This window comes from Undibacterium sp. FW305-107 (assembly GCF_058788535.1).
Window position 1 is genome coordinate 290478 of the sequence record NZ_JBYTAV010000002.1, and the last position, 57671, is coordinate 348148.

The 57671-nt window shown below is 49.9% G+C and carries 51 protein-coding genes, 2 tRNA genes and 1 riboswitch (1 of these 54 only partly in view); of the genes, 27 read left to right on the plus strand and 26 right to left on the minus strand.

Annotation, left to right across the window (positions count from 1 at the left end; translation table 11 throughout):
- Nucleotides 1-166: 166 nt before the first annotated feature.
- Together AC3WQT_RS05435 and AC3WQT_RS05440 are read right to left on the minus strand one after the other, a co-directional pair.
- Nucleotides 167-242: transfer RNA gene (locus tag AC3WQT_RS05435), tRNA-Asn, on the minus strand.
- A gap of 59 nt (nt 243-301) precedes the next feature.
- Entirely contained in the window at nt 302-1516 is a 1215-nt protein-coding gene (locus tag AC3WQT_RS05440; protein WP_492702784.1) for an amino acid aminotransferase, read from the minus strand.
- 98 nt (nt 1517-1614) lie between these two features.
- Here AC3WQT_RS05440 and uvrB point away from each other — a divergent pair, with 98 nt between their 5' ends.
- Nucleotides 1615-3711 (plus strand): excinuclease ABC subunit UvrB, encoded by a 2097-nt coding sequence (uvrB, locus tag AC3WQT_RS05445; RefSeq protein WP_492702785.1) that lies wholly within the window; start codon nt 1615-1617, stop codon nt 3709-3711.
- A gap of 464 nt (nt 3712-4175) precedes the next feature.
- Here uvrB and AC3WQT_RS05450 read toward each other — a convergent pair whose 3' ends face one another.
- Complete coding sequence (locus AC3WQT_RS05450; protein WP_492702786.1) at nt 4176-5489, minus strand: GGDEF domain-containing protein; 1314 nt, start codon at nt 5487-5489, stop codon at nt 4176-4178.
- Between the two features lie 239 nt (nt 5490-5728).
- Between AC3WQT_RS05450 and AC3WQT_RS05455 the strand changes: the two genes are divergently transcribed.
- The 4 genes from AC3WQT_RS05455 to AC3WQT_RS05470 all read left to right on the plus strand — a co-directional run bounded on the left by AC3WQT_RS05455 (nt 5729) and on the right by AC3WQT_RS05470 (nt 8310).
- The gene (locus tag AC3WQT_RS05455; protein ID WP_492702787.1) at nt 5729-6310 is read left to right on the plus strand and encodes a DJ-1/PfpI family protein; all 582 of its coding nucleotides are present in this window, start codon (nt 5729-5731) and stop codon (nt 6308-6310) included.
- 82 nt (nt 6311-6392) lie between these two features.
- Nucleotides 6393-6737 (plus strand): ribbon-helix-helix domain-containing protein, encoded by a 345-nt coding sequence (locus AC3WQT_RS05460; RefSeq protein ID WP_492702788.1) that lies wholly within the window; start codon nt 6393-6395, stop codon nt 6735-6737.
- 151 nt (nt 6738-6888) lie between these two features.
- A complete protein-coding gene (locus AC3WQT_RS05465; RefSeq protein WP_492702789.1) occupies nt 6889-7473 on the plus strand; it encodes a TetR/AcrR family transcriptional regulator in 585 nt (194 codons plus the stop codon).
- 60 nt (nt 7474-7533) lie between these two features.
- On the plus strand, nt 7534-8310 hold the full coding sequence (locus AC3WQT_RS05470) for an SDR family NAD(P)-dependent oxidoreductase (RefSeq protein WP_492703117.1): 777 nt from the start codon (nt 7534-7536) through the stop codon (nt 8308-8310).
- 80 nt (nt 8311-8390) lie between these two features.
- On the opposite strand, the gene cphA is transcribed toward AC3WQT_RS05470, so the two are convergent.
- Both cphA and AC3WQT_RS05480 read right to left on the minus strand, forming a co-directional pair.
- Nucleotides 8391-10961: a cyanophycin synthetase gene (cphA, locus tag AC3WQT_RS05475; protein ID WP_492702790.1), complete on the minus strand. Its 2571-nt coding sequence runs from the start codon at nt 10959-10961 to the stop codon at nt 8391-8393.
- 176 nt (nt 10962-11137) lie between these two features.
- Nucleotides 11138-13315 carry a cyanophycin synthetase gene (locus tag AC3WQT_RS05480; protein WP_492702791.1) on the minus strand — a complete coding sequence of 726 codons (2178 nt, stop codon included), beginning with the start codon at nt 13313-13315 and terminating at the stop codon, nt 11138-11140.
- A 397-nt stretch (nt 13316-13712) separates the two neighbouring features.
- On the opposite strand from AC3WQT_RS05480, the gene AC3WQT_RS05485 reads away from it, so the two are divergent.
- On the plus strand, nt 13713-15968 hold the full coding sequence (locus AC3WQT_RS05485; RefSeq protein WP_492702792.1) for a cyanophycin metabolism-associated ABC transporter: 2256 nt from the start codon (nt 13713-13715) through the stop codon (nt 15966-15968).
- Between the two features lie 6 nt (nt 15969-15974).
- The gene (locus AC3WQT_RS05490) at nt 15975-16445 is read left to right on the plus strand and encodes a cyanophycin metabolism-associated DUF1854 family protein (RefSeq protein ID WP_492702793.1); all 471 of its coding nucleotides are present in this window, start codon (nt 15975-15977) and stop codon (nt 16443-16445) included.
- Nucleotides 16446-16654: 209 nt separating this feature from the next.
- Here the strand turns inward: AC3WQT_RS05490 and AC3WQT_RS05495 are convergent, their stop codons facing one another.
- Complete coding sequence (locus AC3WQT_RS05495) at nt 16655-17167, minus strand: GNAT family N-acetyltransferase (protein WP_492702794.1); 513 nt, start codon at nt 17165-17167, stop codon at nt 16655-16657.
- 355 nt (nt 17168-17522) lie between these two features.
- Here AC3WQT_RS05495 and AC3WQT_RS05500 point away from each other — a divergent pair, with 355 nt between their 5' ends.
- Entirely contained in the window at nt 17523-19403 is a 1881-nt protein-coding gene (locus AC3WQT_RS05500; RefSeq protein WP_492702795.1) for a methyl-accepting chemotaxis protein, read from the plus strand.
- 10 nt (nt 19404-19413) lie between these two features.
- Here the strand turns inward: AC3WQT_RS05500 and xth are convergent, their stop codons facing one another.
- A complete protein-coding gene (gene xth, locus AC3WQT_RS05505) occupies nt 19414-20184 on the minus strand; it encodes an exodeoxyribonuclease III (RefSeq protein WP_492702796.1) in 771 nt (256 codons plus the stop codon).
- Between the two features lie 335 nt (nt 20185-20519).
- Here xth and AC3WQT_RS05510 point away from each other — a divergent pair, with 335 nt between their 5' ends.
- Nucleotides 20520-21305: a hypothetical protein gene (locus tag AC3WQT_RS05510; RefSeq protein WP_492702797.1), complete on the plus strand. Its 786-nt coding sequence runs from the start codon at nt 20520-20522 to the stop codon at nt 21303-21305.
- Between the two features lie 68 nt (nt 21306-21373).
- Here AC3WQT_RS05510 and AC3WQT_RS05515 read toward each other — a convergent pair whose 3' ends face one another.
- Nucleotides 21374-22882 (minus strand): leucyl aminopeptidase, encoded by a 1509-nt coding sequence (locus tag AC3WQT_RS05515; protein WP_492702798.1) that lies wholly within the window; start codon nt 22880-22882, stop codon nt 21374-21376.
- 50 nt (nt 22883-22932) lie between these two features.
- Here AC3WQT_RS05515 and lptF point away from each other — a divergent pair, with 50 nt between their 5' ends.
- From lptF to AC3WQT_RS05535, 4 genes are all read left to right on the plus strand, one after another.
- Nucleotides 22933-24066: an LPS export ABC transporter permease LptF gene (gene lptF, locus AC3WQT_RS05520; protein ID WP_492702799.1), complete on the plus strand. Its 1134-nt coding sequence runs from the start codon at nt 22933-22935 to the stop codon at nt 24064-24066.
- The gene (gene lptG, locus AC3WQT_RS05525) at nt 24063-25196 is read left to right on the plus strand and encodes an LPS export ABC transporter permease LptG (protein WP_492702800.1); all 1134 of its coding nucleotides are present in this window, start codon (nt 24063-24065) and stop codon (nt 25194-25196) included. Before lptF ends, lptG begins: the two co-directional genes overlap by 4 nt.
- Entirely contained in the window at nt 25196-25567 is a 372-nt protein-coding gene (locus AC3WQT_RS05530; RefSeq protein WP_492702801.1) for a sirohydrochlorin chelatase, read from the plus strand. Before lptG ends, AC3WQT_RS05530 begins: the two co-directional genes overlap by 1 nt.
- 100 nt (nt 25568-25667) lie before the next feature.
- The gene (locus tag AC3WQT_RS05535; protein WP_492702802.1) at nt 25668-26435 is read left to right on the plus strand and encodes a substrate-binding periplasmic protein; all 768 of its coding nucleotides are present in this window, start codon (nt 25668-25670) and stop codon (nt 26433-26435) included.
- A gap of 34 nt (nt 26436-26469) precedes the next feature.
- Here the strand turns inward: AC3WQT_RS05535 and cobA are convergent, their stop codons facing one another.
- Genes cobA through AC3WQT_RS05570 form a run of 7 tightly spaced genes read right to left on the minus strand, consistent with a single transcriptional unit; the run spans nt 26470 to nt 33247 of the window.
- Entirely contained in the window at nt 26470-27189 is a 720-nt protein-coding gene (cobA, locus tag AC3WQT_RS05540; protein ID WP_492702803.1) for a uroporphyrinogen-III C-methyltransferase, read from the minus strand.
- Between the two features lie 3 nt (nt 27190-27192).
- Nucleotides 27193-28509: a sulfate adenylyltransferase subunit 1 gene (locus AC3WQT_RS05545; RefSeq protein WP_492702804.1), complete on the minus strand. Its 1317-nt coding sequence runs from the start codon at nt 28507-28509 to the stop codon at nt 27193-27195.
- Nucleotides 28509-29444, minus strand: coding sequence for a sulfate adenylyltransferase subunit CysD (cysD, locus tag AC3WQT_RS05550; protein WP_423011564.1), 936 nt, complete (start codon nt 29442-29444; stop codon nt 28509-28511). Before cysD ends, AC3WQT_RS05545 begins: the two co-directional genes overlap by 1 nt.
- Nucleotides 29445-29456: 12 nt before the next feature.
- Nucleotides 29457-30170, minus strand: coding sequence for a phosphoadenylyl-sulfate reductase (locus AC3WQT_RS05555; protein ID WP_492702805.1), 714 nt, complete (start codon nt 30168-30170; stop codon nt 29457-29459).
- On the minus strand, nt 30167-30688 hold the full coding sequence (locus tag AC3WQT_RS05560) for a DUF934 domain-containing protein (protein ID WP_492703119.1): 522 nt from the start codon (nt 30686-30688) through the stop codon (nt 30167-30169). The genes AC3WQT_RS05555 and AC3WQT_RS05560 overlap by 4 nt, the downstream gene beginning before the upstream one ends.
- 29 nt (nt 30689-30717) lie before the next feature.
- Complete coding sequence (locus tag AC3WQT_RS05565; RefSeq protein WP_492702806.1) at nt 30718-32424, minus strand: nitrite/sulfite reductase; 1707 nt, start codon at nt 32422-32424, stop codon at nt 30718-30720.
- Nucleotides 32425-32473: 49 nt separating this feature from the next.
- Nucleotides 32474-33247, minus strand: coding sequence for a sulfite exporter TauE/SafE family protein (locus tag AC3WQT_RS05570; protein WP_492702807.1), 774 nt, complete (start codon nt 33245-33247; stop codon nt 32474-32476).
- A gap of 539 nt (nt 33248-33786) precedes the next feature.
- Nucleotides 33787-33979: riboswitch (FMN riboswitch) on the plus strand.
- Nucleotides 33980-34237: 258 nt separating this feature from the next.
- On the opposite strand from AC3WQT_RS05570, the gene ribB reads away from it, so the two are divergent.
- From ribB to AC3WQT_RS05585, 3 genes are all read left to right on the plus strand, one after another.
- Complete coding sequence (ribB, locus tag AC3WQT_RS05575; RefSeq protein ID WP_492702808.1) at nt 34238-34942, plus strand: 3,4-dihydroxy-2-butanone-4-phosphate synthase; 705 nt, start codon at nt 34238-34240, stop codon at nt 34940-34942.
- A 173-nt stretch (nt 34943-35115) separates the two neighbouring features.
- Nucleotides 35116-35325 (plus strand): hypothetical protein, encoded by a 210-nt coding sequence (locus tag AC3WQT_RS05580; RefSeq protein ID WP_492702809.1) that lies wholly within the window; start codon nt 35116-35118, stop codon nt 35323-35325.
- A 341-nt stretch (nt 35326-35666) separates the two neighbouring features.
- Entirely contained in the window at nt 35667-36590 is a 924-nt protein-coding gene (locus AC3WQT_RS05585; protein WP_492703121.1) for a class I SAM-dependent methyltransferase, read from the plus strand.
- A gap of 85 nt (nt 36591-36675) precedes the next feature.
- Here the strand turns inward: AC3WQT_RS05585 and AC3WQT_RS05590 are convergent, their stop codons facing one another.
- Nucleotides 36676-37164 (minus strand): hypothetical protein, encoded by a 489-nt coding sequence (locus tag AC3WQT_RS05590; protein ID WP_492702810.1) that lies wholly within the window; start codon nt 37162-37164, stop codon nt 36676-36678.
- 33 nt (nt 37165-37197) lie between these two features.
- Complete coding sequence (gene yiaA / locus AC3WQT_RS05595) at nt 37198-37638, minus strand: inner membrane protein YiaA (protein WP_492702811.1); 441 nt, start codon at nt 37636-37638, stop codon at nt 37198-37200.
- A 233-nt stretch (nt 37639-37871) separates the two neighbouring features.
- On the opposite strand from yiaA, the gene AC3WQT_RS05600 reads away from it, so the two are divergent.
- Nucleotides 37872-38837, plus strand: coding sequence for a peptidylprolyl isomerase (locus AC3WQT_RS05600; protein ID WP_492702812.1), 966 nt, complete (start codon nt 37872-37874; stop codon nt 38835-38837).
- A 73-nt stretch (nt 38838-38910) separates the two neighbouring features.
- Here AC3WQT_RS05600 and AC3WQT_RS05605 read toward each other — a convergent pair whose 3' ends face one another.
- The 5 genes from AC3WQT_RS05605 to aat form a co-directional block, all read right to left on the minus strand.
- Entirely contained in the window at nt 38911-39261 is a 351-nt protein-coding gene (locus AC3WQT_RS05605; protein ID WP_492702813.1) for a hypothetical protein, read from the minus strand.
- Between the two features lie 115 nt (nt 39262-39376).
- Nucleotides 39377-40420, minus strand: coding sequence for an aldo/keto reductase (locus tag AC3WQT_RS05610; protein WP_492702814.1), 1044 nt, complete (start codon nt 40418-40420; stop codon nt 39377-39379).
- Between the two features lie 15 nt (nt 40421-40435).
- Nucleotides 40436-41482, minus strand: coding sequence for a quinone-dependent dihydroorotate dehydrogenase (locus tag AC3WQT_RS05615; protein WP_492702815.1), 1047 nt, complete (start codon nt 41480-41482; stop codon nt 40436-40438).
- 58 nt (nt 41483-41540) lie between these two features.
- The gene (locus AC3WQT_RS05620; RefSeq protein ID WP_423002698.1) at nt 41541-42272 is read right to left on the minus strand and encodes an arginyltransferase; all 732 of its coding nucleotides are present in this window, start codon (nt 42270-42272) and stop codon (nt 41541-41543) included.
- Nucleotides 42269-42985: a leucyl/phenylalanyl-tRNA--protein transferase gene (gene aat, locus AC3WQT_RS05625; protein WP_492702816.1), complete on the minus strand. Its 717-nt coding sequence runs from the start codon at nt 42983-42985 to the stop codon at nt 42269-42271. Before aat ends, AC3WQT_RS05620 begins: the two co-directional genes overlap by 4 nt.
- 188 nt (nt 42986-43173) lie before the next feature.
- Here aat and AC3WQT_RS05630 point away from each other — a divergent pair, with 188 nt between their 5' ends.
- Entirely contained in the window at nt 43174-44376 is a 1203-nt protein-coding gene (locus AC3WQT_RS05630; RefSeq protein WP_492702817.1) for an ammonium transporter, read from the plus strand.
- A gap of 77 nt (nt 44377-44453) precedes the next feature.
- Here AC3WQT_RS05630 and AC3WQT_RS05635 read toward each other — a convergent pair whose 3' ends face one another.
- A complete protein-coding gene (locus AC3WQT_RS05635) occupies nt 44454-45023 on the minus strand; it encodes an NUDIX hydrolase (RefSeq protein WP_492702818.1) in 570 nt (189 codons plus the stop codon).
- A gap of 128 nt (nt 45024-45151) precedes the next feature.
- On the opposite strand from AC3WQT_RS05635, the gene AC3WQT_RS05640 reads away from it, so the two are divergent.
- The 4 genes from AC3WQT_RS05640 (at nt 45152) to AC3WQT_RS05655 (ending at nt 49016) form a co-directional block, all read left to right on the plus strand.
- Nucleotides 45152-45228, plus strand: a tRNA-Met gene (locus AC3WQT_RS05640).
- 314 nt (nt 45229-45542) lie between these two features.
- Entirely contained in the window at nt 45543-46688 is a 1146-nt protein-coding gene (locus tag AC3WQT_RS05645; RefSeq protein WP_492702819.1) for a sensor histidine kinase, read from the plus strand.
- Nucleotides 46689-46803: 115 nt separating this feature from the next.
- Nucleotides 46804-48114 (plus strand): diguanylate cyclase domain-containing protein, encoded by a 1311-nt coding sequence (locus AC3WQT_RS05650; protein ID WP_492702820.1) that lies wholly within the window; start codon nt 46804-46806, stop codon nt 48112-48114.
- Nucleotides 48115-48290: 176 nt separating this feature from the next.
- The gene (locus tag AC3WQT_RS05655; protein ID WP_492702821.1) at nt 48291-49016 is read left to right on the plus strand and encodes a substrate-binding periplasmic protein; all 726 of its coding nucleotides are present in this window, start codon (nt 48291-48293) and stop codon (nt 49014-49016) included.
- A gap of 63 nt (nt 49017-49079) precedes the next feature.
- Here AC3WQT_RS05655 and AC3WQT_RS05660 read toward each other — a convergent pair whose 3' ends face one another.
- A complete protein-coding gene (locus AC3WQT_RS05660; RefSeq protein ID WP_492702822.1) occupies nt 49080-50024 on the minus strand; it encodes a CHAD domain-containing protein in 945 nt (314 codons plus the stop codon).
- Nucleotides 50025-50479: 455 nt separating this feature from the next.
- Nucleotides 50480-52012 carry an ATP-binding protein gene (locus tag AC3WQT_RS05665; protein ID WP_492702823.1) on the minus strand — a complete coding sequence of 511 codons (1533 nt, stop codon included), beginning with the start codon at nt 52010-52012 and terminating at the stop codon, nt 50480-50482.
- Between the two features lie 208 nt (nt 52013-52220).
- Between AC3WQT_RS05665 and AC3WQT_RS05670 the strand changes: the two genes are divergently transcribed.
- Nucleotides 52221-52610, plus strand: a complete 390-nt coding sequence (locus tag AC3WQT_RS05670) for a VOC family protein (protein ID WP_492702824.1) — start codon at nt 52221-52223, stop codon at nt 52608-52610.
- Here AC3WQT_RS05670 and AC3WQT_RS05675 read toward each other — a convergent pair.
- Entirely contained in the window at nt 52607-53044 is a 438-nt protein-coding gene (locus AC3WQT_RS05675; protein ID WP_492702825.1) for a hypothetical protein, read from the minus strand. The two genes, AC3WQT_RS05670 and AC3WQT_RS05675, sit on opposite strands and share 4 nt — an antisense overlap.
- 591 nt (nt 53045-53635) lie before the next feature.
- Between AC3WQT_RS05675 and scpB the strand changes: the two genes are divergently transcribed.
- From scpB to nusA, 4 genes are all read left to right on the plus strand, one after another.
- A complete protein-coding gene (gene scpB / locus AC3WQT_RS05680) occupies nt 53636-54880 on the plus strand; it encodes an SMC-Scp complex subunit ScpB (RefSeq protein ID WP_492702826.1) in 1245 nt (414 codons plus the stop codon).
- Nucleotides 54870-56816: a pseudouridine synthase gene (locus AC3WQT_RS05685; protein ID WP_492703122.1), complete on the plus strand. Its 1947-nt coding sequence runs from the start codon at nt 54870-54872 to the stop codon at nt 56814-56816. Before scpB ends, AC3WQT_RS05685 begins: the two co-directional genes overlap by 11 nt.
- Nucleotides 56817-57114: 298 nt before the next feature.
- Nucleotides 57115-57600 carry a ribosome maturation factor RimP gene (gene rimP / locus AC3WQT_RS05690; protein WP_492702827.1) on the plus strand — a complete coding sequence of 162 codons (486 nt, stop codon included), beginning with the start codon at nt 57115-57117 and terminating at the stop codon, nt 57598-57600.
- Nucleotides 57597-57671: the start of a transcription termination factor NusA gene (gene nusA, locus AC3WQT_RS05695; RefSeq protein ID WP_110253861.1), read on the plus strand. It continues 1485 nt past the right edge of the window; the window shows 75 of its 1560 coding nt (coding positions 1-75); the start codon lies at nt 57597-57599; the stop codon falls past the right edge of the window. Before rimP ends, nusA begins: the two co-directional genes overlap by 4 nt.

Here is a 57671-nt window from a genome sequence, read left to right on the forward strand (position 1 = left end):
CCCGACCTGGACTCGAACCAGGGACCTGCGGATTAACAGTCCGTCGCTCTACCGACTGAGCTATCAGGGAATAGAAGATTTGATGATCTTCGTTAAACTTTATAAACTATTACTTATTTCGTTCGTAGTGATTTTTTGTTAAGTTCACTACTTACTTCGAATTCTGTGGCTCCCCGACCTGGACTCGAACCAGGGACCTGCGGATTAACAGTCCGTCGCTCTACCGACTGAGCTATCAGGGAACAGAGACAAAAATTATATTCGCTCACCCCTGATTTGTCAATACGCAAGTCTGATCGAATTACAGAACCTTGGAAATTGCCTCAATAACGTTGTTTATATTCTTGTTATTGAGGGCAGCTACGCAGATGCGCCCTGTATCAACAGCGTAGATGGAATTGTTATCACGCAATTTGCCAACCTGTTCTTTGGTCAGGCCAGAGTACGAAAACATGCCGCGCTGCTGGATCACAAAATCAAAGTCATGGCCTGGAGCCTGTTCCTTGAGCTTGCTGACAAAGGCGGTGCGCATTTCGCGTATGCGTACGCGCATGCCTGCCAGTTCTTCTTCCCACAACTGACGCAGTTCTGGTGTTGCCAGCACGGTTGCTACTACCTGGCCACCGTGGGTAGGTGGGTTGGAGTAGTTGGTGCGGATCACGCGTTTCAGTTGCGACATGATGCGTGCGGCTTCTTCTGCGCTGGAGGCAGCAATGCTCAGTGCGCCGACACGTTCACCATACAGGGAGAAGGATTTGGAAAAAGAATTGGAGACAAACAGGGCGCCACCAGCTTCAGCAAAGCGACGTACTACCTTGCCATCTGCTTCAATACCATCGCCAAAGCCCTGGTAAGCCATGTCGAGGAAAGGGATGAGGTTGCGCTGGGCAACCACGGCAATCACTTCTGTCCATTGGTCATCGGTCAGGTCAGCACCAGTAGGATTGTGGCAGCAGGCGTGCAACAATACGATAGAGCCTTCTGGCATGGATTTCAACGCATCCAGCATGCCTGCGAAATTAACGCCGCGTGTCGCTGCATCATAGTAAGGATACGAGTTGACTTTAAAACCAGCTGATTCAAACAGGGCACGATGGTTTTCCCAACTTGGGTCGCTGATCCATACTTCAGAATTTGGCGTGAAGCGTTGCAGGAAGTCAGCACCCAGCTTCAGTGCGCCGGTACCGCCGATAGCCTGGGCAGTAATTGCACGTTTTTCCTTGACTACCGCGCTATCGGCACCAAATACCAGTTCCTGCACTGCTTTATCATAAGCTGCCAGGCCTTCGATAGGCAGGTAAGTACGTGGGGCAAATTTTTCCATCAAAATAGCTTCCGCTTTTTTGACACATTCCAGCAATGGCACCTTGCCATTGTCATCATAATATACGCCTACACCCAGATTGACCTTGGCAGGGTTCTGGTCAGCATTAAAGGCTTCAGTGATGCCCAGGATAGGGTCGCGGGGGGCCATTTCTATGGCAGAAAACAGGGGGGAAGAAGCGGGAGCAGTCATCGTGATAATATTGAAATATTTGTCGTTGCCGACAGTAAAGGTTGGAATGAGGCAGATTGCAAAGTACAGCCACCTATTTTAGCAAAGGTAATCGCATCATGGCCGTAGCACCAGTTAATTCAACAGCTTTGTCAGAACAGCTGGACGAATCAAAATTTATCAGTTTCCCTGATTCACCTTATCAGTTGTATCAAATGTTCCAGCCAGCAGGTGATCAGCCAGCGGCAATTGCACAATTGGTCGAGGGTATCAGTGACGGTTTGTTTTTTCAGACACTGCTGGGAGTGACGGGGTCGGGTAAGACTTACACGATGGCAAACGTGATCGCCAGGACAGGTAGGCCGGCCATCATTTTTGCACCTAATAAAACCCTGGCAGCACAGTTGTACAGTGAGTTCAGGGAATTCTTTCCACGCAATGCGGTGGAGTATTTTGTCAGTTATTACGATTACTATCAACCAGAAGCGTACGTGCCGCAGCGTGACTTGTTCATTGAGAAAGATTCTGCCATCAATGAACATATAGAACAGATGCGCCTGTCGTGTACCAAATCGCTGATGGAAAGACGTGATGTCATCATTGTGGCAACAGTCTCAGCTATCTATGGTATCGGTAACCCGAATGAATACCACAAAATGATCCTGACGCTACGTGCGAAAGATAAGGTCAGCCAGCGTGATGTCATTGCCCGTCTGATACAGATGCAGTACAAGCGTAATGAGGTTGATTTTGGACGCGGTACTTTCCGTGTACGTGGTGACACCATTGATATCTTCCCGGCAGAACATGCCGAAATGGCTGTGCGCGTGGAAATGTTCGATGATGAAATCGAAAACCTGCAATTGTTTGATCCACTGACCGGACGCATCAAGCAAAAAATACCGCGCTTTACTGTCTATCCAAGTTCGCATTATGTGACGCCGCGCGAAACGGTCTTGCGTGCCATTGATACCATCAAGGAAGAATTGCGTGAACGCCTCGACTTCTTCCGCCGCGAAAACAAACTGATCGAAGAGCAGCGCATAGAACAGCGTACTCGCTTTGACCTGGAAATGATGGCCGAGATTGGTTTCACCAAGGGTATTGAAAATTACTCGCGTCACCTGAGCGGTGCACAAGCGGGTGAGCCGCCACCGACCCTGGTCGATTACCTGCCAGCAGATGCGCTGATGTTCCTGGACGAATCACATGTACTGACAGGCCAGTTGAATGGGATGTACAACGGCGACAGGGCGCGTAAAACCAACCTGGTTGATTATGGCTTCCGCCTTCCATCAGCGCTGGATAACCGCCCATTGAAGTTTGCTGAATTTGAAAGCAAGCTACGCCAGACCGTATTTGTTTCAGCCACGCCAGGTGATTATGAAGACCAGCATTCTGACCAGACGGTAGAACAACTGGTCAGGCCTACTGGCCTGGTTGACCCGGAAATTGAAGTGCGTCCGGCCCTGACGCAGGTCGATGATTTGATGAACCAGATTATCGAGCGCGTGAAAAAACACGAGCGCGTACTGGTCACCACTTTGACCAAGCGCATGTCTGAGCAGTTAACCGAATTCCTCAACGAAAACGGCATCAAGGTGCGTTACTTGCATAGCGATATTGATACAGTAGAACGGGTAGAAATTATCCGCGATCTGCGGCTCGGCACATTTGATGTGCTGGTCGGTATCAACCTGCTGCGCGAAGGTCTGGATATTCCTGAAGTGTCATTGGTGGCTATACTTGACGCGGACAAAGAAGGTTTCCTGCGTTCTGAACGCAGCCTCATTCAGACGATAGGCCGCGCTGCGCGTAACCTGAATGGCAAAGCAATTTTGTATGCCGACAAGGTAACCGATTCCATGCGCCGCGCCATGGGTGAAACCGAGCGCCGTCGTAATAAACAGCTGGCCTTCAATCTGGCCAATAATATTACCCCGGTAGGCATACGCAAACAGATCAAGGACATCATCGACGGCGTCTACAATCCGCAAGAGGCGAGGGAAGAGCTGGCAGTAGCGCAAGAGCAGGCGCGTTACGAGGTCATGAGCGAGAAGCAGATCAGCCGCGAAATCAAGCGTCTTGAAAAACTCATGCTCGATCATGCCAAGAACCTGGAGTTTGAAAAAGCTGCCCAGGTCAGGGATCAGTTAGCGCATGTCAAGGAACAATTGTTTGGGGCGGGTGGGCATGATTCTGTTCAGGTACTTTGATGTCGCTTGCCTATGTTGAAACAGCGTGAATTCCGGCCTGTTCATCCGTGGAGAAAACCAGTCTTGCGGATGAACAAGACTGAGTTAAAGCGCCAATTGACCAGGGTATTGATACTTGAGTACAGGAACGCAATGAAGAAACCTTTTCCGCAGTGGGGATGGGAAAAGCCTGTATCAACGCACCAGTTGCGCAGGAGGCGTTTTCGTCTCGCGAGACAATATGTTTTGCTATATGAGCCTGTAAGCGCGCTTGTTTTTAAAAGATGTCTTCCACGTGGAAATGAGTGGCAAGGGACAGGGAAATTACTCTCATTACCTGTTTTTTCGTGAAAGGTGGATGTGTGGGCTTCATTTCGTAGGTTGGGCTACGTCTCATCAGCCCAACACTTGGCCTCAGCAAACGTGTACGTTATTTAAACGCCGAGTGTTGGGCTGATAAACCGTAGCCCAACCTACAGGATGAATTATTTACCGCTGACACAAATCTGATTCCGCCCACCTTGCTTGGCCAGATACAGCATCGCATCTGCCTGCAAAAACATGGCATTCTCGGTATTCCAGGTCGGGAAATCAGCGACACCGCCGCTGAAGCTGAAGTTTTTATTTTCGCCTGGCTTGACTTCAAAGACGATTTTGCCAAAGGCTTCACGCATGGCGTCGAGTTTTTGTTTGCCTTGTGCTGGTGTACAGTCCCAGAAAACCACGACAAACTCTTCACCGCCAAAACGGCTCAGCAAATCCTGCTCTCCCAACTGTGCAGACAAGACCAACGATAAACGCTTGATGACGATGTCGCCAAAATAATGACCCCAGGTGTCATTGATGATTTTGAATTTGTCGATATCGATGATGCCGTAGGCCAGTGGTTTGTTTTCACTATTGGCGCGGCGTATCCATTCCTGGGCTTTCTTTTGCAAACCGACTTTATTGAGCAAGCCAGTGGCGCGGTCGCGGCTGATCAAGTCTTTGCTGGCGCGGATTTTATTGACACGGTTCAGTAACTGGCGTGTCAGCACATCGGCGTCACTGGGGATCAGTATTTCGTCGAAACCACTATACAGTGCACGCCTGGCCATTTCCGGGTCGGGGCGGCTTTGCAGCAGGATGATTTCACGGCTGGGGTCAAATTCTATATTTTTTTTCAAAACCCGCACCAGGGCTTCAGTCTGTAAATATTGTGCTTCATCAATGAGGACGATATCTGGCTGGGTTTCCTTGACGCGCAAGTGTAATGAACGGGGATCAGGATTGTGCAATAAATCTATATGATTCTCTGCCATCAATGCGGTATCCAGTGAAGACAGTTCACCGCAATGGATGATGGTATTGGTTTCACCGCGCTTTTGGCGGGCGAAGATATTGAACAGCTTGTCGACCAGCACTTCATTGGTGATGGGCTTTTCCGCATAGGCCATGCAATTGCTGTCGACCAGTTTTTGTTGCAACAAAAAGCGCTCGCCCTGGCGCACGGTTTGCAGGTAGATATAGCTTTGATCATCTGGCAGGCGCTGCAGCAAATCGCTGAGGAACATGGTCTGGCGACGGGTGTGCTGCATGTCTTCCTGCATGTTGTGCAACACGTCGAGGTCAATCACGAACAGATCATGACCTTCGGAAGATTGGACTGCCTTTACAAAACCGCTCATCTGGTCAAAAAACAGAATGTCGAAGTCGTACTTGTGGGCACCGATCAATAACTCTTCTTTGTTATCGATGATGAAGAAAGTCTGCGCAAGCAGCAATACCCGATTTTTGTACAGCGGTCCTGCTTCTGCCATGTTGTCTCCAGGCTATAAACGATTCTCACCCCGTGTTATCTAATTCCAGAGCATGATTTGATTTTATACGAGTTCTTGTTACTGTTTGATTAATAAGTCACAAAATATTGATAAGAATGCGCAAAACATAGTTAATTTCTGTGCGGCAATTTCTGGTGAATGTAGTAACCAGTCATTACCTGTGATCATGAAATTTGTTTAACAATGGGGCTCCTTCAAACCAAGATTCAGGAGACATCATGGCAGCCAAAAAAATCCTTATGCTGGTCGGTGATTTTGTAGAAGACTATGAGGCCATGGTGCCTTTTCAAAGCCTGCTGGCAGTAGGGCATGCAGTGCACGCAGTGTGCCCGGACAAAAAGCCTGGTGACTATGTTGCCACTGCCATCCACGACTTTGAAGGGCAGCAGACATATACAGAAAAGCCTGGCCATCGTTTCAGCATCACCCACGATTTTGCCAGTATCAAGGCGCAAGATTATGATGCCTTGCTGATACCTGGCGGCAGGGCACCTGAATACCTGCGTCTGAATCCACAAGTGATTGCTATCGTTCAACACTTTGCGCAAGCAAATAAACCGATAGCAGCAGTTTGTCATGGGGCACAGATTTTGGCGGCCGCCAAAGTGCTCGAAGGTATCAAGTGCTCGGCTTATCCTGCTTGCCAGCCAGAAGTAGAGGCAGCAGGCGGCCATTATGCAAATATCGCTGTGACCGATGCTGTCACGGACAAGAATTTTGTGACTGCACCCGCATGGCCTGCACATCCAGCCTGGATAGGGCAGTTCCTGCAATTGCTGGGTACTGAAATCAGGTTGTAAGCATTGATGGCTAAGCTTGCAAATCAGGCAAGTGCCGTATAATCGTCAGGAAATTACTTCTTGACGATATGCGGGAGGAAATATGTGTGAAATTTTTGTGAAAGCCGACCCTGGCTTGTATGAATCCAGGTCACGTTCCCTGCGTTTGCATGGTGTGGTGACTTCCATCCGGCTGGAAAAGATATTCTGGTCGGTACTGGAAGAGATCGCCGTGCGTGATGGTATGAATACCAATCAACTCATCACCAAGCTTTATGATGAGTTGATTGCCTATCGCGGCCATATCGACAATTTCTCATCCTTCCTGCGGGTTTGCTGTTTGCGCTACACCTCGCTGATGCTGGATGGCGAAATCACGACTGACAAACATTTACCACTTGCTGGCTTGCATAATGCCAAAACGGAACCTAAGGGTTTTCTGATTTGATTTCCCTATCCATGTCTGTGCGTGACGGCTATTTGCATGAACATGTCAAAAAGCTGCTTGACACAACAATTCGCTGTCTTTATGATGCCTACCAACTAGAAGGTAAATTATGCGGGGCTGTAATTGACGCCTTATTCTGAACAGGTAGCACATGAAGCATTTTTTAGAAATGTCGCCAATGGCTGAGCGCATCCTTGATGCTGCCCAGGGCTTGATACAGCAACAAGGTTACAACGGTTTTTCCTACGACGATGTGGCCAAGCTGGTTGGTATCAAAAAACCCAGTATTCATCATCATTTCCCCAAGAAAGAGGATCTGGTGGCAGTGCTGGTGCAGCGCTACACGCATAGTTTTCGCGGTGAATTGCTGAACATGGAAGGGCGGTACGCCAGCCCTATAGAAAGGCTGGCTGCTTATGCGGCAGTGTTTGAGCAAACTTTCAATCGTGACAGGCGTCTTTGTGTTTGCGGCATGCTTGGGGCAGAGTCTGGGTCACTCCCTGAATCTGCTGCTGATGAAGTTGCCAGCTTCTTCAAGGTCAATCTGGATTGGCTGACCCGGATGATGGGCGATGCTCAAACTGCAGGGTTGATCAAATCTAACTGTGCCGCTGAGTCTTTGGCGCAAGCTTATTTGAGTGCACTGGAGGGGGCTATGGTACTGGGGCGTGGCATGCGTACCGTGCAAGGGCCGGCAGATATAGCGCAAACTTTTCTTTCCACTGTGTCAGCCTGAGGCTGGCATTTTTTTAAAACCAATACCTACCAATTAGTAGGTAGATAAACGAGGCATATGATGAGCACAGATTTTGAAGGTAAAAAATTACTGGTAATAGGCGGCACTAGCGGTATGGGTCTGGAAACAGCACGCATAGTCTTATCCCGAGGTGGCAAGGTCGTCATCGTTGGTAATCGCAAGGACAAGGCTGAGGCGGCACAGCAGCAGTTGTCAGCGTTGGGTGAGGTCTCCGTATTTACTGCGAACCTGTTCAGGACAGAAGAAGTACAGCAACTCTTGAAAAAAATCGATGAAGCGCACAAGGACATCAATCTTTTACTGAATGCCGCAGGCATATTTGCACCCAAGGCATTTCTTGAGCATAGCGAAAGTGACTACGATCAATATCAGGCTTTGAACAAGGCCTTGTTCTTTATCACCCAAAAGATTGCTGCCAACATGATTGCCAGTGGTAAGCCTGGGTCTATCGTGAATATAGGTTCGATGTGGGCAAAGCAGGCGATTGCGGCGACGCCATCTTCTGCCTATTCGATGGCAAAAGCAGGCATACATTCTCTGACACAGCATCTGGCCATGGAACTCGCTTCCAGCAATATCCGCGTAAATGCAGTATCGCCAGCGGTGGTGGAAACGCCTGTCTATGAAAGCTTCATACCGAAGGCAGATATTCCTGCGGCTTTGCAGGGTTTCAATGGTTTCCACCCTATAGGTCGCATCGGCACGCCACAGGATGTGGCAGAAGCGATTGCTTTCTTGCTGTCAGATAAGGCTTCCTGGGTAACAGGGGCAATCTGGGATGTAGATGGCGGTGTGATGGCGGGGCGTAATACCTGAAGAAATCAGGAATAAAAAATGCCGGTCAGTTCTGTAAATGAACTGGCCGGCATTTTTCGTTTCTTTAGTCTTGTTGGAGCTTAACCCGCTGCAACACGCTTGGCGATATGCGCCAGTGCCTCTTCTACCTGGTCAATCAGGATCAGGCAGAGATCACCTGCTTCCAGTCTGTCCATGGCCAAGTCAATCGCAATGAATTCACCATTGATTTCGTCTATGCGTGAGGTTTTTGTTGCCTGTTTCAATCCTTCACGCAAGAGGGCGACAACTTCACCGTCTGCACGGCCACGCTGACATTGATCCTGGTAGAGCACCACGTCATCAAAGGATTCACCGAGGATTTCAGTCTGCTGGCGTATGTCCTGATCACGTCTGTCACCGGCACCGCTGATGACAACAGAGCGGCGCTTGGCTGGCATGGTTTCGACTGCGCGTACCAGCGCCAGTATCGCATCCGGGTTGTGGCCGTAATCAGCAATCAGTGTCGCACCACGGAAGTTGAAGACATTGAAACGGCCAGGCGCATTGTCGGCTTCATTGGCAAAAGACTTCAAGCCTGCACGTATGCTGTCCCAGTCAATATTAATTGCCCAGGCTGCGGCAACGGATGCCATGACATTTTCTACCTGGAAGCCTATGCTGCCATTACGGGTGATAGGGATATCTGCAAGCGGCACACTATGGCGCGTTTTGCCCTCCGCGGCGATCAGATGGCCGTTTTCTATATATACGACGCGCTTGCCCTGGGCCCTGTGTGTTGCCATGACGGGATGCTGGTGGTCTGCGGCAAAGAAGATGACGGCAGATGGGCAATTGCTGGCCATGGCGGCAACAATAGGGTCAGCCGCGTTCAACACCGCATAGCCGTTGTCTGCAACGTTTTGCACGATAACGCGTTTCAATACAGCCAGGTCTTCTACCGTGGTGATGTAATTCAAGCCAAGGTGGTCGCCAGAACCTATGTTGGTGACGACGGCAACCTGGCAACGGTCATAGGCCAGGCCTTCACGCAAGACACCGCCACGTGCTGTTTCAAACACGGCTGCGTCGACATCAGGATGGGACAAGACATTGCGGGCGCTGCGCGGGCCGCTGCAATCACCACTGTCAATCTGACGGCCTGCAACATACACACCATCCGTATTGGTCATGCCTGTACGCAAGCCGCTGGCTGTCAGCAGATGCGCAATCAGGCGTACTGTCGTGGTTTTGCCATTTGTACCGGTGACAGCAATGATAGGGATGCGGCCATCGTCATTGTCATCAAACATGGAGGCAATAATCGCTTCACCGACCTGGCGGCCTTTGCCAAAAGAAGGGGATAGGTGCATGCGCAAACCTGGCGCCGCATTGACTTCAACGATGCCGCCATTTTGCTGTTCTATCGGCTTCAAGACGCTGTCGCAAACCAGGTCAACGCCACAAATATCGAGGCCTACCATTTGTGCTGCGGCTACTGCGCGGGCGGCGACTTCAGGGTGCACATCATCTGTCACATCGGTCGCTGCGCCACCAGTAGAGAGATTGGCATTATTACGCAATACCACGCGCTGGCCCTTGGGCGGGATGGAGTCAGCCACAAAACCCTGCTTGGCAAGGCTGGCCAGGGCGATATCGTCAAAACGTATCTTGGTCAGGGACGTGGAGTGACCACTGCCACGGCGCGGGTCTTTATTGACTTGCTCAACCAGTTCACGCACGCTTTGCTTGCCATCGCCCACTACTTGCGGCGGGTCACGGCGGGCAGCAGCGACCAGCTTGTTGCCCACCACCAGCAGGCGGAAGTCATTGCCGGGCAAGAAGCGCTCGACCAGAATGTCATCACGGAATTCGCTGGCAGCATGGAAGCCTGCATCCAGTTGTTCGCGTGTCGTAACGTTGACGGTCACGCCTTTACCCTGATTCCCATCCTTGGGTTTGACCACCACAGGTAGGCCGACTTCAAGGGCGGCTTGCCAGGCATCATCGGGGTCGGATACGGAACGTCCCAAAGGTACAGGCACGCCAGCGGCATGCAAAAGCTTCTTGGTCAGCTCCTTATCTTGCGCAATGGCTTCTGCAATGGCGCTGGTGCCATCCATTTCTGCTGCCTGTATCTTGCGCTGGCGGCTACCCCAGCCAAAAGCAACCAGGCTGCCATCCGTCAGGCGGCGGTAAGGGATATTGCGGGCAACGGCGGCATTCACGATGGAGCCAGTAGATGGCCCCAGGCGCACGTCTTCATCAAGATCGCGCAATTGTTCGAGCGCAGCAGGCAGGTCAAAGGCCTGGTCTTTCAGTGCAGCATTGATGATTTTTTCTGCCAGTTCTACTGCCAGGCGACCAACGGCTTCTTCTGAATACTCAATGACGACCTGGAAAATACCCGCTTCCAGGGTTTGCGTGGTGCGGCTGAATGTGACCGGGCAACCGGCTTCTGCCTGCAGGCCCAGGGTCAGCAATTCAAACACATGGGCCATGGGGATGGCATCATCATGGCCCGTCGGCTGCAAAATGCTGAGTTGCGGGAACAGGGCGCGCAAACGGTCTTCAAATCCGTTCAGGCCGGCAATTGACATCTCTTCATTTGTGCAGGCAACAATCGCTTCTACGGCCGTATGGTGGCTCCAGAGATTGGGACCGCGCAGGGCACGGATGCGTGATACTTCCATAAAACTTAATCCTGTTGAAAAGGGCGTCAAACGAGGGTGTACTGATTTTTACAGCCTGAGCATGCAAGCACCAGAAATCACACCATCAGATAAATAGCAAATTCTAAGAGTAAACAATATATCTTGTATTTGTGCGGAAGCCAGATTTGGCATCCGCACTATGATGCTTAATGCAATCAGTAAGACGCTTTCTTGCTGGAATCAAACGTCCTGAGACCTGCACCGATGAGCTCTGGTGTGATGTTCAGTGCCCATGCCGCAGCAACAGCAGCAAGTACACTTTCCGCCTGGGCGACCTTGGCAGGCTTGAGTGAACTCAGCGGCAATAAAGCAGTTTCAGTTTCGCCATCTGCCAGCACGATATTGTCATCACGCAAAAATACTACACGCTCACCAAGGGCGCGATGATTGACGATGGCTTCGAGCGACGGATCCTTGCCATAAAAAATAACCTTGCCATCGCAGAGCTCAGCCAGGTCTGCCACGGCAGGGTCGGCAGCATTCAATACCGCGACGCCGTCAGGCAAAATGACATCCACCTGGGTACGCAAGACTTTGCGCATCTGGTCCGGGCTGTCTATGTAATAAGCGCCAAGGTCGGCATGCCCATCCAGGTCGGTAACAACGCCAACCGCGCATTTGTCATAGGCCAGGCCATCGCTGAGCATGGCTTTGGCATTGGTTTCAAATACGGCGGCTTCTACGGAACGGTTGATCAGCAGTCTCTGGCCAGCTTCCCAGTTCGCGCAATCACCATCTGTGACCAGGCGCTTGTTCAGGAACAGGCCTTGGGCGCAGGCGACACCGGTTTCCTTGCCGCTGATATTGATCAGGGCACCGATCAGGCGCGCAATCAGGCTGCAGCCCTTGGTACCGGCAACGCCGACGATGCTGATACGGCCACTTTCATCTGGCGCAAACAAATGATTGATGATGGCTTTGCCGACAGGACGGCCTTCGCCATTGGCAGGTTTGATATGGGCCAGCAAGCCTGGACTGGCATTGACTTCAATAATTGCTGCACCTTGTTCTGTCATGGGACGGGAAATGTCTTCGGCCACCAGATCAACACCTGCGATATCCAGGCCAACGATACGTGCAGCCAATGTCGCAGCATAGGCGATATCAGGATGAATTTTATCGGTGACGTCGAGTGCGACGTTACCGTTTGGCTGTATCAATACTTTTTGTCCCGCCAGCGGGATGGAGTTGGCATCCATGCCCTGGCGTTTTAATTCGAGAATGATTTCTGCGCCTGCTGCCGGGTCCAGCGCATTCAGCGGGCAGTCTTCCGTCGTGCCACGGCGTGGGTCGGTATTGATCTGGTCATCAACCAGTTCAGTAATATTCGACTTGCCATTGCCAGTCACCCACAGTGATTCACCTTTGCCGACTGCAACGACCTGGTTGCCGACAACCAGCACGCGATGCTCATCACCTGTCACAAAGCGCTCGACGATGACGCTCTTGCTATCACCCTTGCGGGACGCCAGTTCATAGGCCGCAACCACGTCTTCCTTGCTCATCAGGTTCAGCGAAACACCGCGGCCATGGTTGCCGTCATAAGGTTTGATGACGACGGGCAGGCCGATGTCCTGTGCTTCTTCCCAGGCTTCATCAGCACTACGCACGAGGGAGCCTTCAGGGACAGCTACGCCGCAAGATTGCAGCAGAGTCTTGGTCAGGTCCTTGTCGCTGGCGATACTTTCAGCAATGGCGCTGGTACGGTCAGTTTCTGCTGTCCAGATGCGGCGTTGGGCAGCACCATGGCCCAGTTGCACCAGATTGCCATCTGTCAGACGTATTGATGGAATGCGGCGTTCTGTCGCTGCATCAACGATGCTGGCCGTACTTGGGCCCAGGCAGCGGTCATCCACCAGTTCACGCAATTCTGTGACCTTGGTTTGCAGGTCAAAAGGCTGGTCTTCAATCGCTGCCATCAGCAAGTCACGGCCAATTTGCAGCGCTGCGCGGCCTACCTGTTCTTCACGGGTACGGAAAGCCATTTTATAGACGCCGACCGCATTGGTAGAGCGGGTCTGGCCAAATCCGGTACGCATGCCAGCCAGGTTTTGCAATTCAAGTACAACATGTTCAAGTATGTGACCAGACCAGGTGCCTTCACGCAGGCGCTCCAGAAATCCGCCACGCTCACCGACACCGCAACGGTGCTCTATGATGCCGGGCAACCAGGTCGTCAGGCGTTCATACAGGCCGGGGATTTTATTCGATGGAAATTCTTCCAGCGCACCAATATCCAGCACTGCTTCAATGACAGGGCGGTAAGTCCAGATATTCGGGCCACGCAAGTGCGTTGCGCTGAGAATGCGGATGTCTTTCTTGTTTGTTGTCATGTATATAAACTTTTATAAGCCGGGTTTATGCAGACCAGGTCTTGTCATTTTAGAGCGTTTCTTCGTTTTCCCTGAATGAGCCACATCTTTAGCTGTTTGAACTAATCCCCGATTTCCCTGGCTTGGGAAAATATTGTCATAGCTACAATGGCACCATGTATATCACATTGAAAGCGGCTGTGAAAGGCACGCTTGCTGATATACTTGCGCGCCAGCGCAAAAGCAGTTCATCCTCTTGATCAGAGTTATCTGATTATTTTTCTTCCGATAGAATACCGTAAATTGCTGCTTCCGTGACATGGCTTATGCCGGAAACGGAAATCAAGTGATCTCTTTTACTAAAATTTATGTCCTGATTTTGTTCGGGACCAGCTCTTGAGCCGGAGTTCGTTTCACGATGACCACAACACAATTCAACCCCGAACAGTCTGTTATATCACTTCCAGTATCCTGGCAGTCTGACCTCAATAGTCAGATCGCCAATGGCGAGAACGTTTTAACTGCCCTGGAGGTTGACCTCGACAGCAAACTTCGCTTCCGCAAGGGCTTGCTGGTGGTGACAGACCAGCGCCTGCTGACCAAATCACCCGGCGAAACTGACTGGAAAGAATGGCGTTTCAGGAAGGGTTTGCAATTAAGTCATCATGATCATGCCGGTGTCGGCCATCTGGAACTGGTGGATGAGCAAGGCTTGCAGGCCAGTTGGCGCTTTACCCTGGGTCAGAATTTGCATGCAATACGCCTGCTGGACCACTTCAAAGAGCAATTGCTAAGCCATGTCACAGGCATGCCGGTAGTACGTGCCGAACAAAATATTTGTCCTAGTTGTAAAGCCGTGCTGGAACCAGATCAGGAAGAATGCCCGGTTTGTACCAAGGTTACCTATACACCTCCATCGACATGGACACTGCTGCGTCTGTGGCGATTTGCCCACCCATACCGCTTGCAACTGTTCATCGGTTTCTCACTGATGTTGCTGGGCACGGCAGCGCACATGATCCCGCGTTACCTGACCAAGCCGTTGACGGATGAGGTGCTGATCCCCTATCAAAACGGTGCGCATGTTGATCCCAAGCTGGTGGTGTTTTATATTGGTGGTTTGCTTGGTTCTGCGGTAATTGCATGGCTGCTGAGCTGGGGCAAGACTTATATCCTGGCGCTGGTGTCAGAGCGCATAGGCGCGGATTTGCGTACTGCTACGTATGAACATCTGCTGAAATTGTCGCTGGAATATTTTGGTGGTAAACGTACTGGCGATCTGATGTCGCGCATAGGTAGTGAAAGTGATCGCATTTGCGTTTATCTGTCCCTGCACCTGCTGGATTTTGCGACTGACGTGCTGATGTTCATCATGACGGCTGGTTTTCTGTTGCAAATCAATACCAAGCTGGCTCTGGTAACCTTGCTGCCGCTGCCATTCATTGCCTGGATGATCCATTTGGTGCGCGACAAATTGCGCACCGGTTTTGAAAAGATAGACAGGGTATGGGGCGAGGTAACCAATGTCCTGGCCGACACTATTCCAGGTATTCGTGTGGTCAAAGCCTTTGCCCAGGAAAAGCGCGAAGCAGGGCGCTTCCGTGAGGCGAACAAGCATAATCTGGCTGTCAACGACAAGCTCAACAAGGTCTGGTCGCTGTTTTCACCTACCGTGTCATTCCTGACAGATCTTGGCATTCTGGTGGTCTGGGGTTTTGGTATCTGGCAGATTTCAAAAGGCGATATTACTGTCGGTTCGCTGGTGGCTGCCGTGGCTTTCATCAGTAACTTTTATGGCCGTATTGATTCCATGAGCCGTATCGTTTCTGTGACACAGAAATCTGCCTCGGCTGCCAAGCGTATTTTCGATATCCTTGACCATGTATCGAGCGTGCCTGATCCGCAAAATCCTGTGAAAGTAAAAGAAGTCAAAGGCCAGATAGAATTGCGCGAAGTAGGCTTCCGTTATGGTAACCGTGCGGTCAACCGTGGTATCAACCTGAACATCAAACCAGGTGAAATGATAGGTCTGGTTGGGCATAGTGGTTCAGGTAAGAGTACGCTGGTGAACCTGATTTGCCGTTTCTATGATGTTTCGGAAGGTGCGATTTTGCTCGACGGTGTTGATATACGCTCATTTGCGGTGTCGGATTACCGCCAAAATATCGGCCTGGTCCTGCAAGAGCCTTTCCTTTTCTTTGGCACCATCGCCGAGAATATTGCCTATGGCAAGCCAGACGCCACGCGTGATGAAATCATTGCGGCGGCACGTGCTGCCCATGCCCATGAATTTATCTTGCGCTTGCCGCAAGGCTATGACTCCATGGTCGGCGAACGTGGCCAGGGCTTGTCTGGCGGTGAGCGTCAGCGTATCTCGATTGCCCGTGCTCTGCTGATCGATCCACGTATTTTGATCATGGATGAAGCGACTTCTTCGGTCGATTCGCAAACCGAGAAAGAAATCCAGAAAGCCCTTGATAACCTGGTGCAAGGCCGTACCACGATAGCGATTGCGCATAGATTGTCGACCCTGCACAAGGCCGACCGTCTGGTTGTGCTCGACAGAGGCCAGGTAGTCGAAGTGGGCAGCCATGATGAATTGATGGCCAAAGAAGGTGCTTACTATAATCTGTATCAGGCGCAAGCCCGTAATGCAGAACTGGTTGAGGAGTAAAAGAAGATGACAACAACAAAATTTACCCTGACCCGCAACGCCTTTGGCAAACTGATACTCAATAATGAGGCTGGCGAAGTGTTTGAAGGCGTCAGCCCTGTGCGTGCATTTCCTATCCAGTCACCATTGGTAGGCATCTCTCTCGTCATGACAGATGGCCGTGAAGTCGCATGGATAGATCAGCTCGGTGATCTGGCAGCAGATGCGCGTGAGCTGGTCATGGAAGAGCTGGAAGGGCGCGAATTCATGCCTGAAATCAGCCGTATCATCAGCGTCACCAGCTTTGCCCTGCCATGTACCTGGAAAGTAGCGACTGACCGTGGTGAGACTGATTTTGTTCTCAAGGGTGACGAGGATATACGCCGCATTGGCAAGACGTCTTTATTGATTACTGATAATCACGGCATACAATTTTTGATACGTGATATGTATGAAATAGACAAGCACAGCCGCAAGATACTCGACCGCTTCCTGTAAGCGGACTTGCACAAAACCGCCCCAGCTGCGTTTAGCAAATTCGATACTAAAGTACTGTCTTCGTCGCTACGGTGTAGTCAGGTTTCAGGCAACACGTTGCCTGCCAACGTAACGAACCTCTCTTGCAAGAGAGGTTTCCTAAGGCGATAGCCTTGCTGGGACAATTTTGTGCAAGTCCTATTTTAAAAAAACCTGCCAAGATACCCAATTTAAAACTCATACCCATATAAATTGGTGTCTCTGCTTTCACCTTCCAGCACCACCACAGCTTCGAGTTGAAATCCCAGGCTCTGCAGCAGTTTATTGGATGCGCTATTGTCAGGTGATGTGATGCCGGCCAGTTTGGTGATGCGCAAGTGCTGGTTGGCATATTCCAAGGTTGCCTGGGCAGCTTCCCTGGCATAGCCCTGTCCTATGAATTGAGGCAGCAGGGCATAGCCTATATCCACATTCTTCAGGGTTTCCCGCTTGATCAGGCCGCACAGGCCGATTGCCTGTCCATCCTCCTGGCGTTCCATCACATACAGGCTAAAACCCATCTTTTCCTGGCTCGCCATGAGGCCATTGATGATATCTGTCCGGGCCTCCTCCAGCGTGCGTATGCCTTTGTCACGTATATTGGCGATAAAAGCGGGATCATTCACCAGGGTCAGATAAAAAGCGGCATCATCTGTTGTGATGGTGCGCAGATTGAGTCTTTCTGTTGTGATGATGATGGCCATTACTGTCTCCAGGGAAATGCGCAGTTTAAAACTGCAGATTGAAAAAGGCTAGTCACTTTTCCTTGCTAGCAGCAAGGAATTGAAACAAACCACCTAAGTAGTGCTGATGCTGCAATCCCACAGACTTGTGAACTTGTTTTACAAACTGGTAAATTGGATAAATTTTTTCTCACATTGCCTGGCCTGCGGCGCTATATTGTTGTATGGCATTAAGCTTTTCTTCGTGCGCGGTCGCTACGATAGCTTTTCATGTTGAATGTTCAGACCCATATCGGTGCACCGTTTTACCGTTGAATTTGCTTGGACAAAGTCTTTAAAGTTTTTTATCTATCCATATCCGTACTCAGGGGAAGCTATGAAATCTCTCAAGGCCAGACTCATTGTTGTCATAGGATTGTTACTCGCAGTTTGTACGATAGTCTTGACCGTAGGCAGTTATCTGAGGATGAAGTCCCAGATAGAAAATGACCTGAATAATGAAATGCGTGGTGTTGCGGCGGGTTATAACGCTGTGCTGAGTAACTGGATACAAACCAATTTGTCCATGATGGAGAGCTTGTCGCAAGGTCTGGGCAATGGCGCTGATTTGCAGGCGAGTTTGACCATGATGCGTGGCGGCGGCAATTTCCTCAGTGTTTACCAGGGCCAGCCTGACAAGCAATTCACCAATATCCCGCCTGATCCACCACCTGCCGGTTTCGACCCTACTGTGCGCCCTTGGTATAAAGCTGCCATGGAAGCCAAAAAGCCCATCGTCACTTCCCCCTACATGGGCGTGGCACCTCCTGGGCTGATGATTACTTTTGCTGCACCTGTCAAAGGTGGAGAGGGGGGTGTGGTGGGGGCTGACGTTTTCCTGACCAAGATTGTTGACCAGATCCTGACCATCAAACTGGCTGGCGGCGGTTATGCCTTCTTGCTGGATAAGAGCGGCCAGGTGCTGGCGCACGCAGATCAGGCCAGGGTCATGAAAATGGCAAAGGAAATCACCCCTGATCTGGCACTCGATAACCTGGCGAACCTGTCCAAACAAAAAGACCCGATACTGACTGAAATTGGAGGCAAACAGCATTTCATGCTCTTGCAGCAAATTACCGGCTCCGATATTTACCTGGCGCTGGTCATCGACAAGAAAAAAGCGCTGGAAGCCCTGGATCAGTTGCTGATACTTTCCGCTGTTGTCCTGCTGGTCTTGCTTGGCGTGATCATGCCTTTGACGACCTTGCTGGTGGGCCGCATGCTGGCTGGCTTGCAAAGAGTACGTGATGCCATGTCGGATATCGCCGCTGGTGGTGGTGACCTGAGCCGCAAAATTGATGTTGAGGGTGATGATGAAGTTGCCCAGACAGCCTCGGCCTTCAATCGCTTCCTGGAGCAATTGCGTGTCATGGTCGTGGATGTACGCAAGGCGACCGATTCGATTACTGTGGGCGCGACCGAAATTGCCACAGGCAATATGGATTTATCTGGCCGTACCGAGCAACAGGCATCCTCCCTTGAAGAAACAGCAGCAAGTATGGAAGAACTGACAGAGGCTGTGCGTAATAATGCCGACAATGCCCGTGAAGCCAACAAGATGGCAGTGAATGCCTCAGATGTCGCAACCCAGGGTGGCGAAGTGGTGGGCAAGGTGGTCACTACCATGCAGGGTATTACAGAAAGCTCACGCAAGATTGTTGATATCATCAGCGTGATCGAAGGTATCGCGTTCCAGACCAATATCCTGGCCTTGAATGCAGCGGTGGAAGCGGCCAGGGCAGGTGAGCAGGGACGGGGTTTTGCAGTGGTTGCCAGCGAGGTGCGTACTTTGGCACAGCGCAGTGCCGCTGCTGCGCAAGAGATCAAGAACCTGATTGAAGACTCTGTCAATAAAGTCAGTGAAGGGTCTGAGCTTGTTGATAAAGCCGGTGCTGCCATGAACCGCATCGTCTCGGCAGTAGACCAGGTCGCTGCCATCATCAATGAAATCACCACCGCCTCAGTTGAGCAAAGCGATGGTATTCAGCAAGTCAACGTGGCGCTGGCACACATGGATGAGGCGACACAGCAAAATGCTGCACTGGTCGAAGAAGCCGCTGCCGCGGCCGGCTCACTGGAAGAGCAGGCCAACTTGCTGAAAACCGCGATGTCAGCCTTCCGTATGGAAGAGTCGGCAACTGGCCCGCGTATTGCGCCTGCCAAATCGACTTGGGCGAAGAATAAGGCTGCTGCGCCCAGCCTTGGTTATGACGATTAGAAGTTAACTATCAGATGCAATCAAGGGTAGCAATCACCGGCGCATGATCAGATGGTTGCTCCCATTTGCGTGGTACGCGATCAATGACGCAGGAGGTACATTGCTTCGCCAGTTCTGTGGACAGCAGGATATGGTCTATGCGTACACCTTTGTTCAGACGGAAGCCAAGGGCGCGGTAATCCCACCAGCTAAAGGATTTTTCCGCCTGCTCAAACTGGCGGAAGCTGTCGCTCAAACCCAGTGCGATCAGGTTCTTGAGGGCTGTTCTTTCCTCTGGTGACACCAGGTTCATGCCCACCCAGGCTGCGGGATCATGTACATCCCGGTCTTCCGGGGCGATGTTGTAGTCGCCCAATACGGCAAGTTTCGGATGGCGCGTCATTTCTTCCCTGACCCAGTTTTCAAGTGCGGCAAACCATTTCAACTTGTACTGGAATTTGTCAGAATCCGGTGCCTGGCCGTTCGGTACATAAGCACAAATGACGCGTATGCCTGATATGGTGGCAGCGATGATGCGTTGTTGTTCATCTTCAAACTGCGGATTATTCTTTTGAATATCCGTCATAGGATGTTTCGACAAAATCGCCACGCCGTTATAAGTTTTTTGACCAGTAAACGCGACGTGGTAGCCTGCGGCTTCTATCTCTGCCTGTGGGAATTTGTCATCGGTGAGCTTGGTTTCCTGTATGCACAGCACATCCACAGGATTGGTTTCCAGCCACTGCAAGACTTGCGGCAGCCTGACTTTGAGGGAGTTAACGTTCCACGTTACTAATTTCATATGATTGATCTATGCGGGTGGGTGGCAGTCATTGCAGCAAAATCCAGAGAAGAATCCCTGTTGCAGCAATGACTATGGATTTGACGCACATTATACGATGTTGTGAATTGATAATGCTGGCTATGCAAATGACAAAGTGTTGCGCGTGTTCATACCCAAAACAGAACTTTTCAATCTTTGACGTTTATCCATCCGCTCAAGCTTATTTCGTTTCGGAAAGATACTAAAATGCATTAATACAGCTTCTTTTTTGGTTTGCTATGTTCAAGTGTTTTGTATCCTGTTTCATTGCAATGCTCTTCATTGGCACCCAGCCCGCGTTTGCAGATGCTACTGTGATTCGTTACCCTCGTCCGGCAGCCAAGACAGATAGCCATTTTGATTATGTGCATGAGTTGCTGGCCGAAGCCCTGTCTTTTTCCTCCCATAAGTACCAATTATTGCCCAGCAAGGCGACCATGCAGCAAGGCCGGGCTGTCCATGAAATGAAAAACGGTACGGGGGAAGTGGATCTGTTGTGGAGCATGTCTACGGATGAAAGAGAAAAAGCGCTGATCGCCATTAAAATCCCTATCGACAAAGGCTTGCTTGGCTGGCGCATCCCTTTTGTTCTCAGTGAAAACCGGCAGATGTTCAAAACTATCAGGACCTTGCGGGATATGGAGAATTACTCCGCAGGGCAAGAATTGGACTGGCCAGATGTCAAGATACTCGAAAGCAATGGCCTTAAGGTCAGTACGGCCAACTCCTATGAAGCCTTGTTCAGCATGCTGGAAGCAGGGCGTTTTGATTATTTTCCCAGGTCTGTCATGGAGATCTGGAAGGAGCAGGAATCGCATGCTGGTAAAAATCTGCTCATCAGCCCGGATATCGCCCTGCATTATCCCGCCGCCTATTATTTTTTTGTTACCCCCACCAAACGGCAGTTTGCCGAGGACTTGAACAATGGACTTGAGATCATGGTGCGGACCGGGCAATTCGAGAAACTCTTCCTTAAATACCATCAAACTGCGATACAAAAAGCAGGTCTCAAGCAAAGAACTGTGCTGGAACTGCAGAATCCTGTTTTGAATCCTGCGAATATGCCGCTGAACCGTGCGGAGCTCTGGTTTAAACCCTGATCGCAGATAAAAAAGCCGGAGTCTGAATTATTCAGACTCCGGCCTTCACATCCCAAAAAAGTTGCTTATCAAGCTGCGCGATTGATCAGGAATGTTGTCAGCAGTGGCACTGGGCGACCAGTGGAGCCCTTGGCTGCGCCAGATTTCCAGGCTGTACCAGCGATATCCAGATGGGCCCAGGTGTATTTCTTGGTGTAGCGCTCAAGGAAGCAGGCTGCCGTGATACTGCCACCGGCTGGGCCACCAATGTTTGCCATGTCAGCAAAATTGGATTTCAATTGCTCGTTATAAGCTTCTTCTATAGGCATGCGCCATGCGGTATCGCCAGTCTGCTTGCCCGCTGCCAGCAGTTCTGCTGCGAGTTGGTCATGCGCTTCGTCATGACGGGTGAACAGGCCGGAATTATGGTGACCCAGGGAAGTCACGCAAGCACCTGTCAGTGTTGCCACGTCAACTACAGCTGCAGGCTTGAAGCGTTCTGCATATGTCAGCGCGTCACACAGGATCAGGCGGCCTTCAGCATCCGTATTCAGGATTTCGATAGTCTGACCAGACATGGAGGTGACGATGTCACCAGGACGGGTGGCGCTGCCGGAAGGCATGTTTTCGCAAGTAGGGATAACGGCGATGACGTTGAGCTTGAGCTTCATTTCACCGATGGCACGCATGGTACCCAGTACAGAAGCTGCGCCGCCCATGTCGTATTTCATCTCATCCATGCCAGCGCCAGCTTTCAGCGAGATACCGCCAGAGTCAAATGTAATGCCTTTGCCTACCAGAACAACAGGCGCGTCCTTGACTTTGCCGCCGTTGTGTTTGAGTACGATGAACTTCGGAGGCTCTACCGTGCCATTGGTGACAGACAGGAAACTACCCATTTTGAGGGCTTGTATCTGTTTGCGGTCCAGCACTTCAACTACCATTTTGTAGTCGGTAGCGATTTTCTTGGCAGTATTGGCCAGGTGAGTTGGTGTGCAGATATTAGGTGGCAGGTTACCCAGTTCTTTGGTCAGGTCCATGCCATTGGCCAGGGCTTCACTCTGTACCAGCGCATTTTTTGCTGCAGTGGCTTCTGTAGCTGTAACTGCGATGGCGACTTTTTTGACGCCAGCGGTGGATGTATCTTTTTTGCTTTTCAGGCCGTCAGCACGGAAGATGCTTTCGCGGAAAGCAATTACTGTTGCGCGGATGGACCAAGCCAGGTCACGGTCTTTGACCGCAGGCAGGGCGATCACGGCATCATTGGCACCCAGACCAGCCAGGGTACGGGCAGCAGCCTGCACAGCCTGGTTATAGGCTTTTTCGCCAACGGTAGCTGCTTCCTCACCCAAACCTATCAGCAATACGCGCTCTGCAGCGACATCAGCCAGTTTGCGCAACAGCAGGGATGTACCCGCTTTACCTGTAATATCGCCAGATTTCAGGGCAGCAGCGATGTCGCCGGACTTGTCCAGACCTGCTGCAGCGGCAGAAAGTTTCTTGTTTTCATACACGCCAACTACGATACAGCCTGTCTTAATTGCTTTATGGGCAGTCGAGGCACTTTTTGCGTCGATTGTTTTTATGCTAAAGTCCACGTATTACTCCTCTTTGTAAGTCTCGTAAAACAGACATTATAATCCTACTCATGATTTTTCAGCGCGCGCTTCGACGTGAATTAAACAGTGCCGCCGGCGCAGTCTTCACAACTCTGTTCACCATCACGATTTCCGTGATGCTTATTAAAATCCTCGGAAATGCTGCAGGCGGCAAGGTTGCGTCTGCTGATGTGGTCGCCCTGATAGGCTTCACAGCACTGATGAATATGCATATTTTGCTGCTTCTGACCGGCTTTATTTCGGTCTTGCTGGTAGTGACCCGCAGTTATCAGGATTCAGAAATGGTGGTCTGGTTTGCCTCAGGCTTGAGCCTGACGCAGTGGATCTCCCCGGTATTGCGCTTTGGCGGCCCTCTCATTATCCTCACCGGCTTATTGAGCTTTATCGTTACTCCCTGGGCTAATCAGCAGAATGTAGAATTTCGCGAACGCTTTGAAAAACGCTCGGATATTGCCAAGGTAGCACCAGGCAAGTTTCAGGAATCGGCCTCTTCTGACCGTATTTTCTTTGTCGAAGAAGTAGCTGGTGACCTCAGTAAAGTACAAAACATTTTCATCAATACCTATAAAGATGGCCGGTCCAGCATCGTCGTTGCCAAAGAAGGCATGATAGAAATTGACAAGGCAGGTGACAAATTCCTGGTGATGAGCAAAGGGCGGCGCTATGACGGTTTGCCGACTGCACCGGATTTCCAGATGATGCAGTTTGAAAAATACGGGGTATTGGTATCCAGCCAGAATGCCAGTATCGCCAGCGATAAATCTGCTAAATCCATGCCTTTGTCGGCCTTGATGGAAAATCTCGACAGCAGTAAACTTGGTGAATTGCTGTGGCGTATATCGCTGCCTGTGATGTGCGCGATATTGCTGTTGCTGGCTATTCCGCTGGGCTATGTCAATCCACGTGTCGGTCGCTCGGCCAATCTCATCGTTGCCTTGTTGCTGGTGGTGATTTATCTGTCGATTACGAATATCTTGCAGGCCCTGGTAGTACAGGAGCGCAGCAGTTTTGGCATGGCCTGGTGGCCACATCATTTGTTTGTGGCTTTAATGACCGTCAGCATGTTTTTATGGCGTTTGAAAGTGAATAGCCGCTGGCATCCTTTGATTTTGTGGTCACGCTGCAAATCTGGTTTCCGTGGTAAAGAAAAGTGTCCAGCATGAAAATTTTACAAAGATATTTTGGCGTTGAAATCTTGCGCTCGGTTCTATTCGTCATGCTGGCCCTGCTGGCCCTGTTCTCTTTCTTTGACCTTGTCAGTGAATTGCAGTCTTCAGTAAACAAGGGTGGGTATCAACTCAAGCATGCAGTGATCTATGTATTACTGGGCTGGCCTGGCCGTATCTACGAGTTCATGCCTATCGCGGTGCTGATAGGTACGATTTATGTGCTGGCACAGTTTGCCTCCAATTCTGAATTTACCATCATGCGCGCTTCCAGCATGTCAACCATGATGGCCGGTACCATCTTGCTCAAGATAGGTATGATATTCGTCTTGCTGACATTTTTATTTGGTGAAATCATCTCGCCAATTTCCAGCAAGTTTGCAGAAAAAATGAAGCTCAGTGCCATAGGTGAATCATTGGAGCAAGAATTCCGTACCGGCTTGTGGACCAAGGATCTGGTGCGGGAAAATGGTTTGACTGGCGATGTCATCGGTTCTCGTTTTTTGAACGTCAAAGAGATCCTGCCTAACCGTCATTTGAAGGGTGTCAAAATATTCGAATTTGACAAAAACTTCCATCTGTCGCGCGAAATGACGGCGACGGATGCAGTGTATATGGGTAAAAATACCTGGCGTTTATCTGATGTCATAGAAACTTCTTTCCCTAAAACTTTGACCAGTGAAGATATTGCTGCTGTCAAGAGCGAGAAACTGGCCAGTCGTGATGTGGTGTCAGAGGTTACGCCGGATATTTTGTCAGTGTTGTTCGCTGATCCTGACCGCATGTCTGCAACCGACCTGGCCGCATTCACCAAGCATCTGGCAGATAATAAGCAAGATGGTGAACGCTATGAAATCGCCTTCTGGAAAAAGATCACCTACCCATTTGCTGCGCTGGTCATGATGGCGCTGGCTTTACCGTTTGCTTATCTGCATGTGCGCAGTGGTGGTGTCAGCCTGAAGATTTTTAGCGGCATCATGATAGGTATGACTTTTTACCTGATCAATGCCCTGTTTTCGCATGTGGGCTTGCTCAATACCTGGCCAGCGCTGGTGACTGCGGTGGTGCCGAGTATCCTGTTCCTTATCATTGCTTCGCTAGGCCTGCGGTATGTTGAGAGAAACTGATGGCAAATAAATCTGCACTGATACTGTTTGCCCATGGTGCTCGCGACCCTCGTTGGGCTGCACCTTTTCAACGCTTGCAGGTAATGACACAGTCGAGCTTGCCTGATGTTACTGTGGCACTGGCTTTTCTTGAATTCATGTCCCCATCATTGCCAGAACTGGCGGCACAACTGGTTGGTGATGGGTGCGAGAACATTACCCTGGCACCTGTGTTTTTAGGGCAGGGTGGCCACGTCTTGCGGGATTTGCCTGTGCTGGCAGAAACAATACGTGCGAGCCACCCGGGTTTGCAATTCAAGATAGTAAATGCTGTTGGCGAAGATGAAACTGTTTTGCAGGCGATACGTGATTACTGTCTGAGTCAGTTGTGACGCTTGTTATATGACCTGTTGCTATTCTTTGTAAATGAGCGCAAGGTTTGCATTCATCAATGATGACCTTTCGATGCGGCTTACATATGCTGAAAAAAGTATGGTCCAATTGAAAACTATCATTTCAATTGCTTTGCTGGCACTCATGACAGCGATGTCCGCAACGCCTGTCCGGGCTGGGCAGGTATTGGCCGTTGGTACTGAATTCGCCAATGTATTTGAGCGCACCCCCAATGGTGAATTCACTGGGCTGGGTGCGGATATCATACGTGTGCTTGCCAGGCAAAATGGCGATGAAGTCAGATTCGAAATCTATCCTTGGGCGAGAGCCCAGTGGATGGTTGAAAACGAACAGGCGCAAATACTCATAGGCCCTTACAAGACGGCAGAAAGGGAAACCAAATATGGCTTCGCCAAACGGGCTTTTTATCGCGACATCATGGCCTTGTATGTGCGCAAAGGCTCCGAGCTGAGCTGGGATGGCAATTACGCCAATCTGCCTGGCCCTAAACTGGGCGTCATCAATGGCTGGGTGTATGGCCCGCAATTTGAAAGCCTGCGCGCTACCATCAAACCCGTTATCGCCAATACCCTGACGAATGGCTTGAATATGCTGATGGCAAAGAGGGTGGATTTCCTGGCGACCAATATGCGCAATACCGAAGCAATCATGAAGACCCTGGGCATCAGTAATGAATTGCAAATGATAGAGCCCTTCATGGACATGCAGGATGGTTATCTGGCTTACTGCAAAAATGCCAGTTGCGAGCATTTGCGCCTGCGCTACGACGAATTGTACGAGCAGCTAAGGGATGGTGGTGTCTTGCAATTAATGGCACGCAGACTGGGTGTGAGGCTACCCCCTTAATTTCCTCAACCTGCTGTCTTCATTATTTTTATTCTTATGATTTGCCAGTGCGCGCGCGCATTGCTTCACCCATCATCACCAGTACCGGCCCGGTGCTGATGGGCAGGCCCTTGGATAATTCATCCAGGCTCAAAGTCTGGCTGCACTCATTAGGGCGGCTACAATTTTCTATGATGACCACAGGTAAATTACCGGGAAAGTTGGCGGCCAGCATGCGCTGTGCCGTCAGCGTAGCTTCTCTGCCACCCATATATTGCACCAGAGTGTCACATTCAGGTATGCGGGTGTCTGTGCTTTCGCCTGGGGCTGTACTGGAGGTGAACAGGGCGACACTGCGTGCAACCCCGCGCTTGGTCAGTGGTTGCCGCACACTGGCAGCAGCTGCCAGTGCCGTTGTGATGCCGGGGACGATTTCATAGGTTATGCCTGCCGACTCCAGTGCCGTCAGCTCTTCGTCGGCACGGCCAAACAGCATGGGGTCACCACCTTTGAGGCGGACGACCAGCGTATATTGCGCCGCACATTCCAGCATTTGCTGGTTGATATGCTCTTGCGCGGCAGAGCGTTGCCCGCTGCGTTTGCCAACTGAAATTTTGACTGCTTGCGGGCACAGATCCAGCATTTCAGCCGTAACCAGGGCGTCATACAACACCACGTCTGCCTGTGCCAGCAGGCGGGCACCACGTACCGTAATCAGATCCGCAGCACCCGGACCTGCACCTATCAGATAAACCTTGCCCGGAGTTTGCGACATAACTCAGGCCAGATGTATCATGCCAGCCGCCACGGTCTGATGTGTGACTTCATCAATGAGGATGAAAGCACCAGTAGAGCGCAAATCTTTATAATCATCGACTGCCAGCGACTGAGCCACATTCAAGGTGACAGTGGCAATATCATTGAGCTTGAGGCTGTCAGCAGGACGGCGCTCTTGCGTATTGATATCGAGCAGGGTATCAATGCCGGTGACTCTGGCAGCGACTTGTCTGGTGGTATGCTTGAGCCAGTATTTGCGACGTATATCCAGCGCATCTTCTGACAACCAGCACAAATCAGCCTTCACGGTTTTCAACAAGGTAGCAGGACGGTCCGCACTAACCAGCATATCGCCGCGTGAAATATCGACATATTCATCCAGCAAGATTGTCACTGACTGACCAACGACGGCAGTAGCCAGCGAAGTATCCAGTGTTAAAATATCTTTAACCGTGGCTGTCTGACCACCAGGTTGCACCAGCAGTTTGTCGCCCTTGCTGACCTTGCCAGCTTCAATACGACCCATGTAACCACGGAAATCATTCGCTTCATGGCCATTGTGACGCGCTACCAGTTGTACCGGGAAACGGAAAGGTTCGTCATGGCAGGCGTCATACACGCTTAGTGATTCCAGCAATTCGATCAGCGTCGGACCTTTGTACCATGCCAGTTTTTCACTGGCCGTGACCACATTGTCACCCGCCAGCGCAGACAGCGGAATAGGGCGTATATCTTTCAGGCCCAGTTGATCGGCAAATTCCTGATAAGCACCGATGATGCGCTCATACACGGTCTGGTCATAGTTCACCAGATCCATCTTGTTGACGGCGACAATGACATGCTCAATCTGCAGCAGGTGGGCAATGGTCGAGTGACGTTTGGTTTGCGTCAGCAAATCGACGCTGCCATCATCATTCAGTTTGACCTTGGAGACATCGATCAAAATGATGACTGCATCGGCGGTTGACGCACCAGTCACCATATTGCGCGTGTATTGCTCATGCCCAGGTGTGTCGGCGATGATGAATTTGCGCTTCGGTGTGGCGAAATAGCGATAGGCTACGTCGATGGTGATGCCTTGTTCGCGTTCTGCTTCCAGGCCATCCGTCAGCAAGGACAAGTCTATCGTGTCGCCAACGGTGCGTTTGTGCTTGGCGCGTGAAATGGCATCAAGCTGGTCAGCAAAGATACCCTTGCTGTCAAACAGCAAGCGACCGATTAAAGTGCTCTTGCCATCATCGACAGAACCCGCCGTGATGAAGCGCAACAGGCCACGTTCTCTACCAACGGCGGCAGTCAATTGTTCTACGGCGTTCATTAGAAATATCCTTCTTTTTTACGTTTTTCCATCGATGCTTCTGATGTCTGGTCATCCATGCGTGTGGCGCCACGTTCTGTGATTTGGGTAATTGCGGTCTCTGCAATGATTGCTTCAACCGTTGCAGCATCTGAAGATACGGGGCAGGTGCAGGAGATATCACCCACAGTGCGGAAGCGCACGATCTGGGTTTCTACCGTTTCACCATCGCGTGGCGGTGTCAAATCCGTCAGTGGCACCAGCAAGCCATTGCGTGGTATGACCTGGCGTTCATGGGCAAAATAAATCTGTGGCAATTCCAGTTTTTCACGGGCGATGTATTGCCATACGTCGAGCTCGGTCCAGTTCGAGATAGGGAAGACGCGCATGTTTTCACCCGCATGAACGCGGGTGTTATACAGGTCCCACAGTTCAGGACGTTGTGCTTTTGGGTTCCATTGACCAAATTCATCGCGGAAAGAGAATATCCTTTCCTTGGCACGCGCTTTTTCTTCATCGCGACGGGCGCCACCTATGCAGGCATCAAATTTATGCTCGGCAATGGTTTCCAGCAAGGTCACGGCTTGTGCGGCATTGCGTGAATCGGTTGCCGGGTTGCGCAGGCGTACTGTGCCACGGCGTATGGATTCTTCTACCGAGCCGACGATCAGGCGCTCACCCAACTGTGCCACGCGCTTGTCACGGAAGGCGATGACTTCAGGAAAGTTATGGCCGGTGTCGATATGTACCAGCGGGAAAGGGAATTTACCAGGGCGGAAAGCCTTTTCTGCCAGGCGCAGCAAGACGATAGAGTCTTTGCCGCCAGAAAACAGCAGGGCAGGGTTGCTGCATTCAGCCGCGACTTCGCGCATGATATGGATGGCTTCGGATTCCAGCCAATCCAGGTGGCGATTGCTCGCAGCATCAATAAAATGGTTTTCCACGACAGTATTCATGATTTTTCTTCTTCAGACAGCTTGTTTAATTCGGATCAGCTTGCCATCAACAACATGCAGGCCACATTCCTTGGAATCGGGATTTTCCCACCACCATCGTCCAGCCCTGACATCTTCACCTGGCTGTATCGCACGGGTGCATGGTTCACAGCCTATCGATGGATATCCTTTGTCATGTAAAGGATTGTAAGGCACATTGTTGCTCCTGAGATAGTGCCACACATCATCTTCTGACCAATCTGCCAAAGGATTAAACTTTTGCAGGCCATGTGTTGCGTCATCTTCCTGTATCGCCAGTTCAGTCCGGGTAGCCGATTGCGCACGGCGCTGGCCGGTAACCCAGGCCTTGTTGCCTGCCAGTGCACGCTTCAGTGGTTCTACCTTGCGTATGCGGCAGCATTCCTTGCGCATTTCCACGCTGTCGTAAAAGGCATTCAGTCCATGCTGGCTGACATAATTTTCTACCGCTGCCGCATCCGGCTTGAACAACTTGATTTCTGTGCCATAGGTTTCCTTGACTTTATCCAGCATGCCCAGGGTTTCTGCATGCAGGCGTCCGGTTTCCAGCGAGAAAATCGTGATATTCAGTTTCTTGCGCAAAATCAGGTCAGTCAACACCATATCTTCTGCTGCCAGGCTTGATGCAAAGACAGCCGGTTCAAAGTCGTTGGCGATTCTTTCCAATATAGCCTGTGTTGCGGCAAGGCGCTCCAAAAAATCACTCATGCTTGCGCTCCGTTGCGCTCCGCACGGCGGAACAAGGGGTTTTTTTCGTCCCAGGAGGTCTGGTATTTTTCAGAAAAATCAGTCAGTCCCTTGATGGCATCATGGATATTTTTGTCTTCACGTGTGGCAAAGGCATTGAAGCCGACACGCTGCATGTAAAACAACTGGTCGCGCAAAACATCGCCGATGGCGCGCAATTCGCCAGTGAAGTTCAGGCGTGAGCGCAGGTTATAGGCGATGGAATAGCCACGGCCATCTGAAAATTTAGGGAAATCTACTGCCAGCATGCTGAAGCGGCTGATATCTTCCTTCAAATCTTTGGCTTGTTCATCGCTGCTGAACCACACAGCCAGGTCAGTGCGTTTCAGCAGGCTTTCGCGCTGCAATAGCCAGACCTTTAATGGCACTACGATCTTGCCAGCGGGTACATCGACGGCATCCGGCGTTTCATTTTCTGCCAGACGCAGTATCGTCCAGTCGTCGCTTACTATGGTTTTATCTTTAATGATTTCTCGCATCATGCACTTTCTCAATTCACCCTAGTAATTCAGTAACTGACAACAGAACCGGCATCTTCGCCATGATGCTCTGTTGTTTTGATCGGTGTTGCGTAAACATATTCCTTGAATGGTGCGATGCCAAGGCGTTGCGCAGTATCAATGAAACGCTCATTTTCAATGCGGTCGCGGATATAGACCTGAACGATACGCTCTATCACTTCCGGCATTTGGCCCGCAGAAAAAGAGGGGCCTATGATTTTACCTATGGCAGAACTGTTACCTTGTGCACCACCTATGGATACTTGATAAAACTCGCTGCCGTCTTTGTCCACGCCAAGTATGCCAATATTGCCTACATGGTGATGGCCGCAAGCATTGATGCAACCAGACATATTCAATTCAAGATCACCAATGTCATGCAAATAATCAAGATCAGCAAAACGGTCGGTGATATCCAGTGCGATCGGTATCGATTTGGCATTTGCCAGAGAACAGAAATCGCCGCCCGGGCAGCAGATCATGTCAGTCAGCAGGCCGATGTTTGGTGTTGCCAGTCCCTGGGCCTTCGCTTCTTGCCATAAGGCGAACAAGGCAGATTGCTGTACATCAGACAGGACGATATTTTGCTCATGCGTGACGCGCAATTCTGAAAAGCTGTAACGGTCTGCCAGGTCAGCCATAAAATCCATTTGGCCAGCTGTCGCATCGCCAGGCGGAACGCCCGGTTTTTTCAAGGACAAAACCACGCTTGAATAGCCAGCGACCTTGTGTGGCTTGACATTGCGTTTGACCCAGTTGGCAAATGCCTTGTTATCTGTCTTGTGCTGCTCATAGGCGGCATCACTGGCTGGCAAGTCAAGGTAGGCAGGGGTGCTGAAATACGAGGCCACCCTTTGCAATTCTTCTTGCGTCAATGTGCCCGGGCCGTCTTTGATATCAGCCCATTCTTCTTCAACCTGTCTGGCAAACACATCAGTACCGATGGCTTTGACAAGGATCTTGATACGCGCCTTATACTTGTTGTCACGTCGTCCGTGCTGGTTGTAAATACGCAGGATGGCTTCCAGATAAGTCATGACATGCTGCCATGGCAAGAATTCACGAATCACACTACCTAAAATAGGCGTACGACCCATGCCACCACCAACCATGACTTTGAAGCCCACTTCACCGGCCTCGTTATGTACTACGGTCAAGCCTATGTCATGTACGGCAATCGCTGCACGGTCTTCCAGCGCGCCGTTAATGGCAATCTTGAATTTGCGTGGCAAATAGGCAAACTCTGGATGGAAGGTAGTCCATTGGCGCAAGATTTCAGCATAAGGGCGTGGGTCTATCACTTCATCAGCCGCAACCCCGGCAAACTCGTCTGATGTGATATTGCGCATGCAGTTGCCTGAAGTTTGGATAGCGTGCATTTCAACGGTAGCCAGGTCTTCCAGAATCTTTGGAGAGTCTTCCAGATTGATCCAGTTGTACTGGATATTCTGGCGGGTAGTAAAATGACCATAGCCACGATCATAAACGCGCGCAATATAGGCAAATTTACGCATCTGGTCTGACGACAACATGCCGTAAGGCACGGCGACACGCAACATATAAGCATGCCGCTGATTGTATAAGCCGTTTTGCAAACGCAATGGCAGAAACTCTTCTTCTGACAATTCATTGGAAAGTCGGCGTGCTACCTGATCACGGTACTGTGCAATACGTTCCTTGATGATTTGGTGATCGTGCTGGTCGTAACGATACATCTTTAATTACCCATAAAATGCGTCTGTAAGTACGCGATTGCAAACAGATTCAAAGGACAAGCTTGGCAGCAACCAAAGTCAGGGTGGTTGCCAGCAGGCCACGTAAAAATTTTTCAGGTACGGCGCGGGCTGCCATTGAGCCCAGGGTAATGCCTGGCAAAGAGCCTATGAGCAGGCTACCCAGCAAGACCCAGTCTATCGAGCCCAGCCACCAATGACCAAAAGCAGCAATGGCTGTCAAAGGTACAGCATAGGCGATATCTGTGCCGGCGATGTGAGCAGCGGACATGCGTGGATACAGCATCACCAGCAAAGTCGCGCCGATGGCGCCGGCACCAATGGATGAAATGGTCACCAGCGTCCCCAGTACCGCACCAGAGATAATAGTGGCAGCAGCGAGTTTTTTGCCTTGCAATTGCTTTTCAGGATGCTTGTTCAGCCAGTTCAACATCTTGCCTTTAAATAGCAGGGCAACTACGGTCAACAATACAGAGACAGCGATGGAGTAGCGTATGAGCTGACCGATTTCTTTATCCAGCGCCCCAAAATTCTTGAGGAACAGCGTGGCAACCACTGCTGCTGGCAGAGCACCATAGCAGAGAAGACGTACAACATTCCACTCAACTGTGCCGCGCAATCTATGGGTGAAAGTACCTGTAGCCTTGGTGATTGAAGCAAAGGCGAGGTCCGTGCCCACCGCCACAGTTGGTGATACGCCAAACAGCAGGGTAAGCAAGGGAGTCATCAGCGAGCCGCCACCCACGCCGGTCAAACCGACCAGGGTGCCCACTGCAAATCCCGAAAATATATAGGTTAACGTCATGTCGCCTCGCGCAAAGTAGGTGCATCGTAATGAATCCAGGCTTTATTCCAAACTACTTAGTATTCATTTGCTTATATACGTATTTGATATATGCAAAATCGCTGGACTGATATTGCCTTTAGTTTAATTCGTAAAAACAGAATAAATTATTTAAGAAATAACTTATGCAAGAAAGCTTGCGCTTTTGATGTGTTTTTTATCAAGCTGGTGCCACGACAGGAATTTGTGTTTCTGATTCACAAAGATGTTGGTGCGAAAAAACCGGAAATGTCTTTGAAAATAAGAATAGATGTTGCCATATGGAAATGCGAGTTAAATCAGACAATATTTTTAACAATTCTTCTATAAATATATGTTTTCTGCATAAGAAAATGTTTGCAGGTATATATCTTGTCGTTATAAGACCTGTGTCTGTTGATGCCTATGGCATAAAAGAGCCATATTGTTTGAAGTCTGGTAATGACGGCAGGAATTTGAGCTTGCCCAAACAGTAATTTTATTTTTGCGTATAATTCATTTGCCGAATAACTCGGTAGGTTGTACGTCTTCAGGGCGGGGTGTAATTCCCCACCGGCGGTAAATGCACAGGATTGCCTTGGCGATTCTCGTACACAAGCCCGCGAGCGCTTGCAGTAAAAAACGGTTGTAGCAAGTTTGCAGCAGTTTGCAAGGTCAGCAGATCTGGTGTGATTCCAGGGCCGACGGTCATAGTCCGGATGAGAGAAGATAGGCCTTAGAACCTGTTTCCGATCTTACTGCGCGAGCGTGATCGGGGCTCATGTGCTACTCAAAATGCTCATGTACTAAAGTACATTCCGCTTTTTGCGCTGCGTTTTTGTTACCTTGACCCCGCTGACGCTCGCTACAGATCGTAAGCAGGTTCTTACACAAAACTCCTATGGTGAAGATCATGGGCGTTTGTGTTTGGCTATTCGTTTTTTACTCCCTGAAACGTCTTTTGCACATTTACTTTTGCCGGAGCGTTTCATTATGTTGAATACTATTAGTACTACTGTTATATCTTCCAATTCCGCACAGCCGGAAATATTATCCCTTAGCCCTTTTGATCAGCGTCTGTCCAGGGCACTGGCAGACTTGCGTAATGGTCGTCCTGTATTACTCATGGATGACTTTGACCGGGAAAACGAGGCTGACCTCATTGTTGCCGCCGAAAAAATCACGGTTGAGTCCATGGCCCGGCTGATCCGCGATTGCAGTGGCATCGTCTGCCTGTGTCTGACCGATGACAGACTGCAGCAACTCGACCTGCCACCTATGGTCAGCCACAATGAAAGTCGTTATGGCACGGCTTTCACAGTGTCGATAGAGGCCAAACAAGGTGTGACGACGGGGGTTTCTGCTGCAGACCGTGTCACCACCATCCTGACTGCCATCGCAACTGATGCCCAGCCTGAGCATTTGGCACGGCCAGGCCATGTTTTCCCTTTGCGTGCAGCACCTGGCGGCGTGCTTAGCCGACGCGGCCATACCGAAGGCTCTGTCGATCTGGCCATGATGGCGGGATTGTTACCAGCAGCTGTATTATGTGAGCTGATGAACCCGGATGGCAGCATGGCCAAAGGCGAGCAAATCATAGAATATGCAGTGACTCATGATATTGTGATACTGACTATCGATGAACTTGCCAGCTACCGTGCCTTAGAACCTGTTTCTGATCTTACTGCGCGTGCGTGATCGGGGTTCATGTGCTGCTCAAAATGCTCATGTACTAGTAGAGTACATTCCGCTTTTTGCGCTGCGTTTTATTTACCCTGACCCCGCTGACGCTCGCTGCAGATCGTAAACAGGTTCTTGGCCAAAGCCTAAGCAACATCAACTTGCATTAAATATCAGGAGGAGTGACGGTCATGACTATGTTCAGAAAAGTTTTGATACTGACCATGTTGTTGGCCGTCACGCTGGCGCATGCCGCACCCGCAGCCTGGTATAAGTGGCGCAGCAAACTCAATGCGCATGTAGTCTGCTCCCAAACTTCGCCAGGCGAGGGCTGGGAGCAACTGCCCAAAGCATATCAGGATGGGCGCTGCGAGCGACCCAAACCAGACAGATCTGTCTGATCAAACTGATTTAGCTTAGCCGACTTCTCTTTTATTTGCGCTTATTCGTACGGTTCTGTTACTTGTTTTTTCAAAACAAGTGTTGCGCATAGTCGTTTCTTTGCATAAAGTTAATTTGCAGACATATTGCATGTGGCTATCTTTAGCATACGCAAGAATTGACGCAGATTCGCTGTTCAACTCCATGATTCACTTCCTTATAACCCAAGGATAATCAACTTCTCAAGGCCATACACAATACGAATTCAAAAATTTGTGTGTTGATGGTGAGAAAATTGACTGTCCTGTTGAGCTCTTCAGATGGCAGCCACATGATGAAACCAGGTAAAGAAGGAGTGACCATGTTGATTGAACGTGAGGCAGAAAGCTGCTACCTCGGACAGTTTATCCCCCTGCAATACCATCACAATATGTTGATGGACTTGAACCGTATGGATAATTTCAAAGCGGCGATACGGCGCCAGGTATTTGAGGGTGCGAAAGTACTGGAGCTGGGCGGGGGTACGGGTGTGTTGTCCTGGTTTGCTGCACAGGCTGCGTCCAAAGTGTATTGCGTCGAGTTCAATCCCGACATGGTGGATGAAGCGCGCCGCTTGCTGGCCATGAACCGCTATGGTGAAAAAGTCGAAGTCATCCACGCCGATGCTTTTGAATACCTGCCACCAGAGCCTGTTGATATCGTCATTTGTGAGATGATACACGTCGCCATGCTGCGTGAAAAACAGGTCGAAGTCATAGAGAACTTCAAGAAACGTTATGCAGCAAAATTTGGTGGCCCCTTGCCTCTGTTCATTCCAGAAGCTGTCGTCATGGCAGTGCAGCCGCTGCAGCAAACCTATGATTTCTCTGGCTATCAGGCACCGATCATCCAGTTCCAGCAACCAGGCGTTTTTTCTGCCGACACGGTGGAGTTAGCCCAACCTGCCTTGTATAGCATCATCGATTTCAGCCAGCCTAATGACATGCAAATCAAATGGGAAGGCAGTTTTACCGTGGAAAAAGCGGGTACAGTCAGCGCCTTGCGTTTTGTGACCAAGAATATTCTGGCAGTCTTGATGGAATCTTCATCGACCATAGATTGGTTGAATCACTATATGGCCTTGCCATTGTCGCTGCCTGTTGCAGTCAAAGAGGGTGATCTGCTGCAAGTCAGCTTCCAGTATCGTGCCGGTGGTTCCATCGCTTCGCTACAAAATTCCATGCAGGTGGAGGTAAAATCCACTGCGGCAGTTCGAGCTGGACATTTGTCGCTGGCGTATGGCTAAATAAATTGCAAATGAAAAAGAGCCTGCACTTGTTCCAGTGTATTAACTGAACAAATGCAGGCTCTTTGTCTTTAATAATACTGATTTATTCTGGTGAAATATCTTCGTTATCTGCCGGACATGTCAGTGCTTGCTGTATCAATTCTTCATCAGTAATCTGCGGTATCTCGTTGAAATTTTCAGGCAAGGTCTGATCTGCTAATTGCAGTGCATGTTCACCAAGAAATGCCAGGTCAGCTTGTTCAGTTTCTGGTCCATTCTGCAAGTCAGTTTTTGCTTCCGTTTCTTCATCAATCTTACTTTTTTCCACCTTTTCATCCAGATCATATTCATTGGTCTCGCCCGCAGATGCCAGGGCTTGTGTCAACAAATCATCATCAGAAATTGGTGGAAGTTCAGGGAATTCCAGCAGGCTTAGTCTTTCCTGGTCCGTTAGGTCTTCACTATGCAGATGTTGGATGGCCGGCGGAGTTGAGTTTGTTACAGTAATTGGCGGGACATTTGTTTTGTGTCGCCTATCTAAATTTTCCAGATAGGCGGCAAAATCACCATTGTCCGGGACGTTATTATTCACAATGGACAGAAGCGTTCTGGCTTAAACAAAAAATCAGTTTTCATGACCGTCATGCATGGGCATGGTGTCTTGATCAGGCTTGAGCAGGTTAATATCACGCACATTTTTTTGTACTGCAACAGCAGCAAACAGGCTCAGCAAAAATGCCATGGCAAAGAAACCTTTTTCACTCCAGCTCAAAGTCGCATTAAACAGACCTACGGCAAGCAACAGGATGGACAAGCCCAGTGACAACCAGCACAGACCAAAATAAATCCCGGTAACAGGAATGCCTTCGAGTTTGTCGCGTACCGATTTTTGCAAGGACACGGCAGCAAACAAGCCATACATCAGTATGGTGAAGTAATAACCTTTTTCATTCAATTGCATCTGGGCATTCCAGACGCCAGTCAGATAGGTTGCTGCACCTATAAACAAAGCGGCCCAGGATGCGCCCACAAATGCACCGGTAGGTGCCTGAAGTTGAGGTTTCAAACAAGGACTCCTTGATGTAAAAGATTGATTCAGGTTGTACCGGATTCGCCAGATTTTTGCAATATTCCAATGAGAAAAACCCGGAAATAAAGCAGCCAGGCCAGGTAATTGAGCGGAAAAGTAATAGATATATTTGAGGTATATGGACAAAACAGTCTCATTCGCGTAAGGTCACCCATTCTTGCCCATACGGCAATTGCGATAATCTTTGCGCACCTTACCGGAGTCAAATAATGTCTTTACGTTTTGCTGCTGTGCCCACTGGAAAAGCCCTGATGACTTGCATGATCGCGGGTCTGTTCTTGTCTGCCCCTGACCACTCCTATGCTGCTACGGCGAAAGCCAAGAGTGCACCTGCTAAAGTAGTGCAGGCATCCAAGTTGAATTTGGGGGACATCGTTAAAAATTCCAGCACTGCAGACTGGCGTCCGCTTGATCCTGACAATACCTTGTATCTGAATCTGGAAAAGGGCCGTGTCGTGATTGAGCTGGCACCCAATTTTGCTCCTAATCATACGAAAAACATCAAGGCATTGGTGCGTGAGGGTTATTTTGATGGTTTGGCTATAGTACGCTCGCAAGAAAATTATGTGGCGCAATGGGCTGACCCGGACGACAAACGTGAAGTCAAAACGGCTAAACGTAAGCTTGAAGGCGAATTCACCGTCAAATATCCCGCCAATTTACCGTTCACGCTACTGCCTGATGTCGATGGCTATGCGCCGCAAGTCGGGCATGCAAATGGTTTCCCGGCCGGGCGTGATCCCAAGGCGGGTACGGCCTGGTTGACGCATTGCTATGCAAGTGTAGGTGTGGCTCGTGGCACTGATGCAAATAGCGGCAACGGCACATCCTTGTATGTGGTAACCGGGCATGCGCCAAGACAGTTGGACAGAAATATCACGGCCGTTGGCCGTGTCGTGCAAGGTATGGAATTATTGACGACCTTGCCACGTGGTACTGGTCCTCTGGGCTTTTATGAAAAAGCCGAGGAGCGTACCCCCATCAAGAGCATGAAGCTGGCAGCCGACGTACCAGAGGCTGAGCGCAGCAAGCTGGAAATCATACGCACTGATACGGCGACTTTTAAGTCTATTATTGAAGCGCAAAGAAATCGTGGTGGTGACTGGTATAAAGTACCAGCAGGGCATATTGATTTGTGCAACGTACCGCTGCCTGTGCGGCCAGCGCAGAAGTAAGTGTAAAAAAGCGAAACTGAAAGCGCAGCATCAGTGAATTCTGATCTGCGCTACGCAGTATTAAGTTTTAGTATCAGGTTTTGTCCGCGCTTTGATCTGCTGCGGATACCTGTTTTGCCTTGGCTGACAAAGTAGAGACATCAATACCATTTCTCAGGGCCTCCAGGCCAGGTGGCTCAGCATTAAACCAAAGCCAGCCGGTGTCGGTTGCGCCATTATTGAGGCTCCATTGCTTGAATTCACCCGTGATGAAGACGCAGGCAAATCCAAGAGCAAGAACAAAGATCATGAAAGCGGCAGAGAAAAATGCCATTTTGAACAAGGACGCGTTGGGTGCGGCACTGTGAGAAAACACCATCAGCAATCCCATAATGAGCAGGACGCAGACAACAAGCTTGATGATATTAATACGCAATTGGGACATCTTGGTTCTCCGTAAAAGGATCAATAGGCATTTGCTGCAATTGCACTTGTATTTTATGCCAGGTAAAAACTTCTTGCCGGAGTAGCGATTTTCTGATGTCCCATCCACGATAATATTACTGGCCGGGATTGTTCAACTCTTCATGGATGCGGTTGATGCCTTGTATTACTTCATCGCTGAGCTGCACATCCAGCGCGTCAATATTTTCTTTCAACTGAGTGAGGTTGGTTGCTCCTATGATAGTGCTGGCGATAAAGCTGCGCGAATAACACCAGGCCAGTGCCAGTTGCGCTGGCGTCAAACCATGTTCACGCGCCAGCGCTGCATAACGTTTGCTGGCCTCGAAAACTGTGGCGCGCATATAGCGTGGGCTCCAGGTTGGTGGGAATATCGTCAGGCGGCCATGGGCTTTGGCATCGTCAGTGTACTTGGCGGTGAGCTGCCCAAATGCCAGCGGGCTATAAGCCAGCAAGCCGACATTTTCACGGAAGCAGGTTTCATCCAGACTCTGTTCAAATGAGCGGTTCACCAGATTATAGGCATTTTGTATGCTGGCAATATTTGCCGCACCCTGCAGTTCTGCCTGTTTGATAAATTCGCTGACACCCCAGGATGTTTCGTTCGACACACCAAAAGCGCGTATCTTGCCTTCCTTCACCAGAGTATTCAGCACGGCTACTGTTTCAGCGATCTCTGTGCAGGGTCTTTCCAGTGTCCGGTCAAATTGTTTTTGTCCAAAGATAGGGACATTGCGGCTGGGCCAATGCAATTGATACAGATCGACATAGTCGGTTTGCAGGCGTTGCAAACTGGTTTCTATGGCGGCGCGAATGTTCTTTTCGTTCAAGTCATTTTCGCCGTTGCGTATCCAGCCCATGCCGCGTGAAGGGCCGGCAACTTTGGTGGCCAGCACGATCTCGCTACGCTTGCCGGAATTTTTTATCCAGCTACCTATATATTGCTCGGTCTTGCCCTGCGTCGCCGCGCGCGGCATGACCGGGTACATCTCTGCAGTATCAATAAAATTGATGCCGCGTTCCAATGCGTAATCAAGCTGCTCATGCGCTTCTGCCTCGGTGTTCTGCTCACCAAAGGTCATGGTGCCCAGGCAGACGGTGGATACATTCAGCTGGCTATTGCCAAGTAAAATTTTCTTCATGATGGTATAGATAAATTATTTATGTGCGCGCAAAGCATCAGCGCAGTCTTTTACCAATGCTGGGCCTTGATAAATCAGGCCAGAATACACTTGTACCAGTGCCGCACCTGCCTGCATTTTAGCCACTGCATCTGCACCAGAAAAAATCCCGCCCACACCGATGATGGGTAACTCATTACCCAGTTCTGCCTTCAAGGCACGGATCACGCGGTTGGATAATTCAAACACGGGTTTGCCAGACAGGCCGCCAGTTTCTTCTGCATGTGGCAAGCCCTGTACGGCGTCGCGGGTGATGGTGGTATTGGTGGCAATGACGCCATCTATCTTGTGACGCAGCAGGGCTTCGCCTATCGTCTTGATCTGTTCTGCATCAATATCAGGCGCAATCTTCAGTGCAACAGGTACATAACGCTTATGCTCATCAGCCAGTTTTTGCTGTGCTTCCTTCAGTTGCGACAACAAGGCATCCAGCTCAGTCGCCCCCTGCAACTGGCGCAGGTTCTTGGTATTGGGGGAAGAAATATTCACCGTCACATAGCTGGCATAAGGATAAACCTTGGCCAGGCAGTGCAGGTAGTCTTCGGCAGCACGTTCTATAGGCGTATCGGCATTCTTGCCTATGTTGAGGCCAAGCACGCCTTGTTTGTCCTGATAAAAGCGTGATGCCTGCACATTTTTCACAAAGGCATCAACGCCACCATTATTAAAGCCCATGCGGTTGATGATCGCATCTGCCTGTGGCAGGCGAAACATGCGTGGTTTGGGGTTGCCAGCCTGCGCACGTGGCGTGACCGTGCCAATTTCTATGGAGCCAAAACCGATTGCAGCCAGTCCATCAATATAAGCTCCATCTTTGTCCAGACCGGCGGCCAGGCCTACTGGGTTGGGAAAGCGCACACCCATGACAGTGCGCGCATCTTCTGCAGGTTTATTGCCCAGCAATCCACCCAGGCCTAGTTTATTGGCACGTTGCAGAGCAGGTAAGGTCAGGTGATGGGCATTTTCCGGATCCATGGCAAACAGGGCAGGGCGGATCAGGGAGTAAAGAAGTTTTGCAGACATGTAAATAGCTGAGGAAGAAAAGTTGAAAATAAAATTTGAGAGACAGACTGGAAGAGCCTCACAGCTCCCGCAAAGTCTGCCAACGCCCCTGCATCAAGGCATCAAGGGGGCGGAAATTGGTTTTGTAAGCCATCTTGGGACTGGCAGCGATCCAGTAACCCAGATAGACATAAGGTAGCTTTAACAAGCGTGTTTGCTCTATCTGCCACAAGACATTGTAAGTACCGTAGGATGCAGTTGCATCATCCGGGTCATAAAAGGTATACACCGACGACAAGCCATCCGTCAGCACATCAATGATACTGACCATGCGCAAGACATCTTTATCATCCCTGAATTCAACCAATCGGGTATTCACCCGGCTTTGCAGCAAGAACTGCGCATACTGGTCGCGGCTGTCATTGTCCATGCCTCCACCAGAGTGACGTTCACCCTGATAGCGTTGATAAAGCTCATAGTGCTCATGCACATAACTGAGACTGCTGACGCGGGCATGCAGATTGCCATGCTTCTTCCAGGCACGGCGCTGGCTGCGGTTGGTTTCAAACTCATTGACACGCACGCGCACTGGCGTGCAAGCCTGGCAGTTATCGCAATGCGGTCGGTAAATGAAAATGCCGCTACGGCGAAAACCACTCTTCACCAGTTCTGAATATGCATCTGCATTAATCAGATGCGCAGGCGTGGCCACTTGCGAACGCGCCTGCAAGCCTTCCAGATAACTGCAAGGGTAGGGCGCTGTCGCATAAAACTGTATGCTGGCGAAGGGGAGTTCGTTAAGCTGGGTCACGGGCTGATCTTGTTGACTATGGTCCAATTGCTAATCGCTGGCAAGGCACTGGCATGTTCTACCCAGCGCAAAAACTCGGTTCTGCTGATCGCTTTTGCGCCCAGAGATGCCAAATGTGCCGTCTCTTGCTGGCAGTCTAACATTTTCACCCCATGTTCACGCAAGAAAAATACCAGGTGTGCCAAGGCTATTTTGGATGCATCCGTGACCCTGGCAAACATCGATTCACCATAAAACATGCGGCCTATGCAGACGCCATAGGCACCACCCACCAGTTCACCATCCAGCCACACCTCTATGGAATGGGCATAGCCAAGCTTGTGCAAGTCACTATAGCCAATCACGATATCTTCAGAAATCCAGGTGCCAGTGCCTTCTTTGCGTGGTGCGGCGCAGGCGCGCATGACGTCTTCAAAAGCAGTGTCAAAGCGCACTTCCCAGCGTGGGTCTTTACTGACTTGGCGCAGCCGCTTCTTCAAGCTGGGTGATAATTTGAAGTCTTGCACCTGCAAGACCATGCGCGGGTCGGTAGACCACCACAAGATAGGTTGCCCATCAGAAAACCAGGGGAAGATGCCATTCTTGTAGGCATATAGCAGGCGCTCTGCCGACAAGTCTGCGCCTGCCGCCAGCAAACCCGCCGCACCATCTTTTTCTGTCAGCGCAGTGCTGGGATGGGGAAAGGGGCTATTCGTTTCCAACCAGGGGATCACACGACCCCCATTACAGCTTGCACCAAAAAGACGCCATATTTCAGTGCATCAAACTTGCTTATCAAATAATCAGTTTCTAAAAATCGCATTAAATCAATCACTTATCAATTTGCACTAAATTGGAATGTATTTTGCTTTATCAATGCACCTTTGATACAAATTTGCACTTATATTGGGAGATATTTTGCATGAATGCACAAAATAGCAGCACTGACGCTTTATTTATCTTGCTTGGCGCAATCATGATACTAGCAATGCATGCTGGCTTTGCGTTTTTAGAATTAGGCACCGTGCGCAAGAAAAACCAGGTCAATGCCCTCGTCAAGATACTGGTTGATTTTGCCGTATCCACCATCGCCTACTTTTTTGTCGGTTATACCATTGCTTATGGTGTGCAGTTCTACTCCAGTGCCGAGGTGCTGGTTGCCAAAAACGGCTTTGAAATGGTCAAGTTCTTTTTCCTGTTGACCTTTGCCGCTGCCATTCCCGCCATTATCTCAGGCGGGATTGCCGAGCGGGCAAAATTTCATCCGCAACTGATTGCCACAGCCTTGCTGGTCGGCGTCTTGTACCCCTTCTTTGAAGGCATAGCCTGGAACCAGCGTTTTGGTATACAGGCATGGCTGAAAGCGATGTTCTCTGAAGAGTTTCATGATTTTGCCGGTTCCGTCGTCGTGCATGCTTTTGGCGGCTGGGTGGCCTTGCCCGCCGTATTGCTGTTGGGCGCACGCCGTGGCCGCTATATGAAGAATGGTGCAATTGCAGCCCATCCACCATCCAGCATCCCTTTCCTGGCCCTGGGTGCCTGGATACTCACTGTGGGCTGGTTTGGCTTCAACGTCATGAGTGCACAAACTCTGGACAAAATGAATGGCTTGGTTGCCATGAACTCGCTGATGGCCATGGTAGGCGGCACGCTGGTCGCCTTTATCCTCGGCAAGAATGACCCCGGCTTCGTCTACAATGGTCCCCTGGCTGGCCTGGTTGCCGTTTGTGCCGGTTCAGACCTCATGCATCCCTTGGGTGCATTGGTCACTGGCGGGATAGCCGGTGCCATTTTTGTCTGGATGTTCACCTGGACGCAAAACAAATGGAAGGTCGATGATGTACTGGGCGTCTGGCCCCTGCACGGTCTGTGCGGTGCCTGGGGTGGCATAGCTGCTGGTATCTTTGGATTAAAGTCTTTGGGTGGCCTTGGTGGCGTCAGCTTCATGTCGCAATTGCTGGGCACCATTATGGGCGTTGCAATTGCCTTTGTCGGCGGCTACATCATCTACGCCAGCCTGAAAAAACTCATAGGCATACGCCTTGATCCTGAAGAAGAATTTGAAGGTGCAGATTTGGCTATACACAAAATCTCATCGACTGCCGAACGCGAAACCAGTTGGTGATGACGCAAATAATGACGAAAAAAATGGGCGATAAAAAACGTCGCCCATTTTTTGATGCAAGCCCGGCCAGTTTCGTTTCAATCATGCAGCATGGGTTTGAAAATATCATGCTCATGCATCTGGAAGCGCCCGCCATCCTTGACCTTTGCAAGGTCTTTAAAGAAGAACTTCAGTGTATGGCCTATGGTGGGGAATGCGATATCATCCCAGGGGATTTGCTCTTCAGTGAATAATGCTACTTCCAGGCTCTCAACACCCGCCGCGTAATTCAAATCCAGCAAGGTAGCGCGGTAAAACAAATGCACCTGATGTACATGCGGCACGTTCAAAATAGAGAACAGCTCATGCAACTTGATATTGGCACCAGCTTCTTCTTCAGTCTCACGTTGCGCTGCCTGCGCCGTGGTCTCATAATTTTCCATGAAGCCTGCAGGCAAGGTCCAGAAACCCAGGCGCGGTTCTATTGCACGTTTGCACAATAAGATCTTGGTGACACCATCTTCTTCCCATACAGGAATAGAGCCCACCACCATCTTCGGGTTTTGATAATGGATAATGCCACATGCCGGGCAAACAAAACGCTCGCGAGTATCATCAACAGGGATTTGCAAGACCACCGGGGACGCGCATTCAGAACAGAATTTCATGGGCAAAAAGAGTCAAAATTGGCGAATCTGCAAAGTGTAACACCTGTCCGCAAAAGTGCGGCAAAAGTCCTGATCCTATAAAAGAATTGCGCGAAGCAGCAAAATCATGTATAGTTTCATTCTTCAGACGCGGGGTGGAGCAGTCTGGCAGCTCGTCGGGCTCATAACCCGAAGGTCGTAGGTTCAAATCCTGCCCCCGCAACCAAGTATTCAAGCCCTTGATCAGAAATGATCAAGGGCTTTTTGCTTTGCACGGCCAGAAGTCATTTTTGCGGGGAATCGTCATCGGGACATTTTTTCTCAATGCTAGCTAGCATACGACTGTCATGCATGCGAATGCGCGAAGCTATTGAACCTAAGCGGACTGGATCATACATAAGTGCGACAGCGCACAGACGTGGTAGGGGGCATGGCCTATTGTAAGAAAATGCGCCGGGCTGTCTTGGCGTAAAACCCCACGCTGGCAACGTTGCCGCAAATCGCCAATTGACAGGCATGGGATACCCAACGAGGCTTTCCATGATGCATGATTTTTTAATCGTCAACCGGGCCGAGTTAGAGCGACGATGTCGCGACAAAGTGTCCGCTCGTCCGCACAGGTCACCGCCAAACAAGCAACAACTGGAACAAGGCATCCCCTTGTTTCTCGATCAACTCATACGCACACTGCAAGCTGAAAATCAGGGTGCTATGGCTGAGGCCCTGGCCGTTTCAGGCCCATCGTCTGGTGATCCGGGTCGCCACGCCGAATTGGGTGTATCCGCCGCAATTCACGGCGCTGATCTTTTGACGTTGGGCTACTCTATCAATGAGGTTGTCCATAATTATGGCGACCTTTGCCAGGCAGTGTCAGACCTGTCGATTGATCTTAACCAAAAATTTGAGATCAGTGAGTTCCGTACTCTCAATCGTTGTCTGGATAATGGAATCGCTGACGCTGTCACAGCGTTTAGTGAGCAACGTGACTTTGTGATTGCTGATGAACAAGCTTTGGAAACGAATGAGCGACTGGGTTTTTTTGCCCATGAGTTGCGCAACCATTTGAACACAGCAATGCTCGCACTAACGGCGATTAAGTCGGGTAATGTCGGTTTAAGCGGTTCTACAGGGGGTGTGCTGGACCGTAGCCTGGTAGGGCTTCAGCGTCTGATTGATCGTTCGCTCGCAGAAGTCCGTGTCGGACCTGGCATGACTCTGCACCGCTCTGTCTTCAGTCTGGCAAATTTTATCGGCGAGGTAAAATATTCTGCCTCTCTCGAAGCTGAAATGCTCAATTGCAGCTTACATATTGAACAAACTCCTTCAATACTGATGATCGATGCAGACAAGGACCTGCTCTTTTCAGCATTGGGAAATCTCCTGCAGAATGCCTTCAAATTTAGCGGTAAAGATGGCGTCGTTACGCTCAGCGTGGATGCAGGCGCTGAGCGAATACGCATCAATGTCAAGGACAGTGGGCCAGGCCTGAGTGCTGAAGCTGCGCGGGACATGTTCCTGCCGTTCACTCAAAGCGGCAGCAACAAGAGCGGCCTGGGTCTGGGGCTTTCCATTGCGAGACGTAGTGTTGAAGCGAATGGTGGTTTGCTGACGGTACAAAGCAAACTTGGAGAGGGCTGTATGTTCACCATTGATTTGCCTCGCCGATCGGTTCAGTCTAGTGAGTAAGTAACTTGAAGGCAAGTTTGTTATACAGGTGAATGGCAAGGTCGATACAAAAATTAGTTCACTTCGCATGTCCTTCTTAACGTAACTCAATTTCCTGGTTAGAAAAGCAGGCACTATGATATATCGAATTCTTATCCTCACGAGTAATTCTGACGATGCAAAGATTTTGGAGGATGCACTTAGGCATTCAAAGGATGGCCCATTTCTTACTGAATGCCTTTGCAGACTTGATGCTGGCTTGTCACGATTGCAAAAAGGTGATATCGACTTGATTTTGTTGGACTTAACACTCGCTGATAGCAAGGGAGTTGACACATTCAAGGCATTGTTTGCCGACTTCTCCGGGACGCCAATAATGACCCTGAGTGCCGAGGAGGAAGAGGCCGCGGCTATTGAAGCCGTACAACTAGGTTCACAAGGATACCTTTCCAAGGGTTATTTCCTCAGCAGTCTGGTTCCGCAATCATTGCGAAATATTATTCTGCGCAAGAATGTCGAAAAACAGCTTAATGAAGAACAGGCGCGAGCTGAAATTGTATTGAATTCAATTGGCGACGCGATCATATGTACAAATATTGATGGAGAAATTGATTACCTGAACACCGCTGCCGAAGCACTTACTGGATGGTCAAAAGCCGACGCAACGGGGCAACAGGTAGAAAAAATTTTTAAAACAATTAACGGTATAACCAGGCAAATTGAAGACAACACGGTAGAACTTGTTTTGAAAAGAAACGAAATAGTAGAGCTGCCCGCAAATACGCTCTTAATCCGAAAAGACGGTAGCGAAGTTCACATCGAAGATTCTGCCTCGCCAATTCATGACTGTGATGGCAAACTTGATGGAGCAGTTATTGTGTTTCATGATGTCAGCGTAGCTCAAGCGGTGAGTGTCAAATTGGCTCATATGGCACAGCATGATGCACTCACTAATTTACCTAACCGCACTCTGTTAAACGACCGCATCGCGCAAGCAATTCATTTAGCCAAGAGGAATGGTACACGACTGGCGTTACTGTTTCTGGATCTCGACAATTTCAAACATACCAACGATTCACTTGGACATGCCAGTGGCGACGTATTGCTGCAATCTGTAGCCCAACGTCTGTCGGATTGCGTAAGAGGCTCTGACACTGTAAGCCGGTATGGCGGCGACGAATTTGTTATTCTTCTGGTGGGTGGTAAATATGCAGAAGACGCAGCGCTTATCGCAAAAAAAATACAGGTATCGCTCCTTCATCCTTTTCAGCATGATCAAAAAGACTTATATGCGCAAGCGAGCATTGGTATAAGTCTTTATCCAGGCGATGGCCATGATGCACAAACGCTGATTAAAAATGCAGACACCGCCATGTACTGCGCGAAAACTGCAGGCAGGAATAATTACGAATTCTTCCGCAGCGATATGAAGACACATTCAATATAGGGATTTTACTAAGATCTGATCACTATACAACTTTGCACTGACAGCTTCGGGATATGAGTAAATTTCCTTGGTGGCATCTCAGAGATGACTGATGAAACTGTATGCCTTTAATCAAAATTTAACCGATGCTATTCAAGGAATGAAAAATTCTCTGGAATAATAGGAGCGTACCTACTATGCGGCGACGAACTCTATTGCAATTTGCGTCCTTGTCAGGGATTGTGTCGTTTAATGTCTTGGCGCAAGAAAACAAGTCTTTGCAAATTTCCACTCTCATCGAAAAAGATCCCGCTACACTCATTGCTGAAAAAATTATTGACACCGCCTACCGTAGATTGGGTTGGCATTTGAATATCCACTATTTACCCGGTGAACGTTCCTTGCGCAGTGCGAACAACGGTGAAATGGATGGTGAGCTGTACCGTAAACTGGGGATGGAAAGGGACTATCCTAATCTCCTCATCGTGCCAGTACCATTGCTTACCTATGAAATTGTCATTTTCACCAATGGCACCCATTTTGCAGTTAACGGCTGGGATAGTCTGCGCCCCTATACAATAGGTTTTGTCCGGGGTATCAAAATTATCGAGCAAAATACTGTTGGGATGAAGCTCGAAGGAGCGCCAACGGTGCGTCAGGCATTTCAAAAAATGCTGCTGGGCCGCTCAGACATCGTAGTGGCAAATCGTATTTCGGGTCTTGCAGCCTTGAGTGAAATGAAACAAGCCGACGTCACGATACTAATGCCTCCATTGGTCACCTTTCCAGTATTTCACTACCTCAACAAGAAGCATGAAAATCTTGTGCCAGGCTTGACGTCTGTTCTCCAAAAAATGCAAAAAGACAAAACCATAGAAAACATCCAGAATACAGTCATGGCGGAATTGCAGCGGAGTGAATGAATCAATTACATCTGAAGTTCTGGAGATTCAGGGACTTTTATCAGCGAGACCGGGAAGATGCATTTATTTAAGGTTTGGTAAATGGATGTCCTTAAATTGTTTCCAGAGTGATCGCAGCTCCTGCTGGTCCAGTTGGCTTTGGGAAAGCAGGTAGCCCCGGGCAAAGCTGCAGCCCGATATATAACTATCCTTCTGCTGAGCCACAGTTCTCAGTAATCTGCCTGCAACTGCGCCATCATTGATGTTACCTAGAATATCCTGCAGTGCGCTTAAAGCGCTTATATATGCATGCATACCTTTTTTACCAAAAAAATTCTCGAAAAACTCGCATGAATAGCGGACTTTCTTAATTGCGATTCTAAATTTATGGTTTGCCTGTGGGTTCGTGTCAGCTTTTGCTTTAAATAGTTCTTTGCCTCGCTTGATTAGATTTTTTTGTTGATGGAATAAAATTTTTTGGGCGAATAATGGTAGCTTCGCCGTAGATTTTTTATGCTTAGGGCACTTGTCTGTTTCAGGTATCTGAGGCTTTTTTAGCCACGCAGATAATTCAGACATCAAGCGTGCTGAGTGACGGCTTTTCATTGACGTATAAATTTCTTTTTGTTTTTTGCTCGCTATAGTCATTGCTGCCTGTTGTAAGCTGGGTAGCTTTACTTCTTCTGGAGCCATGGCTTCGATTGCCACCAAAGTAGAGCCAGAAAATACCTGCCAGTCACGCGCTGCACCTAATTTTTCCGATACGTAATCCAACTCTGCTTGCAGTTTTGCAGGGAGTAGAAATGAATTATGAAAGAGTTTTAATGCCGAATGTAGGCGACGTAGACCTATATGCATTTGGCGAACACAATCAGGATCTGCGCCAGTCCTGATGGCAGATTGATTGCCTTGAATTTGCTCAAGACAATTTGCGAGTATCTCATGAGCAGCTTGCTCAAGTTTCATATTGCGACGCAATTTCACCTTAAGTGACTTCACTGCAACTGCTTGCTTTTGTTGTGAGGGCATCTTTCTCCTCTCAGCCTCTGTATTCGACATTCTTACACGGAATGAATACTCAATATTGGACAAATAATGAGACAGCTAATCTCAATCGCAAATAGCATGATTATTTATAGTCCAGCAATCAGAAATGCACTAATCAATACTTTGATCTATAGCCATGTGTTTGTTTGGAAAACGCTTATATGCAGTAGGCACTAATATAGTAAATCTGGTTGGCTGGCTTAAGCACAGTGCACTTATTCCATAACCGTGGTCTGTCTGGCAGCGAACGTATAGGCAAATGAGCTTGATTTGATACAAGAGACAATCAAGTAAGGCATGTTCATCGATTTTCTTGCGAAAAATTCGGTAACCGTTTCGTGGACTGCATTCAATGAGTGGAATGCGATGGATAAGGTATGAGGATGTTCTTTTGGTAAAGAGGCCGGTAAGTCAATGAAATATCTGTGCCTGCGCTCTCAGCCAAGAACCTCACTTTGCAAGCCCGACGGCAAAACAACCCTGAATGTAGTCCCGCTGCCCACTATGCTTTCCACCTCTATCTTCCCATTCAAAACCCCGCACACAATATTGTGCACGATATACAGACCCAGGCCGGAGCTGCCAGCACCTAGTTTGCTGGTGAAAAATGGGTCGAAGATGCGTTGTAGATTGTGGGGTGGTATGCCTATGCCATCGTCTGTGATGCTGATTTCTGCGTTGCTGTCCGCCTTGTAGTGGGCGGTGATGTGGATGCTGCCTTTGTCCTTGCCCTCGAATGCATGCGCGAGGCAGTTGCTGAGCAGGCTTTGCAGGGCCTGGCCTAGCAGGGCGGGCAGGCTGTTTATTTGCATGTGGTCGGCAATGTCGCACGTCAGTTGTATGGATTGCTGCCTCATTGGTGTGCTGAATGTCTGGCTGATTTCTGTGATGAGTTCTGCGACTGAAAATTCTTGCCTGTCAGCGGTGGTGTGGTCAACCGCGATTTGTTTGAAGCTGCTGACCAGGTCGGCAGCACGCTGGAGATTGCGTTGCAGGATGAGGCTGGCTTCGCTGGCGTCGGCCATGTATTTTTCCAGGGTGCTACGTTTTAGTCCCTGGGCATAGGTGGTGGAAAAGTCGTTGGTGCGTTCTGCCAGTGTGCTGGCGACTATCAGGCCATTTCCTATGGGGGTGTTGAGTTCATGGGCGATGCCTGCCACTAAAGAGCCCAGGGCGGCGAGCTTGTCGCGTCTGAGTAATTCTGCCTGGGTCAGGCTGAGGGTGTTGAGGGTACAGGCGAGCTCGGCATTGGTTTTGCTGAGTTCAAGATTAGTGATTTCTGCGCGGTTTTTTGCGACCACCAGTTCTGCCGTACGTGCTGCGACCAGCTCTTCAAGGTGGTCGCGATGTCTGGCAAGTTCACGCTCTTTGCGGTTGCGTTCTATGGCGATGCCGGCCAGATGAGTGGCAACGTCAATGAGTTTCAAATCATCCGGCCCCGGGGTGCGCACTTCGCGGTAATACATGGCAAAGGTGCCGAGCAACATGTCTTTGTTAAGGAAGATGGGGGTAGACCAGCAAGCCCTGAATCCATGCGGGGCGACGAAGGCCTTGTATGGCTCCCATAATGGATCGCTCAGGATGTCGCTGACGACGACCATTTCTTTGCGGTACATGGCTGTACCACATGAGCCGACGGTGGGGCCAATTTCAAAACCGTCCAGGGCTTGCATGTATTCTGCTGGCAGGCTGGGGCCAGCACCATTGCGTATATGTATGCCATCGTCATCGAGCAGCAGCACAGAACAATACACGCCTTGCGACTGTGATTCTATCAATAGCATCAGGTGGGACAAAATGTCTTTTAATGCCGCACCTTTGGCGATCATTTCCAGCGACTGGTTTTGTCCCTTGCGCAGGGTTTCTGCCAGTTGCGTTTTGTCGCCATCATTGCTGTTGATGATGGCAGCCGATGTGCCCTCAAAAGGATTTTTGAGTGTTTGCATGCATGCTGCCATAGTCTGGTTCATACATCCATTCCTGGTCAGGTGGTTTGGTGCGCTACGCTTTACTCTAAGCCGATTGTGTACTTATTGCAAGTTTATGGGGCCGGTTTTGTCATCGATTTTGCCAGATTGAAATAGGATAATTTCCCTTGCGAGGCACATTTAGTTAAAAATGAGTAAAATGAAAACTATTGTTGCAAAGTTGGTATTTAGCTTAGCAAGGAGAGCTGCCATGAGTATTGAGCTGGATCACACGATAGTCCCTTCGCATGACAAGCTAGCTTCGGCAAAGCAACTGGCTGATTTGCTGGGCGTGCCCTGGGCACCAACGGCTTTGGGGCCATTTGCGCCGGTGTTTGTGAATGAGGGCTTGACGCTGGATTTTATCCAGACAGATGAAGATTTCCCAGTCTATCACTTTTGCTTTCGGGTCAGCCAGCAGCAGTTTGATGAAATACTGGGGCGTATCAAGGCTGCTGGCATCCTTTATCGCAGTTCTGTGCGCGGTCCTATGGATATGCAAATTAATACCGATTATGGCGGGAATATGATTTACTGGAATGAGCCTGATGGGCACCAGTGGGAAATGTTGACGGTGAGTTATGCGCGGCAGTCGGATTAAGGTTTGATCGCGAAAGAAAATCGATATCCTTCAAAGAAGCGGAATGCGGCATCGCTGACCTCAGTCAGATCGACTTCGATGTCGTCGATTGGTGCTGCTGCATCGTTTTGCCCATGTGCCCACGCATCAAAGCAATCTACATTTGCGCCTTGGTGTATCAGGGTGCGTATGTTTGCCGCAATTTGACGCGTTGCTTCAATGGTGTCGTCATCTTCTTGAAACCACGCTTCCGGTTCGCTAAAGCCGAGTTCTATGCTGTCGCCAGATAAATGCCTGAAGTTGCAACTGCAGCCAGCATTTGAGGCAAGGAACCATTTATTTTCAAAGTTCAGATATTTCTCCTCTGGGATGCCAGGTAGTTTTTTCACAAACTGAAGCAGCTCATTGTTGGCAAGAGACAGGTCATTGTCAGAGTTGGTGCTTAATATAGTCATGAAACACATGGGGCGTAGCCAGTTTTATTGAAAATCACATGGTAATTGTTTCATAAATCTTATTTAATATCATTAATTTAAATGCAATTTAATCTTTGCTTTACTTAAATCGCATGCGAACTTGCCCAGATTTTCCCGTGCAAACTTCCCAAATGCGTGGTAATCTCGCGCACTTGCAGTCGTATGCAGGATGTTGTTGGAAGGCTTGTGGTTGGCTTTCCGGGTTTGGTGCAGATTTTGTGGTGTGCGCAGCTAATGCGTGATATTCACCCCGTTGCAGACAGAATTATTGAGAACAGCCACGTTACAGCGTGGCTTTTTTATTGGTTGTTGACGATATTTTTTGATCGTCTGCTAATTTCTGGACTACAATCCAGTGTCTACTAATTTTAGGGATTGTGCGCTGCTAAGTTCTTTGCGCGCTCCATGCAGTCCCAGCCGCCCGCATGAAGGGCGTTGCTACCAGGTTGGTGGCAACAAATTTAATACAAAACTGGTGTGAGTAATGGCAAAGATGGTAACTGGCGTATCAGTTGCCTTGCTGCATGACATCAATTAAAAAACAAATAAACCCGTGTACTTTAATATTGCATGAATACTGCTGAGGCAAAGCGAGTCCTCGAAACAGCCTTGTTATGCGCGCCTGAGCCGCTGACAGTCAATACCATGAAAAAGCTGTTCCAGGATGCGGATGATCAAGGTGATGTGGTCGGCGCAGATACCATCAAACTGATGCTGGAAGGCTTGCGCCAGGACTGGTCTGACAAGGGCATAGAGCTGGTAGCTTTGTCGACAGGCTGGCGCTTTCAGAGCAAGCCAGAAATGCGCGCCTATATCGACAGGTTGAACCCGGAAAAACCACCAAAGTATTCAAGAGCGACGCTGGAAACCCTGGCGATTATTGCTTATCGCCAACCAGTAACACGCGGCGACATAGAAGAAATTCGTGGTGTGACCGTAGCATCGCAGATGATCAAGACCCTGGAAGACCGTGGCTGGATAGAAACCATAGGCCACCGGGATGTGCCAGGACGGCCTTCATTGTTTGCTACGACGAAGCAATTTCTGGATGACCTTGGTTTGTCTTCGCTGGACCAGTTGCCACCTTTGCAGCAAGTGAAGCGGGATGCTGAAGAAGATGAGGTTCCTGAATTGGCTGCTCTTGGTGGTGGTATGTTTGCTGCTGTTGAGGCGGATGCGTTGGTAGCAGAGCCTGTAGCTGATGGCGAATCTGTGCCTGAGCAAATTGCGGATGTTGAGTTGCCTGGAGTGGATGCTGATCAGACTGAGTTGGTGGCATTGGCGGATTCAACCGAGGAGCTTGCGCAAGAGTCAGTGGACACTGGCGAGATGCTTGCAGGTGCTGAATCAGAGTCATTAGCGCAAGAAATTCAAGAAGAGCAAGATTCACAAGATGCGCAGGAGCAACAGCAGGTCGAGACCGTACAAGGTACGGAAATTGCATCTGAGCAAGAATCGCAAGAGACTGCTAGCTTTAGCGTAGATCCAGATGTCGTGACTGTTGATGTTGTGGCAGACAGTGTGCCAGATCAATTATCTGAGATTGATGAGGCGACAGATCTTGTTGCTGAAGAATTACCTGAGGCTGCAAGCGAAGCAAAAACTGAAGAAGCATCAGAAGAAATAGTAAAAGAAATTACCGAAGATATAAGCGAAGAAGTAATTGAAGAAATAAGTGAGGTTGGGGGAGATTCTCAACCTGTCACGCAATTGAGTGATCAGGTAGCCGATACTGCGGCACCGGATAGTGTACCGGGCGCTGCAGCGAGTCAGTTGCCTCCAATAGAACTGAAGAATGAATCCAATGAATCCTGAAGATGTGAATGCTGACCAAGCTGATGGTGCGGGCGCAAAAGACAATGGCCCTGCTGGTGGTGATGACGCAAAACCGGCAAAGCGCGCTGCGCGTGCCCCGCGTACTGGTGTAAGCCGATCCAAGCCTAAGCAAGAGAATGCAGAGCAATCAGCAGGGGCTGCAGAAGCAGTAGTGACAGCATCAGTCGTTGATGCTGCAGAAACACCAGTTAAAAAAGCACGTGCCCCGCGTGCGCCGCGCGCCCCTAAAGAACCTGGATCAGCGCCACGCGCCAGCCGTAGCAAGGCCAAGGCTGCAGAGGTTGTCGAAAATCCAGTAGTTGTTGTGCCTGAAGCGCCTGTAGTTGCCGAGCCAGTCGTGCGTACAGAGCAAGCAGCCGAGCGCAGCGAACGCCCGCCCCGTACAGAACGTGCGCCAAGGGCAGATCGCGCCGAGCGAACAGAGCGTGGTGAAAAAGCAGAGGGCGGTGAGAAAACTGAACGTCCAGTCCGCGCTGATCGTGGTGAGCGTAGCGACCGCGCCGAGCGTCCGGATCGTAGTGAACGTGGCGAGCGCACCGAGCGCGGTGACCGTAATGAGCGTGGTCCGCGTCAAAACGCTGGTCATGCTGGCGCAAATAAATCCAAGCGTCCACAGCAGCAAACTCGCGGCGGCCGTCCGGGTGCTGGCAATAATGCCGATGACGTGTTTTCTTTTGTTACTTCCGAGGCATTTGACTCGGGTGCTGCTGATGATGCCAAAGGCAAGGGCCGTGGCAAACCAGTGCGCCGTGATCTGACTGCAGATGATGATGCGCCTAAATTGCATAAAGTATTGGCTGAAGCTGGCCTGGGTTCACGTCGCGACATGGAAGAGCTGATCGTCGCTGGTCGTGTCTCTGTGAACGGTGAGCCAGCCCATATTGGCCAAAGAATTTTGCCGACTGATCAGGTGCGTATCAATGGCAAGCCCATTATGCGCAAAGTCAGTAAAAAACCACCGCGTGTACTGATTTATCACAAGCCTGCTGGCGAAATCGTCAGTACTAACGATCCTGAAGGCCGTGCATCCGTGTTCGAGAGCTTGCCAACCATGAAAGTCGGCAAGTGGCTGGCAGTTGGTCGTCTGGACTACAACACCGAGGGTTTGTTGCTGTTTACCACATCCGGGGATCTGGCAAACCGCTTGATGCACCCGCGTTACGGTATTGAGCGTGAATACGCTGTGCGTACCCTGGGTGAACTGGAAGAAGGCATGCGTCAGCGTCTGCTGGCGGGTGTTGAACTCGAAGATGGTTTGGCGCAATTCTCCAAAATTACTGATGGCGGTGGTGAGGGTGTTAATAAATGGTATCGCGTCATCATTGGCGAAGGCCGTAACCGTGAAGTGCGCCGTATGTTTGAGGCGGTCGGTTTGACAGTGTCACGCCTGATACGTACCCGTTATGGTGCCATGACCCTGCCTGCCAACCTCAAGCGTGGCCGCTGGGAAGAGCTGGAAGAAGATGCAGTCCGCGCCTTGTTGAAACTGAGTGGGCTGGAAAAAGCCGGCGGTGATAAGCCGACTGCGCCAACCAAGGGTGGCAAGCCATTTGGTAATAAGGCCCCAGGTTTTGGTACCGGCCCGTTTAGTCAGAAGCAAGTTGGTTTCCCTATGTCCAGTGGTCGTGGTGAGCGTGCTGAATATGGTGCGGGTCGTGGCGGCAATGCCAACGGCAATAACGCATATGGCAACAAGGCAGGTGGTAATGCTGGCAATGGACGTAATGGCCCGGGTAATGGTGCTGGTAACAATGCCAACAACGCTAACGGTAAAAAACGTAGCCGTCAGCCAGATCCCTTGCAAACGGCATTGGGTTTCCCTGATGCTGGACAGCGTCGCGGCCCTACATCCCGTGGCAGTGGTCAGGCCATAGGCCAGGGAATTGCAGCGCGCAGGCGCTCACGCGGCGCATAATGTTTTTTGCTTGTTTTAAGCGTTTTGCAGTAGCGGGACGTGTTGAAATTACCTCGTTTTCCATTGCGACGAGGTAATTTATCGTTTATAATCTTGTAGTTAGCAGATTTTGCCTTTATTTGAATTTAAAATCGAGGCGCTACAAAAAAAGATGGGCAGTTGCCCATTTTTTTTTGGTTTTAGCGATTGATATCGTGTTGAGTGAGTTGCGGCGCAACGCTCAATAGCCCGAATCGCCAGGCCTGTAGCGGGTTTTGCCCGGTTTGCAAATCGTCAGTGTGTTTTTCGGAGAATAAGTTTGGCTTTGTTGGATTTGATAGAAAAGACCGTCAACGGTACCGGATATGATCTGGTAGATTTTGAGCAGGCCGAACGCGGCTTGTTCAGGGTCTATATTGATTTTTTGCCGGAAGATCTGGAGCGCGGCAATATCACAGTGGAAGACTGCGAAAAAGTCAGCCACCAGTTATCGCATGTGCTGACAGTAGAAAACGTCAATTACAGCCGCCTGGAGACTTCTTCTCCTGGCCTCGACAGGCCACTCAAAAAAATCGCTGACTATGTGCGCTTTGCTGGTGAGAAAGCCAATGTGAAATTACGTATGCCCATGCCGGGCACGCCAAATCGCAAAACTTTCGAAGGTGTCTTGCACGAACCTGAAGGTGAAAATCTGAAGCTGGAATTTGAAGTAAAAGATGGGTCGGCCATGCTGGAGTTTACGCTCGCCGATGTGGATAAGGCACGCCTCGTGCCGCAAGTGGATTTTAGGAGTCGCAAAGCATGAGTCGTGATTTGTTGTTATTGGTGGATGTGCTGGCGCGTGAAAAGAACGTCGATGAAGAGGTTGTTTTCGGA

Coding starts and splice junctions, on each gene's coding strand:
- AC3WQT_RS05655 (WP_492702821.1), top strand. CDS start 48,291: ATGCGGCGACGAACTCTATTGCAATTTGCGTCCTTGTCAGGGATTGTG.
- AC3WQT_RS05585 (WP_492703121.1), top strand. CDS start 35,667: ATGTTGATTGAACGTGAGGCAGAAAGCTGCTACCTCGGACAGTTTATC.
- lptF (WP_492702799.1), top strand. CDS start 22,933: ATGATTTTTCAGCGCGCGCTTCGACGTGAATTAAACAGTGCCGCCGGC.
- AC3WQT_RS05455 (WP_492702787.1), top strand. CDS start 5,729: ATGGCAGCCAAAAAAATCCTTATGCTGGTCGGTGATTTTGTAGAAGAC.
- AC3WQT_RS05470 (WP_492703117.1), top strand. CDS start 7,534: ATGAGCACAGATTTTGAAGGTAAAAAATTACTGGTAATAGGCGGCACT.
- AC3WQT_RS05670 (WP_492702824.1), top strand. CDS start 52,221: ATGAGTATTGAGCTGGATCACACGATAGTCCCTTCGCATGACAAGCTA.
- AC3WQT_RS05460 (WP_492702788.1), top strand. CDS start 6,393: ATGTGTGAAATTTTTGTGAAAGCCGACCCTGGCTTGTATGAATCCAGG.
- ribB (WP_492702808.1), top strand. CDS start 34,238: ATGTTGAATACTATTAGTACTACTGTTATATCTTCCAATTCCGCACAG.
- AC3WQT_RS05610 (WP_492702814.1), bottom strand. CDS start 40,420: ATGAAGAAAATTTTACTTGGCAATAGCCAGCTGAATGTATCCACCGTC.
- AC3WQT_RS05635 (WP_492702818.1), bottom strand. CDS start 45,023: ATGAAATTCTGTTCTGAATGCGCGTCCCCGGTGGTCTTGCAAATCCCT.
- xth (WP_492702796.1), bottom strand. CDS start 20,184: ATGAAATTAGTAACGTGGAACGTTAACTCCCTCAAAGTCAGGCTGCCG.
- AC3WQT_RS05580 (WP_492702809.1), top strand. CDS start 35,116: ATGACTATGTTCAGAAAAGTTTTGATACTGACCATGTTGTTGGCCGTC.
- lptG (WP_492702800.1), top strand. CDS start 24,063: ATGAAAATTTTACAAAGATATTTTGGCGTTGAAATCTTGCGCTCGGTT.
- AC3WQT_RS05675 (WP_492702825.1), bottom strand. CDS start 53,044: ATGACTATATTAAGCACCAACTCTGACAATGACCTGTCTCTTGCCAAC.
- AC3WQT_RS05465 (WP_492702789.1), top strand. CDS start 6,889: ATGAAGCATTTTTTAGAAATGTCGCCAATGGCTGAGCGCATCCTTGAT.
- cphA (WP_492702790.1), bottom strand. CDS start 10,961: ATGGAAGTATCACGCATCCGTGCCCTGCGCGGTCCCAATCTCTGGAGC.
- AC3WQT_RS05485 (WP_492702792.1), top strand. CDS start 13,713: ATGACCACAACACAATTCAACCCCGAACAGTCTGTTATATCACTTCCA.
- cysD (WP_423011564.1), bottom strand. CDS start 29,444: ATGAATACTGTCGTGGAAAACCATTTTATTGATGCTGCGAGCAATCGC.
- AC3WQT_RS05530 (WP_492702801.1), top strand. CDS start 25,196: ATGGCAAATAAATCTGCACTGATACTGTTTGCCCATGGTGCTCGCGAC.
- AC3WQT_RS05660 (WP_492702822.1), bottom strand. CDS start 50,024: ATGCCCTCACAACAAAAGCAAGCAGTTGCAGTGAAGTCACTTAAGGTG.
- AC3WQT_RS05685 (WP_492703122.1), top strand. CDS start 54,870: ATGAATCCTGAAGATGTGAATGCTGACCAAGCTGATGGTGCGGGCGCA.
- scpB (WP_492702826.1), top strand. CDS start 53,636: ATGAATACTGCTGAGGCAAAGCGAGTCCTCGAAACAGCCTTGTTATGC.
- AC3WQT_RS05500 (WP_492702795.1), top strand. CDS start 17,523: ATGAAATCTCTCAAGGCCAGACTCATTGTTGTCATAGGATTGTTACTC.
- AC3WQT_RS05570 (WP_492702807.1), bottom strand. CDS start 33,247: ATGACGTTAACCTATATATTTTCGGGATTTGCAGTGGGCACCCTGGTC.
- cobA (WP_492702803.1), bottom strand. CDS start 27,189: ATGTCGCAAACTCCGGGCAAGGTTTATCTGATAGGTGCAGGTCCGGGT.
- AC3WQT_RS05545 (WP_492702804.1), bottom strand. CDS start 28,509: ATGAACGCCGTAGAACAATTGACTGCCGCCGTTGGTAGAGAACGTGGC.
- AC3WQT_RS05560 (WP_492703119.1), bottom strand. CDS start 30,688: ATGCGAGAAATCATTAAAGATAAAACCATAGTAAGCGACGACTGGACG.
- AC3WQT_RS05490 (WP_492702793.1), top strand. CDS start 15,975: ATGACAACAACAAAATTTACCCTGACCCGCAACGCCTTTGGCAAACTG.
- AC3WQT_RS05440 (WP_492702784.1), bottom strand. CDS start 1,516: ATGACTGCTCCCGCTTCTTCCCCCCTGTTTTCTGCCATAGAAATGGCC.
- AC3WQT_RS05555 (WP_492702805.1), bottom strand. CDS start 30,170: ATGAGTGATTTTTTGGAGCGCCTTGCCGCAACACAGGCTATATTGGAA.
- AC3WQT_RS05600 (WP_492702812.1), top strand. CDS start 37,872: ATGTCTTTACGTTTTGCTGCTGTGCCCACTGGAAAAGCCCTGATGACT.
- AC3WQT_RS05605 (WP_492702813.1), bottom strand. CDS start 39,261: ATGTCCCAATTGCGTATTAATATCATCAAGCTTGTTGTCTGCGTCCTG.
- AC3WQT_RS05645 (WP_492702819.1), top strand. CDS start 45,543: ATGATGCATGATTTTTTAATCGTCAACCGGGCCGAGTTAGAGCGACGA.
- AC3WQT_RS05630 (WP_492702817.1), top strand. CDS start 43,174: ATGAATGCACAAAATAGCAGCACTGACGCTTTATTTATCTTGCTTGGC.
- AC3WQT_RS05665 (WP_492702823.1), bottom strand. CDS start 52,012: ATGAACCAGACTATGGCAGCATGCATGCAAACACTCAAAAATCCTTTT.
- AC3WQT_RS05565 (WP_492702806.1), bottom strand. CDS start 32,424: ATGTATCGTTACGACCAGCACGATCACCAAATCATCAAGGAACGTATT.
- AC3WQT_RS05480 (WP_492702791.1), bottom strand. CDS start 13,315: ATGACAACAAACAAGAAAGACATCCGCATTCTCAGCGCAACGCACTTG.
- AC3WQT_RS05650 (WP_492702820.1), top strand. CDS start 46,804: ATGATATATCGAATTCTTATCCTCACGAGTAATTCTGACGATGCAAAG.
- uvrB (WP_492702785.1), top strand. CDS start 1,615: ATGGCCGTAGCACCAGTTAATTCAACAGCTTTGTCAGAACAGCTGGAC.
- AC3WQT_RS05615 (WP_492702815.1), bottom strand. CDS start 41,482: ATGTCTGCAAAACTTCTTTACTCCCTGATCCGCCCTGCCCTGTTTGCC.
- AC3WQT_RS05450 (WP_492702786.1), bottom strand. CDS start 5,489: ATGGCAGAAGCAGGACCGCTGTACAAAAATCGGGTATTGCTGCTTGCG.
- AC3WQT_RS05535 (WP_492702802.1), top strand. CDS start 25,668: ATGGTCCAATTGAAAACTATCATTTCAATTGCTTTGCTGGCACTCATG.
- AC3WQT_RS05495 (WP_492702794.1), bottom strand. CDS start 17,167: ATGGCCATCATCATCACAACAGAAAGACTCAATCTGCGCACCATCACA.